Annotated in this window: 51 protein-coding genes and 1 tRNA gene (2 of these 52 cut by a window edge); 35 read left to right on the top strand and 17 right to left on the bottom strand. The window is 72.5% G+C overall.

Annotated features, from left to right (window positions below):
• The 6 genes in view from HGA03_RS01045 to rfbF are tightly spaced (at most 1 nt apart) and all read right to left on the bottom strand, a layout consistent with a single transcriptional unit that may run on beyond the window.
• Positions 1-742 carry the 5' portion of a glycosyltransferase family 4 protein gene (locus tag HGA03_RS01045; RefSeq protein ID WP_168628364.1) on the bottom strand. The gene continues 308 nt to the left of window position 1, outside the view, so only the first 742 of its 1,050 coding nucleotides appear in the window; the start codon lies at positions 740-742; its stop codon lies off the left edge, out of view.
• Positions 735-1,838 carry a glycosyltransferase WbsX family protein gene (locus tag HGA03_RS01040; RefSeq protein WP_168628363.1) on the bottom strand — a complete coding sequence of 368 codons (1,104 nt, stop codon included), beginning with the start codon at positions 1,836-1,838 and terminating at the stop codon, positions 735-737. Before HGA03_RS01040 ends, HGA03_RS01045 begins: the two co-directional genes overlap by 8 nt.
• Complete coding sequence (locus HGA03_RS01035) at positions 1,835-3,118, bottom strand: NAD(P)H-dependent oxidoreductase (RefSeq protein ID WP_168628362.1); 1,284 nt, start codon at positions 3,116-3,118, stop codon at positions 1,835-1,837. The genes HGA03_RS01040 and HGA03_RS01035 overlap by 4 nt, the downstream gene beginning before the upstream one ends.
• Positions 3,115-3,654, bottom strand: coding sequence for a dTDP-4-dehydrorhamnose 3,5-epimerase (gene rfbC / locus HGA03_RS01030; RefSeq protein ID WP_168628361.1), 540 nt, complete (start codon positions 3,652-3,654; stop codon positions 3,115-3,117). Before rfbC ends, HGA03_RS01035 begins: the two co-directional genes overlap by 4 nt.
• Positions 3,651-4,679, bottom strand: a complete 1,029-nt coding sequence (locus HGA03_RS01025) for an NAD-dependent epimerase/dehydratase family protein (protein ID WP_168628360.1) — start codon at positions 4,677-4,679, stop codon at positions 3,651-3,653. Before HGA03_RS01025 ends, rfbC begins: the two co-directional genes overlap by 4 nt.
• 1 nt (position 4,680) lies before the next feature.
• Positions 4,681-5,490, bottom strand: a complete 810-nt coding sequence (gene rfbF / locus HGA03_RS01020) for a glucose-1-phosphate cytidylyltransferase (RefSeq protein WP_168628359.1) — start codon at positions 5,488-5,490, stop codon at positions 4,681-4,683.
• Between the two features lie 384 nt (positions 5,491-5,874).
• On the opposite strand from rfbF, the gene HGA03_RS18390 reads away from it, so the two are divergent.
• Both HGA03_RS18390 and HGA03_RS01010 read left to right on the top strand, forming a co-directional pair.
• Positions 5,875-6,732: a polysaccharide deacetylase family protein gene (locus HGA03_RS18390; protein WP_203767165.1), complete on the top strand. Its 858-nt coding sequence runs from the start codon at positions 5,875-5,877 to the stop codon at positions 6,730-6,732.
• Complete coding sequence (locus tag HGA03_RS01010) at positions 6,729-7,724, top strand: glycosyltransferase family 2 protein (protein ID WP_168628358.1); 996 nt, start codon at positions 6,729-6,731, stop codon at positions 7,722-7,724. The genes HGA03_RS18390 and HGA03_RS01010 overlap by 4 nt, the downstream gene beginning before the upstream one ends.
• A gap of 30 nt (positions 7,725-7,754) precedes the next feature.
• Here HGA03_RS01010 and lhgO read toward each other — a convergent pair whose 3' ends face one another.
• Positions 7,755-8,957: an L-2-hydroxyglutarate oxidase gene (gene lhgO, locus HGA03_RS01005; protein ID WP_168628357.1), complete on the bottom strand. Its 1,203-nt coding sequence runs from the start codon at positions 8,955-8,957 to the stop codon at positions 7,755-7,757.
• Positions 8,958-9,060: 103 nt separating this feature from the next.
• Between lhgO and HGA03_RS01000 the strand changes: the two genes are divergently transcribed.
• The 6 genes from HGA03_RS01000 to HGA03_RS00975 all read left to right on the top strand — a co-directional run bounded on the left by HGA03_RS01000 (position 9,061) and on the right by HGA03_RS00975 (position 17,477).
• On the top strand, positions 9,061-9,912 hold the full coding sequence (locus tag HGA03_RS01000) for a glycosyltransferase family 2 protein (RefSeq protein WP_203767163.1): 852 nt from the start codon (positions 9,061-9,063) through the stop codon (positions 9,910-9,912).
• The gene (locus HGA03_RS00995; RefSeq protein ID WP_168628355.1) at positions 9,909-11,021 is read left to right on the top strand and encodes a glycosyltransferase family protein; all 1,113 of its coding nucleotides are present in this window, start codon (positions 9,909-9,911) and stop codon (positions 11,019-11,021) included. Before HGA03_RS01000 ends, HGA03_RS00995 begins: the two co-directional genes overlap by 4 nt.
• Entirely contained in the window at positions 11,021-11,539 is a 519-nt protein-coding gene (locus HGA03_RS00990; protein WP_168628354.1) for an acyltransferase, read from the top strand. The genes HGA03_RS00995 and HGA03_RS00990 overlap by 1 nt, the downstream gene beginning before the upstream one ends.
• A gap of 795 nt (positions 11,540-12,334) precedes the next feature.
• Complete coding sequence (locus HGA03_RS00985; protein ID WP_444542207.1) at positions 12,335-16,141, top strand: YobI family P-loop NTPase; 3,807 nt, start codon at positions 12,335-12,337, stop codon at positions 16,139-16,141.
• A 133-nt stretch (positions 16,142-16,274) separates the two neighbouring features.
• Positions 16,275-16,412: an N-acetyltransferase gene (locus HGA03_RS00980; RefSeq protein WP_168628352.1), complete on the top strand. Its 138-nt coding sequence runs from the start codon at positions 16,275-16,277 to the stop codon at positions 16,410-16,412.
• Between the two features lie 57 nt (positions 16,413-16,469).
• Entirely contained in the window at positions 16,470-17,477 is a 1,008-nt protein-coding gene (locus tag HGA03_RS00975) for a glycosyltransferase family 2 protein (protein ID WP_168628351.1), read from the top strand.
• 33 nt (positions 17,478-17,510) lie between these two features.
• Here HGA03_RS00975 and HGA03_RS00970 read toward each other — a convergent pair whose 3' ends face one another.
• On the bottom strand, positions 17,511-18,407 hold the full coding sequence (locus HGA03_RS00970; RefSeq protein ID WP_168628350.1) for an endonuclease VIII: 897 nt from the start codon (positions 18,405-18,407) through the stop codon (positions 17,511-17,513).
• A 212-nt stretch (positions 18,408-18,619) separates the two neighbouring features.
• Between HGA03_RS00970 and mfd the strand changes: the two genes are divergently transcribed.
• The 19 genes from mfd (at position 18,620) to helR (ending at position 39,766) form a co-directional block, all read left to right on the top strand.
• Positions 18,620-22,237, top strand: coding sequence for a transcription-repair coupling factor (mfd, locus tag HGA03_RS00965; RefSeq protein WP_168628349.1), 3,618 nt, complete (start codon positions 18,620-18,622; stop codon positions 22,235-22,237).
• Positions 22,238-22,296: 59 nt separating this feature from the next.
• Entirely contained in the window at positions 22,297-22,845 is a 549-nt protein-coding gene (locus tag HGA03_RS00960; RefSeq protein ID WP_168628348.1) for a hypothetical protein, read from the top strand.
• Positions 22,842-23,477 carry a nucleoside triphosphate pyrophosphohydrolase gene (locus tag HGA03_RS00955; protein ID WP_239073477.1) on the top strand — a complete coding sequence of 212 codons (636 nt, stop codon included), beginning with the start codon at positions 22,842-22,844 and terminating at the stop codon, positions 23,475-23,477. The genes HGA03_RS00960 and HGA03_RS00955 overlap by 4 nt, the downstream gene beginning before the upstream one ends.
• A gap of 162 nt (positions 23,478-23,639) precedes the next feature.
• On the top strand, positions 23,640-25,205 hold the full coding sequence (locus tag HGA03_RS00950) for a Re/Si-specific NAD(P)(+) transhydrogenase subunit alpha (RefSeq protein WP_168628347.1): 1,566 nt from the start codon (positions 23,640-23,642) through the stop codon (positions 25,203-25,205).
• Positions 25,205-26,701, top strand: coding sequence for a Re/Si-specific NAD(P)(+) transhydrogenase subunit beta (pntB, locus tag HGA03_RS00945; RefSeq protein ID WP_168628346.1), 1,497 nt, complete (start codon positions 25,205-25,207; stop codon positions 26,699-26,701). Before HGA03_RS00950 ends, pntB begins: the two co-directional genes overlap by 1 nt.
• 107 nt (positions 26,702-26,808) lie before the next feature.
• A complete protein-coding gene (gene eno / locus HGA03_RS00940) occupies positions 26,809-28,089 on the top strand; it encodes a phosphopyruvate hydratase (RefSeq protein WP_168628345.1) in 1,281 nt (426 codons plus the stop codon).
• A 151-nt stretch (positions 28,090-28,240) separates the two neighbouring features.
• Positions 28,241-29,062 carry an FtsB family cell division protein gene (locus HGA03_RS18595; protein WP_239073476.1) on the top strand — a complete coding sequence of 274 codons (822 nt, stop codon included), beginning with the start codon at positions 28,241-28,243 and terminating at the stop codon, positions 29,060-29,062.
• 119 nt (positions 29,063-29,181) lie between these two features.
• Positions 29,182-29,718, top strand: a complete 537-nt coding sequence (locus HGA03_RS00930) for a DUF501 domain-containing protein (RefSeq protein ID WP_373307649.1) — start codon at positions 29,182-29,184, stop codon at positions 29,716-29,718.
• Positions 29,719-29,764: 46 nt separating this feature from the next.
• Positions 29,765-30,715, top strand: coding sequence for a Ppx/GppA phosphatase family protein (locus HGA03_RS00925; protein ID WP_239073475.1), 951 nt, complete (start codon positions 29,765-29,767; stop codon positions 30,713-30,715).
• 788 nt (positions 30,716-31,503) lie between these two features.
• Positions 31,504-31,833, top strand: coding sequence for a PadR family transcriptional regulator (locus HGA03_RS00915; protein WP_168628342.1), 330 nt, complete (start codon positions 31,504-31,506; stop codon positions 31,831-31,833).
• Positions 31,830-32,981, top strand: a complete 1,152-nt coding sequence (locus tag HGA03_RS00910; protein ID WP_168628341.1) for a DUF1700 domain-containing protein — start codon at positions 31,830-31,832, stop codon at positions 32,979-32,981. The genes HGA03_RS00915 and HGA03_RS00910 overlap by 4 nt, the downstream gene beginning before the upstream one ends.
• Positions 32,982-33,048: 67 nt before the next feature.
• The gene (locus HGA03_RS00905) at positions 33,049-34,476 is read left to right on the top strand and encodes an NAD(P)/FAD-dependent oxidoreductase (protein ID WP_168628340.1); all 1,428 of its coding nucleotides are present in this window, start codon (positions 33,049-33,051) and stop codon (positions 34,474-34,476) included.
• A gap of 74 nt (positions 34,477-34,550) precedes the next feature.
• Positions 34,551-34,624: transfer RNA gene (locus tag HGA03_RS00900), tRNA-Leu, on the top strand.
• 180 nt (positions 34,625-34,804) lie between these two features.
• Positions 34,805-35,134 carry a hypothetical protein gene (locus HGA03_RS00895; RefSeq protein ID WP_168628339.1) on the top strand — a complete coding sequence of 110 codons (330 nt, stop codon included), beginning with the start codon at positions 34,805-34,807 and terminating at the stop codon, positions 35,132-35,134.
• Positions 35,135-35,312: 178 nt separating this feature from the next.
• Entirely contained in the window at positions 35,313-35,651 is a 339-nt protein-coding gene (locus tag HGA03_RS00890; RefSeq protein WP_168628338.1) for a PadR family transcriptional regulator, read from the top strand.
• Positions 35,648-35,977: a DUF1048 domain-containing protein gene (locus HGA03_RS00885; RefSeq protein WP_168628337.1), complete on the top strand. Its 330-nt coding sequence runs from the start codon at positions 35,648-35,650 to the stop codon at positions 35,975-35,977. Before HGA03_RS00890 ends, HGA03_RS00885 begins: the two co-directional genes overlap by 4 nt.
• Positions 35,978-36,009: 32 nt before the next feature.
• On the top strand, positions 36,010-36,768 hold the full coding sequence (locus HGA03_RS00880) for an ABC transporter ATP-binding protein (RefSeq protein WP_168628336.1): 759 nt from the start codon (positions 36,010-36,012) through the stop codon (positions 36,766-36,768).
• Entirely contained in the window at positions 36,765-37,514 is a 750-nt protein-coding gene (locus tag HGA03_RS00875; RefSeq protein ID WP_168628335.1) for an ABC transporter permease, read from the top strand. The genes HGA03_RS00880 and HGA03_RS00875 overlap by 4 nt, the downstream gene beginning before the upstream one ends.
• Before the next feature lie 113 nt (positions 37,515-37,627).
• Positions 37,628-39,766, top strand: a complete 2,139-nt coding sequence (gene helR / locus HGA03_RS00870; protein WP_168628334.1) for an RNA polymerase recycling motor ATPase HelR — start codon at positions 37,628-37,630, stop codon at positions 39,764-39,766.
• Positions 39,767-39,769: 3 nt separating this feature from the next.
• On the opposite strand, the gene HGA03_RS00865 is transcribed toward helR, so the two are convergent.
• Both HGA03_RS00865 and HGA03_RS00860 read right to left on the bottom strand, forming a co-directional pair.
• Positions 39,770-40,072, bottom strand: a complete 303-nt coding sequence (locus HGA03_RS00865) for a DUF3467 domain-containing protein (protein WP_168628333.1) — start codon at positions 40,070-40,072, stop codon at positions 39,770-39,772.
• A gap of 22 nt (positions 40,073-40,094) precedes the next feature.
• A complete protein-coding gene (locus HGA03_RS00860; protein ID WP_275407572.1) occupies positions 40,095-41,147 on the bottom strand; it encodes a LacI family DNA-binding transcriptional regulator in 1,053 nt (350 codons plus the stop codon).
• 133 nt (positions 41,148-41,280) lie between these two features.
• Between HGA03_RS00860 and HGA03_RS00855 the strand changes: the two genes are divergently transcribed.
• From HGA03_RS00855 to HGA03_RS00835, 5 genes are all read left to right on the top strand, one after another.
• Positions 41,281-42,657, top strand: a complete 1,377-nt coding sequence (locus HGA03_RS00855) for an ABC transporter substrate-binding protein (protein WP_168628332.1) — start codon at positions 41,281-41,283, stop codon at positions 42,655-42,657.
• Between the two features lie 67 nt (positions 42,658-42,724).
• Positions 42,725-43,690 carry a carbohydrate ABC transporter permease gene (locus HGA03_RS00850; protein WP_210732125.1) on the top strand — a complete coding sequence of 322 codons (966 nt, stop codon included), beginning with the start codon at positions 42,725-42,727 and terminating at the stop codon, positions 43,688-43,690.
• On the top strand, positions 43,687-44,607 hold the full coding sequence (locus HGA03_RS00845) for a carbohydrate ABC transporter permease (RefSeq protein WP_168628331.1): 921 nt from the start codon (positions 43,687-43,689) through the stop codon (positions 44,605-44,607). Before HGA03_RS00850 ends, HGA03_RS00845 begins: the two co-directional genes overlap by 4 nt.
• Positions 44,604-46,958, top strand: coding sequence for a glycoside hydrolase family 31 protein (locus HGA03_RS19215; RefSeq protein ID WP_168628329.1), 2,355 nt, complete (start codon positions 44,604-44,606; stop codon positions 46,956-46,958). The genes HGA03_RS00845 and HGA03_RS19215 overlap by 4 nt, the downstream gene beginning before the upstream one ends.
• A 23-nt stretch (positions 46,959-46,981) precedes the next feature.
• Positions 46,982-47,254: a sulfurtransferase TusA family protein gene (locus HGA03_RS00835; protein ID WP_168628328.1), complete on the top strand. Its 273-nt coding sequence runs from the start codon at positions 46,982-46,984 to the stop codon at positions 47,252-47,254.
• A gap of 2 nt (positions 47,255-47,256) precedes the next feature.
• On the opposite strand, the gene HGA03_RS00830 is transcribed toward HGA03_RS00835, so the two are convergent.
• Positions 47,257-48,165, bottom strand: coding sequence for a siderophore-interacting protein (locus HGA03_RS00830; RefSeq protein ID WP_239073474.1), 909 nt, complete (start codon positions 48,163-48,165; stop codon positions 47,257-47,259).
• Positions 48,166-48,270: 105 nt separating this feature from the next.
• Positions 48,271-48,738 carry a MarR family winged helix-turn-helix transcriptional regulator gene (locus tag HGA03_RS00825; protein WP_168628327.1) on the bottom strand — a complete coding sequence of 156 codons (468 nt, stop codon included), beginning with the start codon at positions 48,736-48,738 and terminating at the stop codon, positions 48,271-48,273.
• 99 nt (positions 48,739-48,837) lie between these two features.
• Here HGA03_RS00825 and HGA03_RS00820 point away from each other — a divergent pair, with 99 nt between their 5' ends.
• The gene (locus HGA03_RS00820) at positions 48,838-50,076 is read left to right on the top strand and encodes an MFS transporter (RefSeq protein WP_168628326.1); all 1,239 of its coding nucleotides are present in this window, start codon (positions 48,838-48,840) and stop codon (positions 50,074-50,076) included.
• 3 nt (positions 50,077-50,079) lie between these two features.
• On the opposite strand, the gene HGA03_RS00815 is transcribed toward HGA03_RS00820, so the two are convergent.
• The 5 genes from HGA03_RS00815 to HGA03_RS00795 form a co-directional block, all read right to left on the bottom strand.
• Positions 50,080-50,751: a response regulator gene (locus tag HGA03_RS00815; protein ID WP_275407571.1), complete on the bottom strand. Its 672-nt coding sequence runs from the start codon at positions 50,749-50,751 to the stop codon at positions 50,080-50,082.
• Positions 50,748-52,139 (bottom strand): sensor histidine kinase, encoded by a 1,392-nt coding sequence (locus HGA03_RS00810; protein ID WP_168628325.1) that lies wholly within the window; start codon positions 52,137-52,139, stop codon positions 50,748-50,750. Before HGA03_RS00810 ends, HGA03_RS00815 begins: the two co-directional genes overlap by 4 nt.
• 10 nt (positions 52,140-52,149) lie before the next feature.
• Positions 52,150-53,007: an ABC transporter permease gene (locus HGA03_RS00805; RefSeq protein ID WP_168628324.1), complete on the bottom strand. Its 858-nt coding sequence runs from the start codon at positions 53,005-53,007 to the stop codon at positions 52,150-52,152.
• Positions 53,004-53,957, bottom strand: coding sequence for an ABC transporter ATP-binding protein (locus HGA03_RS00800; RefSeq protein WP_168628323.1), 954 nt, complete (start codon positions 53,955-53,957; stop codon positions 53,004-53,006). Before HGA03_RS00800 ends, HGA03_RS00805 begins: the two co-directional genes overlap by 4 nt.
• A gap of 169 nt (positions 53,958-54,126) precedes the next feature.
• The gene (locus tag HGA03_RS00795) at positions 54,127-54,924 is read right to left on the bottom strand and encodes an ABC transporter permease subunit (protein WP_168628322.1); all 798 of its coding nucleotides are present in this window, start codon (positions 54,922-54,924) and stop codon (positions 54,127-54,129) included.
• A gap of 214 nt (positions 54,925-55,138) precedes the next feature.
• Here HGA03_RS00795 and HGA03_RS00790 point away from each other — a divergent pair, with 214 nt between their 5' ends.
• Together HGA03_RS00790 and HGA03_RS00785 are read left to right on the top strand one after the other, a co-directional pair.
• Positions 55,139-56,032 carry a Bax inhibitor-1/YccA family protein gene (locus HGA03_RS00790; RefSeq protein ID WP_168628321.1) on the top strand — a complete coding sequence of 298 codons (894 nt, stop codon included), beginning with the start codon at positions 55,139-55,141 and terminating at the stop codon, positions 56,030-56,032.
• Positions 56,033-56,134: 102 nt separating this feature from the next.
• Positions 56,135-57,140 carry the 5' portion of a cystathionine beta-synthase gene (locus HGA03_RS00785; RefSeq protein ID WP_168628320.1) on the top strand. Its footprint extends 392 nt past the window's final position, so only the first 1,006 of its 1,398 coding nucleotides appear in the window; the start codon lies at positions 56,135-56,137; its stop codon lies off the right edge, out of view.

Genomic DNA, 57,140 nt, shown 5'->3' with positions numbered 1-57,140 from the left:
CCCGGCGGTAGGCGTCGGCGAGCTCGTCGTCGGACAGCCGGCCGAGCACCCGGATGCCGTCGCCGTCGGCGCCCGCGGGCACGTCCCGGCTGACCATCCACAGCTCGGCCCCCGGCACTGCCGGGCGGACCCGCTCCCGGAACGCGGCGGCCAGGTCGGCCCCGCGCTTGCGGCCGTGCCAGGTGCCGACGAACAGGATCACCGGGTGGTCGGCGCGCGCTCCGCCGGGCTCGAACCGCCCGGTGTCCACCCCGTTCGGCACCACGGCGTGCGACCGGGGCACCCAGCGCCGGGTCTGCGGCGAGACCACCACCACCCGGTCCGCCACCAGGGCGGCCAGCACCTCGGACACCCCGAGCAGCCCCATCCGCACCCGCTCCTTGGCGCCGCGGATGTGCCGGGCCTCCTCGAAGCAGCTGCCGTGCACGGTGCGCAGGTGGGCGGTGGCCCGGCGCCGCCACAGCCAGTAGTCGTCGCCGTGCGCGTGCAGCACGTCGTAGGAGCTGAAGTCCTGGTGCCGCAGCGCGGTGGCGAACCGGAACGTGCGCAGGCTGCCGGACATCGCGATGTGCCGGTGACCGTAGGGTGCGCCCGGCACCGGCGGGCAGTCGGAGAACACGTCCACCGTGTGCCCGCGCCGGGCCAGCTCGGAGGCCAGCTCGTGCACCTGGAAGCCGACCCCGATCTTCGACCCGGACGGCAGGTAGTAGCTGATCATCGCGATCCGGAGCCGGTCAGCCACGGCTCACCTCCAGCTCCGGGAGGCCGACCGCCAGGCCGGAGCGCAGCGCGGACAGCCAGGCGTGCCCGTGCACCTGATCCGGCTCCAGGTAGTTGCCCTCGGCCCACTCGTTCCAGGACTTCACCCACAGCAGCCGCTCGGTGGGCGGCCGGTGCGCGAGGGTCGCGGCCGCCTGCTCCACGTGCCGGGCGAACACCTCCGGCGTCGATCCGGTCACCGCCAGCCCGCGCCGCCCGGACCGCGGGGTGTTGTCCCAGTTCGGGTACACCACCGGTTGCAGGCGCTCGCTGATCCCGGTCGGCAGTCCGGCGAAGTCCGGCGCGTGCGGGTACACCTCCGGGCGGCGCAGCAGCTTGCGGCCGGCCCGCATCCGCAGCACGTCCAGCCGGGTGCGCCGGGCCGGGATCCGCATGTACGCCCCGGCATCGAACCCGGCGGCGTCCACGTCCACGAACCGCGGCCCGGCGCCCAGCAGGTCGGAGACCTCGGCCACCAGGTACAGCCCGGGCAGCCCGGCCCCGCGCGCCATCGCCTGCCAGCGGTCCACGAAGGCCGCCGGGTCCGGCAGTTCCTCCGGGCGGAAGACGTAGAACACCGGCCGGTCGTCGACCCGCAGGTAGCGCTCGTCCCGGAACGCGGGCAGCACCGCGTCGAAGTGCGCCAGGTCGTCCTCCGGGCCGGGGTAGGTCTGCTCCAGCAGCACCCGGTCGGCGGCGCCGTGCCAGATGCCGGACCAGGTCTGGTTCGCCCAGGCCAGCGCGAAGCCCATCGCGGGTTCCCGGCTGGTCAGCACCTCGGTGAACGGCCGCTCCAGGATCCGCCGGCCGCGGCCGAACCAGTAGTGCCAGTACACGAAGGCCTCGATGCCGTACTCCCGGGCCAGCTCACCCTGGGCCCGCCGGGTCTCCGGCACCCGGAGGTCGTAGAACCCCAGGTCGGCCGGCAGGTGCGGCTGGTCGTGCCCCCGGAACAGCGGCCGGGCCTTGACCGTGTTGGTCCACTCGGTGAAGCCCGGGCCCCACCACTGGTCGTTCTCCGGCACCGGGTGGAACTGGGGCAGGTAGAACGCGAGCGCCCGGGCCGACAGCGCGGTCATGTCAACGCCGCCTGGTCCGCGCGCAGCTCGTCCACCAGCCGCCCGGCGGGCAGTTCGACGTCGTCGTAGGTCAGGGTGGCGTCCCGTGGCACGTCCCGCCGCAGCCGGCAGCCCTCGGCCACCCCCACCGGCAACAGCCGCTCGGTCCGGGTGACGTCCGCACGCTCGGCCTGGCCGTAGTAGTGGTACCCGCCCAGCGCGTCCAGCACGGTGCCGGCGGTCAGGTCGGTCTTGGCGGTGGTGACCACCTCGACCCGCGGTGCGCCCAGCGGCCGGATGGTGGCGTCCCCGAGCAGCGCGGCCCGGGCGATGGTGGTCGGCACCTCGAAGTGGCACAGGTGGTACGGCTGGTAGAACGAGTAGAGCGGCCCGGTGCCGAGCTTGTACAGCTCCAGGTAGTGCCGCTGCTTCGGGTCGTCGTGCGCCGCCAGGATGAACACCCCGGGCCCGGGCTTGGCGCCGACCACGTAGTCCACCGCGCCGCCCAGTTCACGCAGCTCGTCCAGGTCGTAGCGGCCGGTCAGCTCGTCCACGTGCCCGTCGTGGTCGCGGCCGAGCATCCCGCGCCGATGCACCGTCATCCCGGTGGCGTTGGCGACCAGCGCCTGCTCCACCGACACCTTGGTCCCGTCGGCGAAGGAGGTCACCATGTGCGGGTCCTGCCCCCAGCGCTCGGCGAACGCCCGCTGGGTGGTGGGGGTGCGGTACTCGTCCTGCAGGCCCTTGATGTTCCCGGCGACCAGCGGGGTCAGCCCCAGGCCGGTGACGAACCGGTGCAGGTTCAGCTGCACTCCGGGCTGGTCGCCGTCGCAGCCGGTGTAGACCACCCCGGCCTTGTCCGCCAGCCGCGCCAGCTCGGGCCCGACGGTGGCGTCCACCTCGGCATTCATCAGCACCAGGTGCTTGCCGTACTCGAAGCAGTCCAGCGCCACCCGGGCGCCGTACTCCACCGCCCCGGTCACGTCGACCACCACGTCCACCGCATCGGCGGCCACCGCCACCCGGTGATCGGGGGTGACCGCCGGGACGCCTTCCGCGGCGGCCCGGTCCAGCGCGGCCGGCGACTCCACGTGCCGGACCCCGGACAGCCCCGCCTCGGTGAATGCCCGCACCCCCTGCTCCGGGCGGCGGGCCACGATCGCGGTCACCACCATCCCGGGAGTGGAGTTCACGATCTGGTTCACCAGCCCGCGGCCCATGAACCCGGCACCGACCAGCGCCACCCGGACCGGACGCCCGGCGGTCTGCCGCTCGTGCAGGGCGGTGTCGACGACGATCACCGGCCCGCCCCCTGCAGCAGCGGGGCCTGGGCGTCCTTGGCCGAGATCACCGACACCGGCAGCGGCCAGGCGATGCCGAACAGCGGGTCGTCCCAGCGGAACGACTGCTCACCCTCCGGCGCGTACGGCCCGCTGACCTGGTAGGACACCTCGGTGTCGTCCACCAGCGTCTGGTACCCGTGCGCCACGTAGGGCGGGATGAACAGTGCCCGGTGGTTGGCCGCGGTCAGCTCCACCAGCACGTGCGCGCCGAAGGTCGGCGACCCGGGCCGGACATCGACCGCCACGTCCACGATCGCGCCGCGGGTGCAGCGGACCAGCTTGCCCTCCGCGTACGGCGGGACCTGGCGGTGCAGCCCGCGCAGGGTGCCCGCTCGGTGGTTGAAGGACAGATTGCCCTGGGCGACCGCGGTGTCCAGGCCGTGCGCGGCGAACTCGGTCACGTCGAAGGTCCGGGCGAAGAAGCCCCGGTCGTCCTCGCGCAGGTCCAGGTCGACCACGGTCACGCCGGCCACGGCGGTGGGGGTGTACTTCACGGGTTCACCGTCCAGAACAGGTCGGGGTCGAGCTGCCCGGTCTTCAACAGGTGCTCGATCTGGGCCAGCCGGGTGTGCCCCCGGCCGGTGAAGGTGGCCTCGTCCAGCTGGATCCGGGTGAACACCTCGTGCAGCTGGGCGGCACCGGCGGCGGCGTCCCAGTCGGTGTCGAAGCCCGGCAGCACCCGGCGGATCTTGGCGAAGGAGACCCGGTAGGACCGGTTGTCCGCGCTGGGCTCGCCGAAGCTGACCTCGCAGCCCGGGAACTCGGCGCCCACCGTCTCGGCGATCTGCCGCACGGTGTAGTTGTTCGCATCCGACCCGACGTTGAGCACTTGGGCGTGCACCGACTCCCGGGGCGCGGCCAGCACCGCGCGGATCGCCTTGGCGATGTCCAGCCCGTGCACCAGCGGGCGCCAGGGCGTGCCGTCGGAGGTCATCGCGATCCGGTGCCGGGTCCAGGCCAGTCCGGCCAGGTTGTTCAGCACGATGTCGAACCGCTGCCGGGGCGAGGCGCCGAAGGCGGTGGCATTGCGCAGGAACGTGGGGGAGAAGTCGTCGTCGGCCAGTGCCGTCACGTCCCGTTCGACCAGCGCCTTGCACCGGGCGTACGCGGTCTGCGGGTCGACCGGGCTGGACTCGTCCACCGTGCCGTCGGCCACCCCGTACACCGAGCAGGAGGACATGTACACGAATCGCCGCACCCCGGCCGCCTTCGCCGCCGACGCCAGGGCGACCGAGCCCTCGTGGTTGATCCGGTAGGTCACCTCGCCCAGCAGGTCGCCGATCGGGTCGTTGCTCAGCTCCGCCATGTGCACCACCGCGTCGTAGCCGCGCAGGTCCTCGGCGGTGACGTGCCGGATGTCCTTGACGACGGTCCGCGGCAGCACCGGCAGGCCGTGGTACAGCCAGCCCTCGGCGTAGTAGCCGGTGTCCAGGCCGGTGACGTCGTGGCCCTCGGCGATCAGGGTGGGGGCGAGCAGGCAGCCGAGGTAACCCCCGGTGCCGGTGACCAGGATGCGCACGTCAGTCCTCCCAGATCTTCCACGGCGCCCGGCCCGCGTCCCACAGGCCGTTCAGCTCCGTCCAGTCCCGGAAGGTGTCCATCCCCATCCAGAAGCCCTCGTGCTCGAAGACCGACAGCTGCCGGTCCCGGGCCAGCTGTTGCAGCGGGACGCTCTCCAGCATCACCGCCGGATCGTCCTCCAGGTACTTGTCCACGAACTCCCGCTCGAAGACGAAGAACCCGCCGTTCACCCAGCCGTCGGCCAGGGTCGGCTTCTCGTTGAACTCCAGCACCGTGTCCCCGTCCACCCGCATCTCGCCGTAGCGGCTGGACGGGTGCACGCCGGTCAGGGTGCCGAGCAGTCCGTGCCGCTCGTGATGGGCCAGCACCCCGGTGATGTCCACGTTCCCGATCCCGTCGCCGTAGGTCAGCGCGAACCGGTCCGCGTCCAGGTGGTCGGCCACCCGGCGGATCCGGGCGGCGGTGGCCGTGGTCAGCCCGGTCTCGACGAAGGTGATCTCCCAGTCCTCGGTGCCCGAGGTCTGGTGGAACACCGGCTGCTCGTCCCCGCCCAGGTGCAGCGTGAAGTCGCTGGTCAGGTGGCGGTAGTCCAGGAAGTACTGCTTGATCAGGTCGCTCTTGTACCCGAGCGCCAGCACGAACCGGCGGAACCCGTGCTCGCCGTAGGTCTTCATGATGTGCCAGAGGATCGGGCGGCCGCCGATGTCGACCAGCGGCTTGGGCAGCTTCTCGGAGGCCTCGCGCAGCCGGGTGCCCATCCCGCCGCACAGGATCACCACGGGGATGTCGGCCGGGGCGATGCTGCTCATGGCTCCTCCAGAGTCCGGGCGGGGGGGTGTCGGCGGCGCCGAGCGGGTGTCGAGCGGGTGTCGAGCGGTACGCCAGGAGGCTAGCTCGGGCATTTCCTCCCAAACAGGTTCCAACGGGTGAAAACGGACAATCGGCACGGATCGGGCGGGGCGTGCTGCGGTGGAGGTGCTGGTCAGCGGGGTGTGGCGGGCAGGGGTGCGGTGCTGGGCGATGTCCGGGGTTGGGCCGACCGGGGGAGCGGGCTGGGTCGCGTGGCGCGAGGGCGAGGGTCGCGCGACGAGGGGCCCGCCGCGCTACCGTTCGGGTGAAAACCGCCCAAATGGGACAAGTCGCATCGGGGTTCGGGCCACACTGTGGCCGCAGCGCGCACACCGGGAGGGGCGATGGTCGACAGCGAGCGAGTCACCGGCGCCGGCCCCGCGCCCGCCCGCACGGCCACCCGGGGTGGGGCGGGATCGCCTCCGGGATCAGGCGGCCGGGCGCGGGTGGTCCTGCGCCGGGACCTGGGCGACTTCGGCTCCCCGGCGGCCCGCCCGCTGCCGGTCCGGCGTGGACTCGCGCCGTTGGCCCCGCTCGCGCCGACGTTCTGCGCCGACACCGCCGCGCCCGAGTTCGCGCTGACCTATGACGACGGACCCGACCCCGCGCACACGCCCGGGCTGCTCGATCTGCTCGCCGAGCGCGGGGTCCGGGCCACGTTCTTCGTGCTGGCCGAGGTCGCGCAGGCGCATCCGGAGCTGGTGCACCGGATCGTCGCGGAGGGTCACGAGCTCGCACTGCACGGCCGGGACCACGGCCGGCTGACCCGGATGCCCGCGCGGGCGGCCGTGGCCGAGATCGCCGCCGCCCGGGACCTGGTGCAGCGGGTGGCCGGGGTTCCGGTGCGGCTGTTCCGGCCGCCGTACGGGGCGCACACCCCGGCGATGCTGTGGGGCTGGCGACGCCTGGGCCTGGACGTCGTGATCTGGTCCGGGTGGGCGGCGGACTGGCAGGACGACCCGGCGGAACTGATCGCCGAACGCGCCCGGGCGGCAGTCCATCCCGGCGGCATCCTGCTGCTGCACGACACCCGCGCCGACCCCGGCACCCTCGGCCCCGGCGAGCGGATGCCGGCCTTCGACCGCGCCGAGGCGACCGCCCTGCTGCTGGACCGGCTCCCCGGCTGGCAGCCCCGGCCGGTCGGTGACCTGCTCGCCCGGCACCGCCGGGTGCGCGCGGTGATCCGGGAGCTGTGGACATGACCGACCTGAGCGTGGTGATCGCCGCCTTCGACGCCGCCGGGACGCTCGGCGCCCAGCTCGCGGCGCTGTCGCGGCAGCGGGTGGACGCCGACTGGGAGGTGCTGGTCGCCGACAACGGATCGACCGACGGCACCCGCGCGCTCGCCGAGTCCTGGGCGGACCGGCTGCCGGGGCTGCGGGTGATCGACGCCTCCGCCCACCGGGGTGCCGGGGCGGCGCGCAATGTCGGGGTGGCCGCCGCGACCGGCCGGGACGTGCTGTTCTGCGACGCGGACGACGTGGTCGCCGACGACTGGCTGGCCGCGATGCACCGGGCGCTCGGGCACCAGGCGTTCGTGGCCGGGCGGTTCGCCGGCGATCAGCTCAACAGTCCCCGGGTGCTGCGCAGTCGCACGCTGCCGCAGCAGGACGGCCTGCAGTACTCGGCCCACCTGCCCGGGCTGCCGCACGCCGGGGCCGGGAACCTGGGGGTGCGCCGCGCGCTGTTCCGCGCCGTCGGCGGCTTCGACCCGGGCGCGCTGTTCCTGGAGGACACCGACCTGTGCTGGCGGCTCCAGCTCGCCGGGGTCGCGCTGGGCTGGGCGCCGGAGGCGGTGGTGCAGGTCCGGCTGCGCGGCACGCTGCGCTCGGCGCTGAGCCAGGGCTACCACTACGGCTCCGGCGAGCGCTGGCTGGCCCGCCGCTACCGGGACCAGGTCAGGGCCGCCGCGGCCGTGGCACCCGGACCCGCCACGGTGCCGGCGCCGGATGCGGCCACCGAACCGGCCCCGTCGTCCGTCACCCCAGTCATCCCGCCGCACGAGCCCTCGCACCGGCTGCTGCACCGCGCGCTCGCGACCCTGCGGTCCCTGGCCGGCGTGCGGTCCCTCGGTGAACTCGGCGCCTGGTGCTGGGACCTCGGCTGGGGGATCGGCTACGCCTACGCCCCGGTGAGCGACCCCGCGCCGGTGCGGATCACCCCGCTGGCCGGTCCGCGCACCGCCGCGGCCTGACCCGCGGACGCGGGCCCGCCGTCGGGGTCCTCAGCCCCGCACCCCTGCCGGCAGCACCCGGTCCAGCTCCCCGACCAGGTGCGCCCCGATCTCCAGCGCCGCGGTCGCCGCCGGTGAGGGCGCGTTGAGCACGTGCACCTGTCGCGGCGCGGTCTGCACCAGGAAGTCGTCGACCAGCCCACCGTCCCGGCGGACCGCCTGGGCGCGGACCCCGGCCGGTGCGGGCACCAGGTCGTCGGCGGTGATCCCGGGCACCAGCCGGGCCAGGCTCCGGGCGAAGGCGGCGGGCGACAGCGAGCGCAGCACCTCGGCCGCGCCGGGCCGCCAGTTGCGGGCGCCCATCCGCCAGAGCCCGGGCCAGCTCAGCGCGTCGGCCAGGTCCCGGCGCGACAGCGTGGCCCAGTCGTAGCCCTCCCGGGCCAGGGCGAGCACCGCGTTCGGCCCGGCGTGCACGTGACCGTCGATCCCGCGGGTGAGGTGCACGCCGAGGAACGGGAACCGGGGGTCGGGCACCGGGTACACCAGACCGCGCACCAGGTCGGCGGCGGCCGGGCTCAGCGCGTAGTACTCGCCGCGGAACGGCACGATCCGGGCCTGCGGGGTCAGCCCGGCGGCGCGGGCCAGCCGATCGGCGTGCAGCCCGCCGCAGACCACCAGCCCGTCGGCCTCCCGGTCGGCCCGGGAGGTGCGGACCTGCACCCGGTCGCCGGCGGTGCGGGCGGCGACCAGCTCCTCGCCGAGCAGGATCTCCCCGCCCGCCGCGGTGACCTGGCCGGCGAGCACCCGGCACACCCCGGGGTAGTCGACGATGCCGGTGCTCTCCACCCGCAGCGCGGCGAGGGCCCGGACCTGCGGCTCGCACGCCCGCGCACCCGCCGGGTCCAGCAGGCGGGCCGGGACACCGTTGGCCTCCGCCCGGGCGGCGAGCCGGTGCAGGCCGGGCAGCTCGGACTCGTCGGTGGCGACGACCAGCTTGCCGCAGACCTCGACCGGCACCCCGTGCTCGGCGGCGAACCGGGCCATCGACCGTGCCCCGGCGGTCGCCATCCGCGCCTTGAGGCTGCCCTCGGGGTAATACAGCCCGGAGTGGATCACCCCGGAGTTGCGTCCGGTCTGGTGCCGGGCCAGGTCGTCCTCCTTCTCCAGCACGGTGACCCGGTCACCCCGGGCCGCCAGCCGGGCGGCGGTGGCCAGTCCGACGATTCCGCCGCCGACGACGATGACGTGGCTCATGGCGGCAGGCTAGCCGTCCGAATTGCACCCGATGTCGGGAATTGACCCAATTCACCCTTCGGGCGGTCACTCCCCGCGGGGAACCGAACGTACGCTCGCCGGCATGACCAGCCGCAGCAGCGTGAGTGCCGTCGTGTACTCCCGGGACGAGGCCGAGCTGCTGCGCGCCTGCCTGCCCCTGCTGACCGGCTTCGACGAGGTCCTGGTCTGCGACATGGGCTCCACCGACGACACGGTGGCGGTCGCCGCCGAGCACGGCGCCCGGGTGCTGCCGGTGCCGGACGCCCCGGTGGTCGAGCAGGTCCGGCAGCGCGGCCTGGACGCCGCGACCGGTGACTGGGTGCTGTTCGTGGACGCCGACGAGCACCTGCCCGAGGGCTTCCGGGCGACCCTGCACCCGCTGATCGACGACCCGGAGCTGGCAGGAGTGCGGCTGCGCTACGACAACTCCGCCTTCGGCCGGATGCTGCGGCACAGCCTGCAGGGCAGCGCCAAGTACGCCCTGCTGCGCCGCGGCCGGGCCCGGTACGCCGAACCCGCCCTGGCGCACGTCCCGCCGGTGTTCGACGGGCCGGTGGCCGACGCCCCGGAGTCGGTGCCGCCGATCGCCCACCTCAACTTCCGCGGCATCGCCCAGACCCAGGAGAAGGTGCTGCGCTACGCCGCCAACCACCCCGACCGGCTGGCCCGGATCGACGACCCGGTGGCCCTGCTGCGCGAACTCGCCCGGACCACGGTGTTCTCCGGCGCCTGGCGGGACGGCCGGGCCGGGTTCGCGGTGGCCGCGCTGCACACCTTCGGCCAGCTGTCCGGATCGCTGATCGCCGCCGAACGGGACGGCAGCCTGCACACCGACCTCCCGCCCCGCCGGACCCGGGTGCTCGCCGCCGCCGAGTTCGCCCAGCACGCCCTGGTGTCCACCCGGGACGCCCTGCGACGCCGGCCCGCGCGATGAGCACCCGGCCGGCACCGACCCGCCTGCTGCACCTGACCCGGATGCCGCCCAGCCCGAGCGGGGTGGCCGCCTATGCCGCGGTGTTCCGGCACGCGCTGGCCGAGATCGCCCCCACCACGACCGTGGAACTGCCGCCCGATCCCGCCGCCTCGCAGTCCTTCCCGCTCGCCCGGCGACTGGTCCGCCGCCTGCGCCGCCCGCTCGCCGACCCCGGCACCGTGCTGGTGGTGGAGCAGGCCGGCCGCGGGCTGGCCGAGTTCTGGGCCGCCTGGTGGCTGACCCGGCGCGGGGCCCGGGTATGGCTGATGGTGCACGACGTGCCCGCACTGTCCGGCGGGGCGTTCTTCAGCCGGACGCTGGACCGCCGCGGTGGTCGGCGGCTGGCCGCACTGCTGTCCGGCACCCTGGGCCGCCGCGCCGAGCGGGATCTACTGCAACGGGTCGAACGGGTGTGCTGCCTGTCGCCCGCCGGTGCCGAGGCGCTGACCGCCGCCCACCGGCTCACCCGCCCGGTCGAACCGGTGCCGCATGTCGCCGTACCGCCACCGCTGGTGCCCGCCGCGGTCGCCGCCCGCCGCGCGATCCTGGTGCCCGGGTACGTCGCCGCCGCCGAGGACGTGCTGCCGCTGCTGCCGGTGCTGGCCGCGCTGCCCACCGACTGGCGGCTGCTGGTCGGCGCCTGTCCGGACGACGCGGGTGCAGTGCTGGCCCGGGCCGCCGCCGGTCTCGGCGTCGCCGACCGGGTCGAACTGCTGGGCTTCACCGACGAGGCGGGGGTCCGGGCCGCATTCGCCCGGGCGGCGGTGGTGGTGCGCTGGCGGCACTCCGGCTGGTCCGGCGCCGCGGGTCGCTATGCGGTCAGCGGTCCACTGATCGCCGCCTTCGCCAACGCCGGTGCGGTCCTGACCAACGACGACCGCGGCGCCGCCCACCTGTTGCCCCGGGCCGGCGCCACCCTGGTCCGGGACGCCGATGACCTGGGGCCCGCCCTGGCCGCACTGGTCGCCGACGACGCCGAACGCCTGCGCCGCGCCCGCGCCGGACGGGCACTGGTGGAGTCCGAGCACACCCCGGCCGCGGTGGCGGCCCTGCTGCGTGGAGGTGCCTGATGGGCAGTCGATCCGAACTGCTGTTCAACCGGGTGCTGACCGACATCCCGAGCAACCGGCTCCGGATCGCCGCCCTGCGCCGGATGGGTGCCGACCTGGGCGAGCACGTGTACCTGTTCGGCGGGTCCGAGGTGCTGGAGCCGGGCAACCTGCGGATCGCGGGGCGGTGCCACATCGGCCGGTTCTGCCAGATCGACGCCCGGGGCGGGATCGACATCGGCCTGGACGTGGTGATCGCCTCGCACACCCTGCTGATCACCGCCGACCACGACCACCGCGATCCCGGCTTCCCCGGCCGGCTGGGACCGATCGTGATCGGCGACCGGGCTTGGCTGGCCAGCCGGAGCACCGTGGTTCGCGGCGTGACGATCGGTGAGGGCGCGGTGGTTGCCGCCGGGGCGGTGGTGACGTCGGACGTGCCGCCGTGGACCGTCGTGGGCGGCGTCCCGGCCCGCCCGATCGGCGAGCGACCGCGCGAGCAGCACTACCGGATCGACTACGGGCCGGAGCGGTACTGACAGACTCCGGGGATGGCCCCCGGACCCACCGTGCGCCCCGCGAACGTCGGAAGATGGGCACTCGGTTTTGGACCAACTGCTGCGTAGCGCGATGCCGACCGCCCGCCCGGACTTGCCACCGCTCTGACCCGTGACCGTCACCTCTTGGAGCGCTGCTACTAGGGCGGGAAGGCAGTAGCCAGACGCTGCTGGACAGCCTTTCTCGCGGCAAGCCCATCGAAGAGTCTAGGCCCGTCAATACCAGGGCGGGTGACCGTCTTCCTCGCCCTGGTGCTGCGCAGATCTCAACTCTTTGGAGCTTCAGCATGTCGACCTCGTGCAGGTCGATGTGGCCGCCTCGGCCATGCGCTTTCGTGCACGCGCAGCGGGCTTCGGGTTCGGCTCAGCAGGCCCCAAGGCGACCCCAAGTCGTCCGCACCGTTCAGATCGACCGGAAGGTCGACAGCACGGGTATTCATCGCTTCTCGCGTGACATCGCCGCCGGGCGGGCCGAGAGCAGTCCTCGACGGTTGCGCCACGCTCCGGCTGTCGACTCGCTGGGACCCGCCCCCCACGGCTCGGATCTGGCCTGGCAACGTGTTGCGCCACCGACCCGCAAGTCATAAGCCCGGCCGGTGTAGGAGACCTGTTCTGAAGCACTCCGGTTGGGCCTAGCATCAGGTGGTGCCCGCTAAGCCGGAGAATCCATCGATAAAGTCACTTGAGAGCGCCAGCCGCCCGGACGGCGAAAGTCAAGAGCCAAAGCGGCGCCGACGGCGGAGACTCGGTTGGCCAAGCGGGAGCCCGGACGGCCATGTGATCGCGGCCAGTCGCTCGGACCGCGCTGGAAGCACGATGCCGCTGGTGTCGCTGGCGCCTCGGTTTCAGCCCAAGCACCATCAGGTGTACCTGGATCTGATGGAGCGGGCTCTTCGTCACCCGGACACACGCAGTGTCGCTCTCACGGGCTCCTACGGGTCGGGCAAGTCGAGCGTCCTGCAAGCGTTGGTCCGCTCGTACTGGGATAGTCGGTTCCCTTGGAGGCACCAACGCCGAACGATCGAGCTGTCACTGTCGACGCTCGATCCTCGGGCGGCACCAGAGACGCCAACGGCGAACCCCGCCGAGCGGGAGAAGAGCAACCGGATCCAGAAGGAACTCGTCAAGCAGCTGCTCTACCGGCTCCCTCCTCGGCGCACGCCGCACTCTCGGTTCCCTAGGGCGACGACGCCGAGGTGGTCGGCCCCGGGGGCACTCACAGTTTTGGCCGTTCTCGGGCTGGCGTGGGCGGCGGCCGTGCTCTTCGGGTGGCATGCGACGATCGGCGATCGCCTGGTCGAACTCGGGTGGTCATCTGCATGGTTCGGGAGCGCAGTGGCCGTTGGGCTACTGGTCCTCATGTTCGCGGTCTGGAGGGCGCTCGCGGGCCGGTACGCGTTTCGCGCCGGGCTCAAGGCCGGGGCACTGACGGTCAGCCTTGAGCCGAACGCGTCCAGCTACTTCGATCAGTACCTGGACGAGATCATCTACTTCTTCGAGGTCTCGAAGACCTCGGTCGTGCTGATCGAGGACGTGGACAGGTTCGACGATGCTGTCGTGTTCGACACTCTGCGGGCCCTGAACACCCTGGTGAACGGTTCGGGCCAGGTGGGGCGTCGGGTCGTGTTCGTGTACGCGATCCGTGACAGTGTCCTGGGACGGATCGGCGCCACAGCGGATGAAGCCCGCGAGCATGCTGGCTCGGCTGGCAGCGGGGACCTGCCACCGGCGACCCCGAGGACCCCTGCCCACCTGGCACACGAGCTGAACCGGGCGAATCGCGCGAAGCACTTCGACGTGATCATCCCTATTGTTCCGTTCGCCACCGCTGACAACTCCCACGACCTGATGCTCGACGTGATGGCGCCCCACATGTCCCACTCGGAGCACGAGTCAGGGATATCGCCGGCCCTCATCCGCCTGGCGGCCCGGCACGTGGCAGACATGCGAACGCTGTGGTCGATCCGCAATGAGTTTGAGGTTCACTACGACCGACTCGTGACATCCGCCGAACACCCGATGCCCGAGATCACCCACGACATCGTGTTCTCCCTGGTGCTGCTGCGGGTCACGAGCCCTGAGGCATATGAGCACATTCGCCTGGCGACCAGCCCTCTGGACACCCTCGCCAGGCGGTGGCTGAAACTCGTCGAGCATAATCTGAACGTTCAGACTCGTACCCTCACCGCGCTGAGCGCACAACTGGAGAACGGCCGGTCACTCCATGGGCGTGCGGAACTTGCGGGGAAAAAGCTGAAAGCACTTCGGCCCGAGCTGCTGGAGCTTGCCCAGGGATTCGAGGCCAACACGGTCGCGTTCACGGGGCCGCTCACTGGCGACGATCTGGCTGACCTCTCGGGTTGGCAGCAGATCGCAAATGGCGCTCGACTGACCGTCCAGCTGTCTGTCGCGGGCAGGTACGGACGGACGAGCAATGCGCAGTTGGGCCGGAAAATGCTCGCCCGCATGATCGGCATGTCGATCGACCCGCAGGGGTGGCAGGACGCTGACCTCGACGACCTCGGGGCAAAGATCGACAAGACCCGCGAAGAGATCGCATTCCTACGCCACCACACCTGGAAACAGCTCTACGCGCGAGACGACCTGACCATTGCTCCCGAGGGCTCCGAGTCGGCCGACACGAGCACCCCGATCAGCTTCAGGGGTCTCGTGGACGCGTACGCGCCGACCACGATGGTCAGGGAGCTGATCGCTCAGGGGTACCTGCCCCGCCACTTCGCCCGGTACGCCTCGATGTTCTACGGCAAGGACGTCGGGTTGAATGCCGCCGAGTACATCGCCCGGGCGATTGAGCCAGGTGCACCCATCGTGGAGTACGAACTCAGCGAGCGGGACGTCCGCCAGATCTTGCGTGACCAGAAGGCCGACAGCGACGACAACCACCTGTTCGACGAACCGGCGATCTACAACCTCGACATCGTCCGCCACCTGGTGGAGCACCGGCGCGGCGCCGCAGAAAGGGTCGCGAAGCGCCTCGCAGACAGGTGGGGCGCGCAAGAGCAGACTTTCGTGGAGCGATTCTTCGAGAGGGAGCCGCGAGATGTGGCCGGCCAGCTCGCCACTTTGATGGCTCCGACTTGGAAGCAGGCGCTGCGCTATACCTCGGTAGAGGCCCCTGTCACCCCACAGGGCCGCCTGAACCTGGTCGACGCGGTCCTCGGCGCGATCAGCGGGGACGAACGAGACGACCTCGACCCCGAGGTGGCGGCGTATATGTCCGATCATTACGGGGATCTGCGGGCCGTCACCCACCCGGCAAATGGGCAACGGGCGGCCGTCGTCATGGCGACGTTCGCGGCTGCGGACGCCACGATCGACGACCTCAGCAGACTCAACGAGATTGCATTTGAGGCCGCCATCCAGACGAGCATCTACCCGATCAGCGCCACCAACCTGAGCACTCTCGGTGGGGCTGATCGCGTCGCACTCGACGTCTTGTACTCCGAACCCTCGACGCGGGCCGTCTACGAGCACGCGGTGAACCATCTAGCCATCTACCTCCAGGCGCTGGTCGATCTGAACCCCGCGGGAACACCCATCGCGGATCCCGACCTGTTCGCCGAGATCCTGAATGACATCGCAGCCAAGCTGCCGGCAGCTCTGCTGGACCAGCTCGTTGGCGCTACCTCGAACTCCTGCCGGGTACCCGACCTTCAGCGGACGAAGACCGAGACCTGGCCCGCAATTGTCACGCACTGGCGCACCGACCCAACCTTCGACAACGTCCAGCGTTACATCGCCGTACACGACGTGGACGACCGCCTCGGGGCGTTCTTGGCCGCACGAGAGAGGATCACAACGCCCGACCCCGTCCCTCAGCCCGATCGGCTCAAGCTGACCTTCGCGATTCTGGCGGCGCGCGATACGATCGCCGACCCAACCGTGAGGGTCGCACTCACGGCTTCGGTCGCGCCCGGGCTGATTCCGATCGGCCAACTCGGCCCTGCGGACGCCAACCTGGTAGGGCAGCTGCTTGCCGCATCTCTTCTCGCCGACGAGCCGGCGACCTTCGACCCAGACCTCCTGGACCAGTGGGAGCATTTCGAGCCCGCCGTCGCCGCCTCAGACAAGTTCGGCGAGTTCGCGGACACCTCCATCCTGCCCACCCGGCACCTTGCCTCCGTCCTCAACAGCAAGGTGATCCCCGAAACAACCAAGGCAGCGCTGGTCGAGAAGCTGGAGTCCCTCGTCACCCCGGCGACCGCCGGTGAGGCCACAACGATCGCTGACGCCCTCGCCGCCCGCCACGATCGCCTGGACCTGGCCCGTCTGCAAGCCCTGAACGAAGCCGGAGCGTCGACTCCTTCCCTCGTGCGCGCCCTCGTCGTTCAGGGTGATGGCCTCCCGCTCGAGGACCTACGCGAGCTACTGCTGCTCATGGGAGGCGATTACGCCAGAGTCTCGGCCGGGCATCGGGGTGGCACGGTGCGGTTCACTCCTGACCGGGACCACGAGATTCTCCTCAGCCGCCTGGAGGGCGTTACGCACGGGGGTGCCAAAGAGGTGTCCACGAAGACGTACGGCACAAACCTCGAGGCGACTCTCCGACAGCCGACCGCCTAGACGTGTCGGTGCTCTTCGACCGCGCGTAGCGAGACGGTGAGAGAGGTTGGTCTGCTGCTCGCGGTCGGACGGCCGCACAGACATCCGCGAGCTTTAGACCAGACACGGGACTGCCGAGGCCGGTCACGCGGCGGTGCTCACCTCGACCCAGGCGGACGAGCAGGCGCAGCACCTCTACCGGCGACTCGGCTACCGCGACTGCGGCGCACTGCTGTTCCCCGGCGAACCCATCGAGCTGGTCCTGCGCAAGGAGTTGCGGCCCTCGACGTGATCCCCGCGCCGTGATGCACTATGTCTGACATGTCCGATTCTTCGGGGGAGTGTGCCGATGGACCACGACCCGATCGACCTGTCGGTGATCATCGCCGCCCGCAACGCCGCGACCACCCTGCCCGCCCAGCTCGACGCCCTGGCGGCTCAGCGCGGTGACGGTCGCTGGGAGCTGATCGTCGCGGACAACGGCTCCACCGACGCCACCGCCGACCTGGTCCGGCTGCGCTCCGCCGACTGGCCGGAGCTGCACCTGGTCGACGCCGCCGGCCGGCCGGGCGCCGGGCACGCCCGCAACCTCGGTGCCCTGACCGCACGCGGCCGGTGGCTGGCGTTCTGCGATGCCGACGACGTGGTCGCCGACGACTGGGTCGCCGCCATCACCGCCGCCCTCGCGCACACACCCCTGGTCGCCGGCCGGCTGGACTGGGAGCGGCTGAACAGCCCGGATCTGCGCCGATCCCGCGCGCTGCCGCAGGTCGACGGGCTGCAATCCACCGACCCGCTGCCTGGGCTCGGCCACGCCGCCGCCAGCAACCTGGGCGTGCACGCCGCGCTGTTCCACGCCCTGGGCGGGTTCGACCTCGGCGCACGGTTCCTGCAGGACACCGATCTGTGCTGGCGGGCGCAGCTGTCCGGCACCCCGCTGGTCTTCGCGCCGGACGCCGTGGTGCACATGCGGCTGCGCCGGGGCCTGCGCGGGGCGTGGCGGCAGGGCCGGAACACCGGCATGGGCGAGCGCTGGCTGGCTGCCCGCTACGGGGCTCTCTCGACCGCCCCTTCGTCGTCACCGCCGACCCCGCGACCCTCGGCCGCCGACCCCGCGCCCGACTCCGCCCTCGACGCCGGCCCCGCGCCCGCGGACGCCCCGGACCGGCGCTCCCTCGGCCCTCGCCGGGTGCTGCGCCGCGCCGGCCTGGTCGCCGCCCAGCTCGCCCGGGTCCGTCACCACGGCGACCTGGCCGGCCTGTGCTGGGACCTCGGCTTCGGCGTCGGCTTCGCCCGCGGCGGACTGCCCGACCCCGAGCCCTACTCCGCGCCGGAACACCACGCCCTGCGGGCCTGACGCGCCCGGCTCCGGCCCCCGGACCCGCCCCGGTCAGGGCGCCGGCTGGCAGACCGGACAGACGTACACCCGCCCGCCCAGATACGCCGCCTTCTCGACCGCGCCGCCGCACCGCGGGCACCCCCGGTCCAGCGCGGCCAGGCACATCACCGTCCGGTACCCGCCCGGCCGGCCGTCCAGCATCTTCTCGGTGTCCCGGCCGCCGTCGGCGACCATGGTGCGCAGCACCCCGGTGACCGTGTCCCGCAGCAGGTCGCGCTCGGCGGCGTCCAGCGTCCCGAGCTTGCGCCGGGGGTTCATCCGGGCGGTCCACAGGATGTCCTGCAGCACGCCGTTGCCCAGCCCGGGGATCCGCTGGTGGGTGGCCAGCACCGCCTTCAGCGACAGCCGGTCCGCGCCCTCGGCCGCCAGCAACCCCTGCCAGTGCGCGTCGAAGCCGTCGCCGAGCGGCGAGGGCGAGGTCCGGGCGGCCCGGTCGTAGAAGGACTCCTCCTCGCCGCCGTCGTCGACCCCCGGCACCGGCCGGGTGCGGCCGTCCTCGTCCAGTCCGCCCAGCAGCCGGATCGCGCCGTACATCTGCACCGTGAACACCAGCGCGGACCCGTCGTCCAGGTCCAGGCGCAGCTGGTGGCTCTTCGCGACCGGCTTGGCCGCCTGGGCGGGGGTGAGCAGCGTCGGCCGCGCCCCGTCGTTGACGGTCAGCTCGACCACGTCGTCGCCGTCGGCCAGGCCGATCCGGAGGAAGGACGCCATCCCGGTGCCGCCGGTCACGGCCCGCCCGGCCAGCACCGACGGGTAGGCCGCCGGGTCCCCGGTGAAGTGGACGAACGGGTTGGGTCGGGCGGCCACCTGCACGCCGGTGACCCGGCGTCCCGCGAGCTGGGCATCGACCTGGGCGGCCAGGGTGGCGGACTCGGGGATCTCGATCATGGGCACTCCTCGCTTCGGGCGGCTGTGGGACGGATCATCGGTCGGATCGTCCGGGCGCCCCGGCGGCTGTGCCCGGTCGTACTGGGAGTGTGGCACGCACCTGTGACACCCCCAGCGGCGGGATGTCGGTCCCCGCTCGTAGAATCACATCGCACCCCGGGTCCACACGGATTCGGGGTCGTCGTGCTGTCCCACCCGCCCGAAGGGGATCCATGAACGTCGCCGGCCTACTCCCGCTGCTGCTCGAGGACCCGGCACTCGCCCGCGCCGTGGAGCTGGTCCGGGCCCGGGGTGAGCTGGACGTGGTCGGCCCGCCCGGCATCCGGCCGCCGCTGCTGGCCGCGATGTCCGGTGCGGTCGCCGAGCGCCAGGGCCGCCCGCTGGTCGTGGTCACCGCGACCGGCCGGGACGCCGACGAGCTGGCCGCCGCCCTGCGCTGCTACCTGGCCTACGACGACGTGGCCGTGCTGCCCAGCTGGGAGACCCTGCCGCACGAGCGCCTGTCGCCGCGTTCGGACACGGTCGCCCGGCGGCTGGCGGTGTTCCGCCGGCTGGCGCACCCGGACCCCGAGCCCGGTCACACCGGCCCGATCCGGGTGCTGGTGATGCCGGTGCGTGCCCTGTTGCAGCCGGTGGTCGCCGGTCTGGGCGAGCTGGAGCCGGTGGCGCTGAACCCGGGCGACACCGCCGATCTGACCGACGTCGCCGACCGGTTGACCGCAGCGGCGTACAGCCGGGTGGACATGGTGGAGCGCCGCGGGGAGTTCGCCGTGCGCGGTGGCATCCTCGACGTCTTCCCGCCGACCGAGGACCACCCGATGCGGGTGGAGTTCTGGGGCGAGGAGGTCGAGGAGATCCGCTGGTTCGCGGTCGCCGACCAGCGCTCGCTGGAGGTCGCCCAGCACGGCCTGTGGGCCCCGCCCTGCCGCGAACTGCTGCTCACCGAGCAGGTGCGGGCCCGGGCCGCCGATCTGGTGCCGCAGCTGCCCGGCGCGGTGGAGATGCTGGAGAAGATGGCCCAGGGCATCGCGGTGGAGGGGATGGAGTCGCTGGCCCCGGCGCTGGTGGACGCCATGGTGCCGGTGCTGGACCTGGTGCCCGACGACGTGCTGATCGTGGTCTCCGACCCGGAGCGGGTCCGCCGCCGTGCACACGACCTGGTCGCCACCACCGAGGAGTTCCTGGCCGCCGCGTGGACCTCGGCCGCCGCCGGTGCCGCCACCCCGCTGGACCTGTCCGCCGCGTCCTTCGCCTCCTTCGCCGAGGTCCGGGCGCTGGCCGCGGTGCGGGGCCTGGGCTGGTGGACGCTGAGCCCGTTCACCCTGGACGCCGACGCGGTGGAGGGTGCCTCCGACCACCCGGACGACCTGGTCACCGACGGTGAGCACACCGTGGTGGTCGCCGCCCGCGAGGTCGAGCGCTATCGCGGTGAGGTGGAGCGCGCGGTGAACGACGTGCGCGCGTTGCAGCAGGACGGCTGGCACCTGGTGCTGGCCACCGAGGGCCACGGCCCGGCGCAGCGGATGACCGAGCAGCTCAAGGCCGCCGACGTGCCCGCCCGCCTGGTGCCCGCGCTGCCGGAGGAGCCCGAGGGTGGCGTGGTGCTGGTCACCCCGGCGCAGGTCGGCCCGGGCTTCGTCGCCGAGGGCCTCAAGCTGGCGGTGTTCTCCGAGTCGGACCTGACCGGCCGGGCCGGGACGTCCACCCGGGACATGCGCCGGATGCCGTCCCGCCGCCGCAACGTGGTCGACCCGCTGCAGCTGCGGCCCGGCGACTTCGTGGTGCACGAGCAGCACGGGGTGGGCCGGTTCGTCGAGCTGGTGTCCCGGACGATCGGCACCGGCGCGGCCGCGGCGACCCGCGAGTACCTGGTGATCGAGTACGCGAGTTCCAAGCGCGGCCAGCCCGGTGACCGGCTGTTCGTGCCCACCGACCAGCTCGACCAGGTGACCAAGTACGTCGGTGGCGAGTCGCCCAGCCTGAACAAGATGGGTGGCGCGGACTGGACCAAGACCAAGGGCCGGGCGCGCAAGGCGGTCAAGGAGATCGCCGGTGAGCTGATCCGGTTGTACTCGGCCCGGATGGCCACCCAGGGTCACGCCTTCGGCCCGGACACCCCGTGGCAGCGGGAGCTGGAGGACGCCTTCGCCTACGTCGAGACCCCGGACCAGCTGGCCACCATCGACGAGGTCAAGGCCGACATGGAGAAGTCCGTCCCGATGGACCGGCTGATCTGCGGCGACGTCGGCTACGGCAAGACCGAGATCGCGGTCCGCGCGGCGTTCAAGGCGGTGCAGGACGGCAAGCAGGTGGCCGTGCTGGTGCCGACCACCCTGCTGGTCCAGCAGCACCTGGAGACGTTCTCCGAGCGCTACGCCGGCTTCCCGGTCACCGTGAAGGCGCTGTCCCGGTTCCAGACCAAGGCCGAGTCGGAGGCCGTGGTGGACGGACTACGGGACGGCAGCATCGACGTGGTGATCGGCACCCACCGCCTGATCACCGGGGAGATCCGGTTCAAGGACCTCGGCCTGGTGATCATCGACGAGGAGCAGCGCTTCGGCGTCGAGCACAAGGAGACCCTCAAGGCGCTGCGCACCAACGTCGACGTGCTGGCGATGTCCGCCACGCCGATCCCGCGCACCCTGGAGATGGCGGTCACCGGCATCCGGGAGATGTCCACCCTGGCGACCCCGCCGGAGGAGCGGCACCCGGTGCTGACCTTCGTCGGCCCGTACGAGGAGAAGCAGATCGCCGCCGCCATCCGCCGCGAGCTGCTGCGCGAGGGCCAGGTGTTCTACGTGCACAACAAGGTCGAGTCGATCGAGCGCACCGCGAACCGGCTGAGCGAGCTGGTGCCCGAGGCCCGGATCGCGGTCGCGCACGGCAAGATGAACGAACACCAGCTGGAACAGGTGATCGCCGACTTCTGGGAAAAGCGGTTCGACGTGCTGGTCTGCACCACGATCGTGGAGACCGGCCTGGACATCTCGAATGCCAACACCCTGATCCTGGAGCGCGCGGACCGGCTCGGCCTGTCCCAGCTGCACCAGCTGCGCGGCCGGGTGGGTCGTGGCCGGGAGCGGGCCTACGCCTACTTCCTGTACCCGCCGGAGAAGCCGCTGACCGAGACCGCGCACGACCGGCTGTCCACCATCGCGGCGAACACCGACCTCGGCGCGGGCATGGCGGTCGCGATGAAGGACCTGGAGATCCGCGGCGCCGGCAACCTGCTCGGCGGCGAACAGTCCGGGCACATCGAGGGCGTCGGCTTCGACCTGTACATCCGGATGGTCGGCGAGGCGGTCGCGTCCTATCGCGGCGACCAGCCGGAGGAACAGCCGGACGTCACGATCGAGCTGCCGGTGGACGCGCACATCCCGCACGACTACATCGCGCACGAGCGGCTGCGGCTGGAGGCGTACCAGAAGCTGGCGAACGCCACCGACGAGGCCGTGCTGTCCGAGATCTCCGCCGAACTGGTCGACCGGTACGGCCCGATCCCGGAGCCGGTGGCCAACCTGTTCGCGGTGGCGCGGTTCCGGCTGCACGCCCGCCGGGCCGGCCTGACCGACATCACCGCGCAGGGCAAGTTCGTCCGGTTCGCCCCGGTGGAACTGCCCGAGTCCGCCCAGCTGCGGCTCAAGCGGCTGTACCCGGGCACGGTGCTCAAGCCCGCCCTGCGCACGATCCTGGTGCCGTTCCCGATGACCGCCCGGATCGGCGGCAAGCCGCTGCACGGCGAGGCGATCCTGACCTGGGTGCGCGAGCTGATCGACGCGGTGATCCTCGGCGACGTGGCGGCGGCGGCCTCGGTGGGCACCACCCGGTGACCACCCGCGAGGGCCTAGCATGGCGCCGAGCAGCAGACCTACCACCAGGGAGACGACGGATGTCCACCCGACACCGGTTCGGCGCGATCATCGGAGCGGGCGTGCTTGCGGCGTCCTTGGCGGCCTGCGGCGGGGGCACCCCCGGGGCCGCGGTGATCGTGGACGGTCACGCGATCAGCGAGGCCGCGCTGCAGACCACCTTCGAGCAGGTCAGCCCGATCTTCAGCGGCGTCGACCTGCCCAACCTGATCACGGTGCTGGTCCAGCAGCCGGCCTACACCGCGGTGACCGCGGGCCTGGGCGAGGCGTACAGCGATCAGCAGCTCACCGAGCTGTACCGGCAGACCGCCGAGGCGACCGAGGGGATGGACCCGGACGTCGAGCTCACCCCGGAGTCGCTGGCGGTGCTGCGGTTCTCGCTCGCCGCCTCGGCGTTGCAGCAGGCATCCGCGCAGCAGCAGGCCACGCTGGTGACCGACCTGCAGGAGGAGCTGGACGGCCTCGAGGTGAAGGTCAACCCGCGGTACGGGCAGTTCGATGCCACCGGCGCCGTGGTGCAGGGCACCTACTCCTGGATCGTCCCCACCCAGACCGACACCGCCCCGTGAGCGCCGCGACCGACCCGCTGCGCGAGCTGGTGGCGGTGATGGACCGCCTGCGCTCGCCGGGCGGCTGCCCGTGGGACGCCGAGCAGACCCACGCCTCGCTGGTGCCCTACGCCATCGAGGAGGCGCACGAGGTCGCCGAGGCGGTGGAACTCGGCGACCGGGACAACCTGCGCGAGGAACTGGGCGACCTGCTGCTCCAGGTGGTGTTCCAGTCCCGGATCGCGCAGGAGGACGCCGAGGACCCGTGGGGCATCGACGAGGTCGCCGGTGACCTGGTCGCCAAGCTGATCCGCCGGCACCCGCACGTGTTCGCGGAGGCCGACGCGCAGGACGCCGAGGCCGTGCACCGGCAGTGGGAGCAGATCAAGAAGACCGAGAAGTCCCGCGACTCGGTGTTCGACGGCATCCCGGCCGGGCTCGGCGCACTGGCCCGGGCCCAGAAGGTCACCTCCCGGGCCACCCGCACCGGGCTGCCGGTCGACCCGCCCGCGGACGACTCGCTCGGTGCCCGGTTGCTGGCACTGGTCGTCGAGGCGCAGCAGCAGGGTCTGGACGCCGAGGGCGAGCTCCGGCGCACCGCTCGAGCCTGGGAGACCGACCTGCGCAGCGCCGAGTCCGATCCCACCACCTGAGACGACCGGGCCGGTGTCCCACCCCTCGGACGCGGGAGGACACCCAGTTCGCCGCCTGGGCCGCGCCGCTGGGCCCATGGTCCCGACCTCGGTCACCCCGCGTCTCGGCAGGATGGCACGGGCCGTTCGTGCCCGCGCACCCCTCGACCAGAAGGAGAGCCGATGAGGATCGGCGTGCCGAAGGAGAGCAGACCGGGCGAGCGCCTGGTCGCCGCCACCCCGGCCACCGTCACCCAGCTGGGCAAGCTCGGGTACGACGTCGTCGTGCAGGAGTCGGCGGGGGAGGCGGCCGGTTACCCGGATGCCGCCTACGCCGAGGCCGGTGCGCAGATCGGGGACGCCGAGGCGGTCTGGTCCAGTGACGTGGTGACCCTGGTCGACGCCCCGACCGCCACCCAGGTGGCGAGCCTGCGTGCCGGTGCCACGGTGATCGCGACCATGGCCCCCGCCGGGCACCCGGAGCTGGTCGAGGCACTCGCGGAGCAGCGGGTCACCGGCCTGGCGCTGGATGCGGTGCCGCGGATCTCCCGCGCCCAGGCGCTGGACGTGCTGTCCACCATGTCGAATGTCGCGGGCTACCGGGCAGTGATCGAGGCGGCCGAGGAGTTCGGCGGCATGTTCACCGGCCAGGTCACCGCGGCCGGCAAGACGCCCCCTGCGACCGTGTTCGTGATCGGCGCCGGTGTGGCGGGCCTCGCGGCGATCGGTGCCGCGGGCAGCCTGGGCGCGCAGGTGCGGGCCTTCGACGTCCGGCCCGAGGTCGGCGAGCAGATCGAGTCGATGGGCGCCAGCTTCGTGCAGGCCGAGACCGACAGCGCAGTGCAGCAGGGCCGTTCTGCCGACGGGTACGCCTCCGAGCTGACCGCCGAGCAGGAGCGGCTCACCGCGCAGATGTACGCGGAGGAGACCGCCAAGGCCGACATCGTCATCACCACCGCCCTGGTCCGCGGCAAGGCGCCGCGCACCATCACCGCCGAGATGGTCGCCGCGATGCGTCCCGGCAGCGTGATCGTGGACCTGGCGGCCTCCGGTGGCGGCAACTGCGAGCTGACCGTCCCGGGGGAGAAGGTCGTCACCCCGAACGGCGTGACCATCCTGGGCTACACCGACCTGACCAGCCGGATGGCGCGGCACACCTCGCAGCTGTTCGGCACCAACGTGGTCAACCTGATGAAGCTGCTCACCCCCGGCAAGGACGGGCAGCTGGTGCTCGACCTGGACGACGTGGTGCAGCGCGGGATGACCGTGGCGCACGACGGCAGCGTGCTCTGGCCGCCGCCGCCGGTGCAGGTGTCCGCCGCCGCTCCGGCCGCCCCCGCCGCCCCGGTGGAGGACCCGGCGGCCGTCCGTGCCCGGGAGCGGGCCGAGGCGGAGCGCAAGGGCCGCCGGCAGATGGTCGGACTCGCCCTGGGTGCGGTGCTGCTCGGCCTGGCGATGACCTTCGGGCCGTCGGCCTTCCTCAGCCACTTCACGGTCTTCGTGCTGGCCTGCTTCGTCGGCTACTACGTGATCAGCAAGGTGACGCACTCGCTGCACACCCCGCTGATGGCCCAGACCAACGCGATCAGCGGCATCATCCTGGTCGGCGCCCTGCTGCAGATCGGCTCGTCGAACCTCTGGGTCACCGTGCTGTCGGTGATCGCGGCGGCCGTGGCCAGCGTCAACATCTTCGGTGGCTTCCTGGTGGCATACCGGATGCTCGGCATGTTCCGGAAGGAGGACGCCTGATGTCCGTCCCCACCCTGTTCCCGGCGTTGCTGGGCGCCGAGGCGGAGTCCTCGACCCTCACCTCCGCCGTGCAGGCCGCGTTCGTGATCGCGGCGGTGCTGTTCGTGCTGTCGCTGGCCGGGCTGTCCCGGCAGGAGACCGCCCGGCGCGGCAACCTGCTCGGCATGGTCGGCATGGTGCTGGCCCTGGTGGCGACCATCGTGCTGGCGCTGGACCAGTCCGAGCGCAACGCGCTGGTCACCCTCCTGCTGATCGCCCTGGTGCTGATCGTCGGCGCCGCGGTGGGCGTGTGGCGGGCGCAGCGGGTCGAGATGACCCAGATGCCCGAGCTGATCGCGATCCTGCACAGCTTCGTCGGTCTGGCCGCGGTGCTGGTCGGGATCAACTCCTACCTGACCGAGGTCACGGTCTCGGGCTGGTTCGCCTACGCCCCGCTGTCCGACACGATCTACACGCCCCGGCCGGACACCGTGCACCTGGTCGAGGTCTTCCTCGGCGTGCTGATCGGTGCGGTCACCTTCACCGGCTCGATCGTCGCCTACCTCAAGCTGTCGGCGAAGATGAAGTCCGCCCCGCTGACCCTGCCCGGCCGCAACTGGCTGAACCTGGGCGCCCTGGTGGTCAGCGCCGGGCTGATGGTCTGGTTCCTGGCCTCGCCGAGCCTGGTGCCGCTGCTGCTGATGACCGTGATCGCGCTGGCCCTGGGCTGGCACCTGGTCGCGGCGATCGGCGGCGGCGACATGCCGGTCGTGGTCTCGATGCTGAACTCGTACTCCGGCTGGGCGGCCGCGGCCACCGGCTTCATGCTGAGCAACGACCTGCTGATCATCACCGGCGCCCTGGTCGGCTCCTCCGGTGCGATCCTCAGCTACATCATGTGCCGGGCGATGAACCGCTCGTTCATCAGCGTGATCCTCGGCGGCTTCGGCTCCGACGGTGGCGCCCCGGTGGCGGGCGGCGACCAGGACTACGGCGAACATCGCGAGATCCTGGCCCCCGAGGTCGCCGAACTGCTGAAGAACGCCAAGACCGTCGTGATCACCCCCGGCTACGGGATGGCGGTGGCCAAGGCGCAGTACCCGGTCGCCGACCTGGTGTCCCGGCTGCGGGCCCAGGGCGTCGAGGTCCGGTTCGGCGTGCACCCGGTCGCCGGCCGGCTGCCCGGGCACATGAACGTGCTGCTGGCCGAGGCCAAGGTGCCCTACGACATCGTCCTGGAGATGGACGAGATCAACGACGACCTGGCCGACACCGACGTGGTGCTGGTGATCGGTGCGAACGACACCGTGAACCCCGCCGCGCTGGACGACCCGAACTCGCCGATCGCCGGGATGCCGGTGCTGCGGGTCTGGGAGGCCGGCCAGGTGATCGTGTTCAAGCGGTCGATGGCCACCGGGTACGCCGGGGTGCAGAACCCGCTGTTCTTCCGGGACAACACCGCGATGCTGTTCGGTGACGCCAAGACCCAGGTCGAGGCGATCGTCCAGGCGCTCTGACCAGCCCAGACCCGCCGGGACCCTCGTCCACCGAAGGTCCCGGCGACTCCCGCGGCCGTCGGCACTAGGCTGAGGTCGCATACCCATCCGCATTCGAAGGAGCACGCATGGCCACCATCGAGGCCGTCGGCGCCCGCGAGATCCTCGACTCGCGCGGCAACCCCACTGTGGAGGTCGAGGTCGCCCTCGACGACGGCACCATCGCGCGTGCCGGCGTCCCCTCCGGCGCGTCGACCGGTGCTTTCGAGGCCGTCGAGCGCCGTGACGGCGACAAGTCCCGTTACCTGGGCAAGGGCGTCGAGGGCGCGGTCAACGCCGTCATCGACGAGATCGCCCCGGAGATCATCGGCTTCGAGGCCTCCGAGCAGCGCCTGGTGGACCAGGCCCTGATCGACCTCGACGGCACCCCGAACAAGGGCAAGCTGGGCGCGAACGCCATCCTCGGTGTCTCGCTGGCCGTGGCGAAGGCCGCTGCCGACTCGGCCGACCTGCCGCTGTTCCGCTACATCGGCGGCCCGAACGCCCACGTGCTGCCGGTGCCGATGATGAACATCCTGAACGGTGGGTCGCACGCCGACTCCAACGTCGACATCCAGGAGTTCATGGTCGCCCCGATCGGCGCCACCACCTTCCGCGAGGCCCTGCGCACCGGCGCCGAGGTCTACCACTCGCTGAAGTCCGTGCTGAAGTCCAACGGTCTGGCCACCGGCCTGGGCGACGAGGGTGGCTTCGCGCCGAACCTCGAGTCCAACCGTGCCGCCCTGGACCTGATCATCACCGCGATCGAGAAGGCCGGCTTCAAGCCGGGCGTCGACGTGGGCCTGGCCCTGGACGTGGCCTCCACCGAGTTCTTCTCGGACGACAAGTACGCCTTCGAGGGTCAGCAGCTGCAGGCTGCCGCCATGATCGAGTACTACGAGCAGCTGGTGAACGACTACCCGCTGGTCTCGATCGAGGACCCGCTGGCCGAGGACGACTGGGAGGGCTGGCAGGCCCTGATGGCCCGGATCGGCGACAAGGTGCAGATCGTCGGCGACGACCTGTTCGTCACCAACCCGGAGCGCCTGGCCAAGGGCATCGAGCTCAAGGCCGCCAACTCCCTGCTGGTCAAGCTGAACCAGATCGGCACCCTGACCGAGACGCTGGACGCCGTCACCCTGGCCCAGCGCAACGGTTTCACCACGATGACCTCGCACCGTTCCGGTGAGACCGAGGACGTCACCATCGCCGACCTGTCGGTGGCCACCAACGCCGGCCAGATCAAGACCGGTGCCCCGGCCCGCGGCGAGCGGATCAACAAGTACAACCAGCTGCTCCGGATCGAGGAGGAGCTGGACGACGCCGGTCGTTACGCCGGCCGCACCGCCTTCCCGCGCTGGAAGGCCTGAGCGACCAGCTCACCGCACGGACCGGAGGCCGGCGACCCACGTGGTCGCCGGCCTCCGGCACGTCCGCCGTCGGCACCGACACCGGCTCTTCACCAACACGCACCGGCCCGCGTCCCCTCCCGCGCCGCCCGGACACGGCAGAATCGGGGACATGTCTGCCCCGCGCCGCCCCGCCGCACCCCGTCCGGGTGCCGGGCGCGCGGACTCCGGTGAGGTGCAGCGCAGCGGCCAGCGGGGCGTGGAGCAGCGCCGGTCCGAGGAGAAGCGCCCGGCCACCCTGCGCCCGGCCGGTGCCGCCCCCCGTCCGACTCCGCCGCGGGTGCGACCGGCACGGGCGGCCACCCCCAAGTCGTCGACCAGCCGTCCGGCCTCCGCGCGCCCCGCGGCCCGGACCGGCTCCGGTGGTGGCCGGGGCGGTGGCAGCGAGACCGTCCAGCAGCGGGTGCCTCGGCTGTTCACCATCCGGGCGCTGGTGATGCTGATCGTGCTCGCCGTGGCATTCATCCTGGTGTTCCCGACCCTGCGGTCTTACCTCAACCAGCAGGTCCAGCTCCAGCAGTCCCGCGCCGAGCTCGCCGCGGCCGAGCAGCGCAACGAGGACTTGCAGGCCGAGCTCGACCGGTGGTCGGACCCCGCCTACGTCGAGGCGCAGGCCCGGGAGCGGCTGGCCTTCGTGATGCCGGGGGAGCAGGCGCTGCGGGTGGCCGACCCGGAGTCCGTCCCGGCACAGACCGCCGACGAGGACACCGGCGACGGCCCGGCCGTGGAGTCCGACCCCACCCGGCCGTGGTACGCCCAGATCTGGGACTCGGTGCAGGTGGCCGGGGTCGCGGGCACCGGGGAGACCGGCGAGGGCGCGGACGGTGCGGGCGGTGACCCCGGTGCGGGCGGCGACGAGGCGGGATCCGGTGCCGATGCGGGTTCCGGTGCCGAGTCGGGGGACAATGTGCCCGACCCCGCGGCGACCGAGTGACCACCCGGCGCCCGGCTGTTCCTCGTCTTGCCCTGTTCCACCCCGTTCTGCCCCGCCCGACCCGGTGACTGACCCCGTGAAGACCCCGTGAGCACCCCCGTGAGGACCCCGTGACCGACCTGCCCGCCGTCCTGCCCGACCCGACCGTGGTGCCCCGGGCCGATCGCAGCCGCCCGGAGGTCGATGCCGAGGACCTGGACGTGCTGCGCGAACAGCTCGGCCGCCCGGCGCGCGGCGTGGTCGCCGTCGCCGCCCGCTGCGTGTGCGGCCGGCCGCTGGTGGTCCGCACCTCCCCGCGGCTCCCCGACGGCAGCCCGTTCCCGACCACCTACTACCTGACCAGCCCGGAGGCGGTCGCCGGGGCCAGCACCCTGGAGGCGACCGGCCAGATGGTCGGACTCAGCGAGTGGGTGCGCACCGAGCCGGTCGCCGCCGCCTACCAGCGGGCGCACGAGGCGTACCTCGCCGACCGCGCCGAGCTGGGCGAGGTGCCGGAGATCGACGGCATCTCCGCCGGTGGGATGCCGACCCGGGTCAAGTGCCTGCACGCGCTGCTCGGTCACGCGCTGGCCGCCGGGCCCGGCGTGAACCCGGTCGGCGACGAGGTGCTGCTCCGGCTGCGCGACAGCTGGCGCCCCGACCGTTGCACCTGCTGACCCCTCGAACGATCCCCGGCACCGCCGGGCGGGAAGGATGTCCCACGTGACCCGTGTGGCTGCCATCGACTGCGGCACGAACTCGATCCGGCTCCTGGTCGCCGACATCGACCCGGAGGCCGGCACCCTGGTCGACCTCGACCGGCGGATGGAGGTCGTGCGACTCGGCCAGGGGGTCGACCGCACCGGCCGGATCGCCCCCGAGGCGATGGCCCGCACCCTGGACGCCGCCCGCCGGTACGCCGCGATCTGCACTGACCTGGGCGTCGAGGCGATCCGGTTCGTCGCCACCAGCGCCTCCCGCGACGCCGAGAACCGGGACGAGTTCGTGGCCGGCGTCCGGGACGCCCTGGGCGTCGAGCCGGAGGTGATCGGCGGCGTCGAGGAGGCCGCACTGTCCTTCCGCGGCGCCACCGGCATGATCGGCCGGCCCGGGCCGTACCTGGTGATCGACCTGGGCGGCGGCTCCACCGAGGTCGTGCTCGGCGAGCAGAGCCCGGCGGCCGCGCACTCGATGGACGTCGGTTGTGTCCGGATCACCGAGCGGCACCTGCTGAGCGACCCGCCGACCCCGGAGCAGGTGGCCGCCGCGGTCGCCGATGTGCACGCCGCCCTGGATGTCGCGATCGCCGAGGTGCCGGTCGGCCGCACCCGCACCCTGGTCGGGGTCGCCGGGTCGGTCACCACCGTCACCGCGCACGCGCTCGGCCTGGACCGCTACCGCCCGGACCGGATCGACGGCGCCACCCTCACCGTCGACCAGGTGGTCGCCGCCTGCGACGACCTGATCGCCCGCGACCGCGACTCCCGCGCCGCCCTCGGCTTCATGCACCCCGGCCGGATCGACGTGATCGCCGCCGGTGCCCTGATCTGGCGCGAGGTGGTGCTCCGGGTCCAGCGCGAGGTCGCCGCCGCCGGCGGGTCGCTCACCGAGGTCGTCACCTCCGAGCACGACATCCTCGACGGCATCGCCTGGAGCATCGCCACCCCCGCCTGACCCACCCCGGCCTGACCCACCCCCGCCTGACCCACCCCCGCCTGACCCACTCCCGCCTGATCCACCCCCGCCTGACCCCATCCCCGCCCGGCCCGAGCCCGGACCCAGCGTCAGCACCCGACCTCGCGCGCCCAGGTCCGCCGAGAGTGCACGAATGCACGCCTCAGCAGCTCTGAGGCGTGCATTCGTGCACTCTCGGTGCGGCGGCGGCATCCGGGTAGACGACCTTGGTGCCGATCCACCGCACTCGGTACCCACGCGCCGCACCGGCGGCCACCCGGGCCGTCCGGCGGCTGCGCGCGAGGCCAGGGGTCGTCCGGCCCTGACGCCGGATCCAGCGTCAGCCGGTCCGTCTATTGCCCCGTACCCGCGCCGACTTCGTGACATCGGCGCCCAGGTCGGCATCCCGGCGCACGACCTCGCCGCCGATCCACCACACTCGGCGCCCCACGTCCCACGCCCTAGGCCACGCGCCACGCCACGCGCCACGCGCCACGCCCCGCGCCACGCCCCGCCCTGCACGGCCGGCGACCTGGGCCGTCCGGCGGCTGCGCGGTCAGGCGGGTGTCGCCCGCCTGATGTCGGTCAGGCGGCGCCGAGGTCGGTGGCGGCGGGCACGAACTCGGTGCGGGACCACCGCAGTCACCGGCCGCGGCCAGGCCTTTCGCACCACGCAGTAGTTCGGGCTTGAAGGTAGTGCGCATTCCACAGTAGTATCGATCGTGCGGGAGTCGAGGAGGGTCGCCTCCCGCACCAGACCACAGGGGGCAGCCCCGAACGGAGGACCGATGGACACCACCCAGCTGCTGAAGGGCGTGCTGGACGTGGCCGTGCTGGCGACCGTCGCAGCCGAGGACGGATACGGCTATGACGTCGTCCGCCGGTTGCGCGCCGCCGGACTGACCGAGGTCGGTGACGCGAGTGTGTACGGCACGCTGCGGCGCCTGTACTCCTCGGGGCTGCTCACCTCGTACGTCGTGCCGAGCGACGAGGGCCCGCACCGCAAGTACTACGGCATCAACCCGCAGGGCAGGCAGTCCCTGGCGGAGCAGCGCAAGGACTGGCAGGAGTTCGCGGGGACGATGACCCGCCTGCTCGATGGAGAGGAAGCGGCATGAACGCGGTGACGGGCGAGCGGGCGGTGGAGGCCTACGTCGAGGAGGTGCGCGCGCTGCTCGGCGGACTGGACCCCGACGAGGCCGCCGAGCTGACCGACGGCCTGGCGGGGGACCTGGCGGATGCGGTGCACGACATCGACGAGGCCGGCCCGCTGGACCGGGAGTCGCTGGTGGCGCGATTCGGCACGCCGGAGGCCTACGCCCGGGAGCTGTGCACCGCGGCGGGTCTGCCGTTCGCGGGCTCGCCGGCGCCGAGTGGGCGGCGGCTGCGCGGCCGGGTGGGACCCGTGGTGCGGGCGGTCCGGAGCCGGTGGGCGGCCCGGCCGTCCTGGGTGCGCGACCTGGCGCCGGTGTGGTGGGTGGCCCGGGGCTGGATCCTGTTCCAGGTGGTGCTGCAGCTCGGTTCGGCCGGCCGCTACCTGGGCCCGCAGAACCGGGAGGCGCTGCCCTGGTCGGGGCTGTTGCGCCTGGCGTTGCTGGCCACGGTGGTCGCCTCGGTGGCCTTCGGCATCGCGCGGCGCCGGGCCGGTGATCGCCGTCCGGTGCGCTGGGCGTCCACCGCGGTGAGCGTGTTCGCGGTGCTGGCCGCCGTGCCGGTGGTGCAGGCGGTCTCCGGCGCCTCGGGGGAGATGTACTGGGCGGCGACGAACATGCAGGTGCGCTACGTCGACACCGCCGGCAACGCGGTCGCCAAGCCGACGGATGGCGTCGTCGTGGACGGGGTGCAGGTGTCGAACCTGTTCGCCTACGACGCCGACGGCAAGCCGCTGACCGGGGTACAGATCTACGACGACCGCGGGCGTCCGGTGCAGACCGTCAGCATGTCCGTCAACGGGTTGCAGCCCTATGCGCTCCAGCTCCCGGGAGTGAGCGAGCCGTGGACGTTCTACCCGGTGCAGGATGCCGACGGCCGCAACCGGTGGAACGTCTACCCGCTCAGCGGTGCCCCGGAGAGTGCCATCGACTACACCGGCGACCCGGTGGGCGGCATGCTCCCGCTGGTGGACGGTGAGCAGCTGCGGCAGCCGCCGCGGCCGTTCGCCCAGGCCCCGGCCGTCGAGCTGATCAACCGGGACCAAGCGCCCACGCCGGAGGCCGAGGAGACGGCGACCAGCACGGTGAGCGCCGACGGGCCAGCGGATTCGTAGGACTTTGTGCCCAGAATCACGCAGTGCTGAGTCGACCGGGGCCGTGGCACGGATCTACCGTTAAGGCATGCCTCAGTCCTCTGTGTCCACCGGCGCCAAGCCGCGCAAGGTGCCTCGCATCCTGATCCTCGGCGGCGGGACCGTCGGGCTCTACTCGGCTCAGCGCCTGCGCCGGCGCCTGGGTCACCGCGAGGCCGCCATCGTGGTGGTGGACCCGCGGCCGTACATGACCTACGCGCCCTTCCTGCCGGAGGCCGCCGCCGGGTCGATCGACGCCCGGCACGTCGTGGCCCCGCACGTGCGGGCGCTCAAGGGTGTCGACGTCCTGCAGGGCAAGGTGTCGGAGATCAAGCACGCCGACCGCACCGTGCAGATCACCCCGGAGGAGGGTGAGCCGTACTGGGTCACCTACGACCACCTGATCGTCGGGCTGGGCTCGGTGGCCCGGACGCTGCCGATCCCGGGTCTGGCGGAGGAGGCGATCGGCTTCAAGAACGTGGAGGAGGCGATCGCGGTCCGCAACCACGTGCTGGGCCGGATCGACCTGGCCTCGTCCACCTGGGACGCCGACCTGCGCAAGCGGATGCTGACCTTCACCTTTGTCGGCGGCGGCTTCGCCGGGGTGGAGGCGATCGCCGAGGTCGAGGACATGGCCCGGGACGCGATCAAGCAGTACGCCTCGCTGGAGGAGTCCGACCTGCGGTTCGTGCTGGTCGAGGGCTCGCGCCGGATCCTGCCGGAGGTGTCCGAGGAGCTCGGCGGCTACACCCTGGAGCAGCTGCGCAAGCGCGGCATCGAGGTGTTCCTGTCCACCTTCCTCAACTCCTGCGTCGACGGGCACGTGGTGCTCTCCGACGGCACCGAGTTCGACTCCGAGACCATCGTGTGGACCGCCGGGGTCAAGGCCAACCCGGTGCTGGCGAACTCCGACCTGCCGCTGGACCGGATGGGCCGGGTCACCGCCCTCGCGACGCTGCAGATCGCGGACGAGACCGGCAACATCGTGCCGGACGCCTACGCCGCCGGTGACTGCGCCGCGGTGCCGGACCTGTACAACCCGGGCGCGTTCTGCCCGCCGAACGCCCAGCACGCGCTGCGCCAGGCCAAGCACCTGGCGGACAACCTGGCGCTGGTGCTCCGCTCGGCGCAGCCCACCGAGTACAAGCACAAGAACGTCGGCGCGGTGGCCTCCCTCGGCATGTACAAGGGCGTCGCCCAGATGTTCGGCAAGATCAAGGTCCGCGGCTTCTTCGCCTGGGTGCTGCACCGCACGTACCACGTGATGGCGATGCCGACCTGGAACCGCAAGATCAACATCATGGCCGGCTGGACCGCCAACCTGCTCTGGCGCCGTGAGGTCGTGCCGCTGGGCTCGATCCACGACCCGCGCGCGGAGTTCCGGGCCGCCTCGGTCCCGCCGAAGCCGAAGGCCGAGCCGGCCGCCGACCACAGCCCGGTGCCCAGCACCGAGGCGAAGGCCCCCGCGACGGCCTGACCGCAGTCGCCGACGCCCCGCACACCACACCCGGTGTGCGGGGCGTCGCCGTGTCTGCGGCAGGATGGCCCCGCGCCCCCGTAGCCCAATCGGCAGAGGCAGTCGGCTTAAACCCGATCCAGTGTGGGTTCGAACCCCACCGGGGGCACCGGGTCGTGCCTGGCCCGGCGGTCGGCGGGTCATGCAGCGAGACGGGCCCCGGTCACCGGGTGGGCAGCCGTTGCCGGGGCCCCGGCCGCGTGGTCCGCTCGAGGCAGCCCTCGCGCACGGGGCGGGGGTGGTCGGCGGGTGCGCCCGTCACCCGCGGCCCGGCGCGAAGGAGAAGCACATGCGCAGGTCAGCACATCTGACGCTGGGGGCCGTGCTGGCTCTCGGTCTGGCGACCCTGGGTGGGGTCACCCTGGCAGGTCCGGCCTCGGCGGCGACGCCCGGTTCGGCCTGCACGATCTATCTCATCGAGGGCAACGTCTTCGAGGAGGACCCGTACCTGGTTGCCTACCCGGGGACGGTCAATGACACGACCGTCAGCTATTGCGTCCCGAATATGCCGATCCAGGCTCTCCTGGGTACCAACATCAATCTGCTCGGCGTGCAGTGCGCTCAGGATGTCCTCGGCGGGGTCGTGCCCGGAGTGGGGCGCGCGGACTGTCCGAACTGACGCACCTCTCGACGAGTGCCCGTCCCCGGCTCCCCGGGGGCGGGCACTCGCCATGAGAGCCCCCGGAAACTCCTCACTACTCACTGTTGCCAAGTACCGGTACTTGGCGTAACTTGGTACCGGTAGTCAGCGACACCAAGTACCAGGGCTACCGAGAACCAAGGGAGGTGGCGTCACCGTGGGCAAGCAGATGACGGAGATGCTCAAGGGCACGTTGGAGGGGATCGTCCTGGCGATCCTCGCCGTCCGGCCCGCATACGGGTACGAGATCACCGGCTGGCTGCGCGGCCAGGGCTTCGACGACATCGCCGAGGGCACGGTCTACGCGCTGCTGGTCCGGATCGAGAACAAGGGCCTGGTCGACGTGGCCAAGGTCCCCTCGGAGAAGGGCCCGCCGCGCAAGGTCTACACGATCAACGACAGCGGCCGGGATCAGCTGGACGAGTTCTGGCAGACCTGGCGGTTCCTGGCGGAACGCCTGGACGGATTGCACCGCATCGAAGGGGAGCAGCGATGAGCAACTGGATCGATCAGAAGAAGCAGTACCGCGCGTACAAGGCCCGGGTGGCGGCGCTGCCGACCCCGTACCGCACCGCCGTCGAGGCGCTGGAGCGCTATGTCAGCACCCTCGGCCCGGGCAAGGCGGAGGAGTTGCAGCAGTTGTTCGACGACCTGGCCGAGCTGTTCGAGCAGAGCGCCGCGGACGGCGTCACCGTCCGTGCCGTCGTCGGCGAGGACCCGGTGGAGTTCGCCGAGGAACTGCTGCGGAACTACCCGGCCGGCTCCTGGATCGTCAAGGAGCGCACCCGCCTGGCCCGCGCCATCGACTCCACCGAGTCCTGACCCACCCATCCACGAACGAGGGGGGCACCACCATGAGCACCGACGACGCCATCCGGCTGCACGGGCTGGAGAAGTCCTACGGCGACGTGCACGTCCTGCGGGGGGTCGATCTCACCGTCCGGCGGGGAAGCATCCACGCGCTGCTCGGCTCCAACGGCGCGGGCAAGACCACCGCGATCCGGATCCTGTCCACCCTGCTGGCGCCCGACGCCGGCACCGCCGAGGTGAACGGCCACGACGTGGTCGCCGACCCGGGCGGGGTCCGGGCGTCGATCAGCCTGACCGGGCAGTTCGCGGCGGTGGACGAGATCCTCACCGGCCGGGAGAACCTGGTCCTGGTCGCCCGGCTGCGGCACCTGCCGGACCCGGGCGCCATCGCCGACCGGCTGCTGGACCGGTTCTCGCTCACCGAGGCCGGCGGCCGCCGGGTCGGCACCTACTCCGGCGGGATGCGCCGCCGGCTGGACATCGCGATGAGCCTGATCGGCGACCCGCCGGTGATCTTCCTGGACGAGCCGACCACCGGGCTGGACCCGCAGGCCCGGATCGAGGTCTGGGACGCGGTGCGCGAGCTCGCGGCCCAGGGCACCACCGTCCTGCTGACCACCCAGTACCTGGAGGAGGCCGAGCAGCTGGCGGACCGGATCGCCATCCTGCACGACGGCCGGATCCTCACCGACGGCACCCTGGCGGAGCTGCGGGCCCTGCTGCCCCCGGCGACCGTCGAGTACGTCGAGAAGCAGCCCACCCTGGAGGACGTGTTCCTCACGCTGATCGGAGAGCGCTCATGATCACCGACACCCGCGTCCTGACCGCACGGTCGCTGCGGCACATCACCCGCAGCCCGGACACGATCATCACCACCGCGGTGATGCCGATCGCCTTCCTGTTGCTGTTCGTGTACGTCTTCGGCGGGGCGATCGATGCCGGCGACGTGCCCTATGTCGACTACCTGCTGCCCGGCATCCTGCTGATCACGGTGGCCTCCGGCATCGCCTACACCGCGTTCCGTCTGTTCACCGACATGAAGGGCGGGATCGTCGAGCGGTTCCAGTCGATGCCGATCGCCCGGTCGGCGGTGCTGTGGGCGCACGTGCTGACCTCGATGGTGGCGAACCTGATCTCGCTGGTGGTCGTGGTGCTGGTCGCCCTGCTGATGGGCTTCCGGTCCAGTGCGGGACTGGCGGCCTGGCTGGCGGTCGCCGGGATCCTGGCGCTGTTCACCCTGGCACTGACCTGGATCGCGGTGATCCCCGGGCTGACCGCCAAGACGGTGGACGGGGCGAGCGCGTTCTCCTACCCGCTGATCTTCCTGCCGTTCCTCAGCTCGGCCTTCGTGCCCACCGACTCGATGCCGGGTCCGGTGCGGGCGTTCGCGGAGCACCAGCCGGTGACGTCGATCGTGAACTCGATCCGGGATCTGCTGGCCGGGAACGCTCCGGGCGGCGAGCTGTGGGTGGCGCTGGCCTGGTGCGTCGGGGTGCTGGTGGTGGCGTACGTGGCGGCGAACCTGGTCTACCGCCGCCGGGTGGGCTGACCCGCCACTTCCAAGCTATAGCGCACCCGGGGGCTTGCGGCAAGGCCCCCTCCCGGGCACAGACTCTCCGGTCGGACCCCGCCACGGTGGTAGGGACCGACCGGAGGTCTGCTGTGTCCACCGCCCCCGTCTTCGCGCTGCCCGCCACCCGTTCCGCCAAGTCCGACCCCGCCCTGATCGATGACGACCGCCGGCAGTTCGCCGCCATCGCCGCCACCCTGGACGGGTCGGTCGCCGACCTGACCGCCCGCCTGGACCAGGCCCGCCGCGCCCCCGGTGGCGGCGGCACCGAGGCGCTGGAGCGGGATCAGGAGATCCACCGGCTCAGTGCGCGGCTGCGGTTGTTGCGCCGGTTCGGCCTCGATCTGTGCCTGGGCCGGATGGTGCCGGCCGAGGGCGGCGAGCCGGTGTACGTGGGCCGGATCGGTCTCACCGACGCCGACGGTCGCCGGCTGCTGGTCGACTGGCGCTCCCCGGTGGCCGAGCCGTTCTTCGGCGCCACCCACGCCGACCCGATGGGGCTGGCCAGCCGCCGCCGCTACCGCTGGACCGGCGGGGCGATCACCGACTACTGGGACGAGGTCTTCGCCGCCGATCAGCTCGACCGGCACGCGGCGCTGGACGACCAGTCGGCGTTCATCGCGAGCCTGTCCGGGTCGCGGTCGGCCCGGATGCGCGACGTGCTCGGCACGATCCAGGCCGATCAGGACGCGATCATCCGGGCCGGGTCGCAGGGCACGCTGGTGGTCGACGGCGGACCGGGCACCGGCAAGACGGTGGTCGCCCTGCACCGCACCGCCTACCTGCTGTACACCGACCCGCGACTCGGCCACCGGCGTGGCGGGGTGCTGTTCGTCGGACCCAGCCGCCCGTACCTGGCCTATGTCGGTGACGTGCTGCCCGGGCTGGGCGAGGAGGGGGTGAGCGCCTGCACCCTGCGCGACCTGGTGCCCGAGGGTGCCGCCGCGGTCGCCGAGGCCGATCCGGAGGTGGCCCGGCTCAAGGGTGACGCCCGGATGGTGGCGGCGATCGGGCCGGCGATCCGGTTCTACCAGCGCCCGCCCACCGAGCCGACCGGGGTGGAGACGCCCTGGGCCGACCTGGTGCTCGACCCGGGCGACTGGTCGGAGGCGATCGCCGCCGTCGAGCCGGGCACCCCGCACCACGAGGCACGCGAGCAGATCTGGGACGCCCTGATCGCGATCCTGCTGGACCAGCTCGGTGACGAGGCGACCGAGGACGAGCTGCGCCGGGTGCTCCGCCGGGACCGTGGTCTGCACCGGGTGCTGGACCGCAGCTGGCCGGTGCTGGACCCGGCCGATCTGGTCGCCGACCTGTGGGAGGTGCCCGCCTACCTGCGGCTGTGCGCCCCCTGGCTGGACGCCGACCAGCGCGCGCTGCTGCGCCGGGCCGATCCCCGGGCCTGGACGGTGGCCGACCTGCCGCTGCTGGATGCCGCCCGCCGGCTGCTGGGCGACCCCGAACTGTGGGAGCGGGGCGAGCTCCGGGCTGCGACCCGGGCGGCCGAGCGGGAGCGGATGTCCGCGGTGATCGACGACCTGATCGCGGCGGACGACTCCACGCTGCAGGTGATGTCCATGCTGCGCGGCGACGATCTGCGCGACGCCCTGGTGGACGAGGCCGCACTGCCGGTGGCCGCCCCGGACCGGCTGGCCGGGCCGTTCGCGCACGTGGTGGTGGACGAGGCGCAGGAGCTGACCGACGCCGAGTGGCAGATGGTGCTCGCCCGGTGCCCGTCGCGCAGCCTGACCGTGGTCGGCGACCGGGCGCAGGCGCGGCACGGCTTCCCGGAGAGCTGGGCCGAGCGGCTGACCCGGGTCGGCCTGGACCGGGTGACGGTGGCGGGGTTGACCGTGAACTATCGCACCCCGGCCGAGGTGATGGCCGAGGCGGAGCTGGCGATCCGGGCCGCGCTGCCGGCCGCGAACGTGCCGGTGTCGGTCCGCGAGTCCGGGCTGCCGGTGCGTCGCGGGGCGCCCGCCGAGCTGACCGCGGTGCTGGACGACTGGCTGGCCACCCATCCGGAGGGCATCGCCGCGGTGATCGGCGCGCCCGGGTTCCGGCCCGGCGACCCGCGGGTGCGCGCGCTGAGCCCGGTGGAGGCCAAGGGCCTGGAGTTCGACCTGGTGGTGGTCGCCGGTGCGGCGGGCTGGGGCGAGGGGGTGGCCGCGGCGGTGGACCGCTATGTCGCGATGACCCGCTCGACCGGGGAGCTGGTGCTGCTGGACTGAGGCTCAGCCGCGCGGCTGCGGGCGGCGGCCGGTTTCGGCCTCCCAGGCGGACAGCTGCTGCTCCAGCGCCTTCATCACCTCGAAGACCTGGCTCGGCGGCAGCTTCACCCGGGCGATCACCTGGGCGTCCACCTGGGTGACCGGCTGGCCCTCGGGTCCCTCGCCGGGGCGCCCGGGGCCGACGACCGCGGCGAAGTCCAGCACGAACACGTCCTGGGTGTGCCAGGCGCTGACGAAGTCGGCGTGCACACCGGTCACCTGGTCCGGCGGCATGGTGATCGAGACGTTCGTGGGGCGCGCGTTCATCGGCCCAGTGTGCCCCGTCGGGTCAAGCGGGGGCGGGGCCGGTGGACTCCCGGGCGGTCAGTGCGACGTCGATCAGCTCGGAGCGCGGCTCGGTGGCCTCGCCGGTGATCAACTCCAGCAGCAGCTCGGCGGCGACCTGGCCCTTGCGGGTGGTGTCCTGGGCGATGGTGCTCAGCCGCGGGGTGACGTAGCGGGCCAGGTCGGCGTCGTCGTAGCCGAGCACCGACACGTCCTCCGGCACCCGCAGCCCGTGGTCGGTCAGGCCGCGGATCACGCCGGCGGCCAGGATATCGGCGGTGGCGAAGATCGCGGTCAGGTCGCCGGCCCGCACCGCCGGTGCCAACCGGGTGCCGAGGACGACCCCGTCGTCGTAGGTGGTCTGGGCGGCGACTACCTGCACCCGGTCGCCGGCGGCGGTGCGGAAGCCCTCGACGCGCTCGCTGACCACCCGGCTGGTGGTCTCGGTGGGGCCGCAGATCAGCAGCCGGGTGTGCCCGAGGCCGGTCAGGTGCTCGCCGGCCAGCAGCCCGCCGGCCCGGTCGTCGGAGCGGACGTGGGCCACCGGGCCGCCGGCGGTGGCGTCCACCACCACGGCGGGCAGTCCGGCCGGCAGGGCGAGGGCGCCCACCTCGTCGTCGGTGAAGCCCATCAGCACCACGCCGTCCAGGCTCCAGCGCCGGACCGAGTCCTGGACCTGCCGGGCGGTGCCGACGCCGCGCAGCATCAGGTGGTGGTCGCGGTGGCGCAGGGCGGCCTCCACCGCGCCGGTGACCGCCACGTCGTGCGGGCTGGCCAGCAGGGAGGCGTCGTCCGACCCGGTGGGCAGCAGCAGGCCGACCAGCCGGGTCCGCCGGGCCGCCAGCGACTGGGCGGCGGCATTGGGCACGTAGCCCAGGTCGGCGATCGCCCGTTCGACCCGGGCCGCGGTGGCGGGGGAGACCCGGCCGCGATTGCCGTTGACCACGTTGGACACGGTCATCACGCTCACGCCGACCTCACGTGCGATGTCCTTGAGGGTGACGTGGTTCAGGGGGTGCTCCGCGGGAGGGTGAAGGGACGGACCGACGATTGACACTCTACGAGGTTTAGCGCTAAATGTAATCCCTGTCACCCGGTTCGGCCGACCGGGTGGCACCTCAGCCGCCGATTCCTCGGCGTCCGGATCCCACGGGCGGAGCCGCTCCGCCCGGACCGACCTAGGAGTGACGATGACGTCCACCCGCACGGCGGCCCTGGCCGCGATTCCGCTCGCACTGGCGTTGACCCTCACCGCGTGTTCCTCCGGCGGTGACGGCGAGGAGGCCGCCGCCTCCGACGGGCCCGTCGAGCTCACCGTCTCCATCGACGAGGGCCTGGAGGCCGACGCGCTGGCCGCGATCGACGACCGGATCACCCAGTTCGAGGACGAGAACCCCGACATCACGGTGACCACCCAGGAGTACACCTGGACCGGCACCACCTTCGCCGCCCAGCTCGCCGGGGGCACGCTGCCCGACGTCTTCGTGGTGCCCTTCACCGACGGCCGCGGCCTGATCGAGCGCGGTCAGATCGCCGACGTCTCGGACCTGGTCGCCGAGCTGCCCTGGGCGGACGGCCTGAACCAGAACGTCGCCGAGGCCGGCCAGGACGCCGACGGCAACCAGTGGGCGGTCCCGATCGCCGCCTACGGCCAGGGCCTGCACTACAACCGCACCCTGTTCACCCAGGCCGGTCTCGACCCGGACGACCCGCCGACCACCTGGGCCGAGGTCCGCGCGGACGCCAAGGCGATCGCGGACGCCACCGGCCAGGCCGGCTATGCCCAGATGACCCAGGCGAACACCGGCGGCTGGATCCTCACCACCCAGGTGTACGCCCTCGGCGGCCGGGTCGAGTCGATCGCCGACGACGGCACCGCCACCGCCACCGTCGACACCGACCAGATGAAGGACGCGCTGGCCTACCTGCACGACCTGCGCTGGGAGGACAACTCGATGGGGGCGAACTTCCTGTACGACTGGTCCTCGATCAACCAGGACTTCGCCGCGGGGAAGATCGGCATGTACGTCTCCGGCGGCGGCAACTACGGCAACCTGTTCACCCAGAACGCGATGAACCCGGACGACTACGGCGTCACCGTGATCCCGCTGGAGGGTGAGGACGCCGGGGTGCTGGGCGGTGGCACGCTCGCCGCGGTCTCCGCCACCGCCTCCGCCGCCGAGCAGGCCGCCGCGGTGAAGTGGATCGACTTCTACTACATGCAGAAGCTGACCGACCAGGACGCCGCCGTGCTGGACGCCCAGACCACCGCCGACTCCGGCCAGCCGGTCGGTGCCCCGCAGCTGCCGATCTTCGACCAGGCGACCTACGACGAGCAGCAGTCCTGGATCGCCGACTACGTGAACGTGCCGCTGGACCAGATGACGCCGTACACCGACGCGATCTTCGACCAGCCGCTGCTGGCCGAGCCCGGTGTGGCCACCCAGGAGGTCTACGCCGCCCTCGACCCGGTGGTGCAGACCGTCCTGACCCAGGAGGACGCGGACATCGACCAACTGGTCGCCGACGCGCAGGCCTCCGTCGAGTCGATCCTCGCCCGGCAGTGATCGCATGCCCCGGGGCCGGTGACCGCCGGCCCCGGGGCCCGGTCGGAAGGACCAGCCCGTGACCACTCTGATCCGTGCGGACGACCCGCGCGCCGACACCGGCACCGCCACCGAGCCGGCCCCGCGACGACGGCGCCGCCGCAGCCCGGTGACCTGGGTCCGCCGCGGCGGCCTGAGCACCCTGGTGTTCCTGCTGCCGCTGCTGATCATCTTCGGCTTCTTCAGCTGGTACCCGATCGGCCGGTCGATCGTGATGAGCCTGCAGCAGACCAATCTGGTCAGCGCGCCGTCCTTCGTCGGGCTGGAGAACTTCCGGCACGTGCTGGACGACCCGCTGCTGTGGACCGCGGTGAAGAACACCGCCTGGTTCGCGGCGCTGGCCCTGCTGTTCGGCTACCCGGTCCCGCTGATCGCCGCCGTCGCGATGAGCGAGGTGAAGCGGATGAAGGGCCTGTTCTCCGCGCTGGCCTACCTGCCGGTGGTGATCCCGCCGGTGGTGGCGGTGCTGCTGTGGAAGGTGTTCTACGACGCCTCGCCCACCGGGGTGTTCAACACCATCCTCGGCTGGGTCGGGCTCGGCCCGTTCCCCTGGTTGCAGGACGCGAGCTGGGCGATGCCGTCCCTGGTGCTGGAGGCCACCTGGGCCGCCGCCGGGGGCACGGTGATCATCTACCTGGCCGCGCTGACCGGGGTGCCCACCGAGCTCTACGACGCGGTGGAGGTGGACGGCGCGGGGCTGTGGCGCAAGATCTGGCACATCACCCTGCCGCAGCTGCGCGGCATCCTGCTGATCACCCTGATCCTGCAGGTGATCGGCACTGCCCAGGTGTTCCTGGAACCCTTCCTGTTCACCGACGGCGGCCCGGCCAACTCCACGCTGACCGTGCTGCTGCTGATCTACCGCTACGCCTTCGGCAACAGCCTGGGTGGCGACTACGGGGCCGCCACCGCGCTGAGCCTGATGCTGGCCGCGTTCCTGGCCGTGCTGTCCGCGGTCTACCTGCGCCTGACCCGATCCTGGAGCACGTCATGAGCCTGGTCCTGCGCCGCCCGGCGCCGCCCGCCGCCGAACCGGAGGACCGCGGCATCCTGTCCCAGGCCGACTGGCGCCGGCCCACCGTCCGCCGCGGGATGACCGTGGTGCAGGGGGTGCTGCTGGTCGCGCTGCTGGTGGTCGGCCTGGCCCCGCTGCTCTGGCTGGCCAAGGCCGCGATCACCCCGACCCAGGACACCCTGCGCGAGCCGCTGGCGCTGTTCCCGAACGGGGTGGACTGGGCGAACCTGGCCACCGCCTGGACCCGGGTGGAGATCAGCCGCTACTTCGGCAACACGGTGGTGATCGCCGCCGGGTCCTGGTTCGTGCAGCTGCTGGTCGCGACCACCGGCGGCTACGCACTGTCGGTGCTGCGACCCCGCTACGGCAAGCTGATCACCGGCCTGGTGATGGCCACCCTGTTCGTCCCGGCGGTGGTGCTGCTGGTCCCGCTGTACCTGACCATCCTCGACCCGCCGCTGCTCGGCCACTCCCTGCTGAACTCGTTCTGGGCGGTGTGGTTGCCCGCGGGCGCCTCCGCCTTCAACCTGGTGCTGGTCAAGCGCTTCTTCGACAACCTACCCCGGGAGGTCTTCGAGGCCGCCCGGGTCGACGGCGCCGGCCCGTTCCGGCTGTTCTGGTCGATCGTCCTGCCGATGAGCAAGCCCATCCTGGGTGTGGTCTCGGTGTTCGCGGTGATCGCCGCCTGGAAGGACTTCCTGTGGCCCATGCTGGTGCTCCCCGACCCGCAGGTGCAGCCGCTGAGCGTGCGGCTGCCCGCGCTGGCGGACTACATCGAACTGGACGTGTTCCTGGCCGCGCTGGCGATCTCGACCCTGATCCCGGTGCTGATCTTCCTGGTGTTCCAGCGGATGTTCCTGCGCGGGGCCGGGATGGGCGGGGCGGTGAAGGGATGACCGTGCTGACCGTGGCCGCGGCCGCCGCCCCCCGCGCCACCATCCAGGGCGACCGCTACCGGATCACCGTGCTCACCGACGGGCTGCTCCGGCTGGAGTACGCCGAGGACGGCGTGTTCGAGGACCGGTCGAGCACCTTTGCCCGGTGCCGCGAACTGCCGGTGCCCGAGTTCCGGGTGATCGACCGGGGGCCGGTGGTGGAGGTGGTGACCCGCCGGCTCCGGCTGACCTACGACCGGGGCCCGTTCAGTACCGCCGGCCTGCAGGTCGAGGTGCTCGGCGGCCTGAGCGCGTACCACTCGGTGTGGCGCTACGGCGAACCGGCCGGCGGCCTGGGCGGCACCGCCCGGACCCTGGACTTCGCGGACGGGCCGGTGCCGCTGGAGGGCGGGGTGATCTCCCGCCAGGGCTACGCCGTGCTGGACGACTCGGCCTCGATGGTCTTCGACGACGAGGGCTGGGTCGCCCCCCGGGACGGCAGCCGCTCCGACCTGTACGTCTTCGGCTACGGGCACGACTATGCCGGGGCGCTGCGGGCGTTCCACGCGGTCTCCGGCCCGGTGCCGCTGCTGCCGCGCTGGGCGCTGGGTAACTGGTGGAGCCGGTTCCACCGCTACACCGCCGACGGCTACCGGGCGCTGATGGAGCGGTTCGCCGCCGAGGGCATCCCGTTCTCGGTGTCGGTGATCGACATGGACTGGCACGTCACCGACGTGGACCCGGCGCTGGGGTCGGGTTGGACCGGCTACTCCTGGAACCGCGAGCTGTTCCCGGACCCGCCCGCCCTGCTGGCCTGGCTGCACCAGCACGGCCTGCGGGTCACGCTGAACGTGCACCCGGCGGACGGGGTGCGCGCGCACGAGGATGCCTATGCCGCGATGTGCGCCGCGCTCGGCCGGGAGCCGGACGGCGACCCGGTGGCCTTCGACGTCACCGACCGGGAGTTCCTGACCGCCTACTTCGACGTGCTGCACCACGGGCTGGAGGCGGACGGGGTCGACTTCTGGTGGGTGGACTGGCAGTCCGGGCCGCACAGCCGGGTGGCGGGGATCGACCCGCTGTGGATGCTGAACCACTTCCACTACCTGGACAACGCCCGCGGCGACCGTCCCGCGCTGACCTTCAGCCGCTATGCCGGGCCGGGCAGTCACCGCTACCCGGTCGGCTTCAGCGGCGACGCGGTGATCAGCTGGGCGTCACTGGACTTCCAGCCGGAGTTCACCGCCACCGCCGCCAACATCGGCTACGGCTGGTGGAGCCACGACATCGGCGGCCACATGCACGGCACCAAGGACGACGAGCTGGCCACCCGGTGGGTGCAGTTCGGGGTGTTCTCGCCGATCCTGCGGTTGCACTCCTCGGACAACCCGTTCACCACCAAGGAGCCGTGGGCCTTCGACGAGGCCGCCCGCCGGGTGCAGACCCGGTACCTGCGGCTGCGGCACCGGCTGGTGCCCTACCTGCACACCATGAACCACCGGGCGGCGGAGCTGGGCGAGTCGCTGGTCCGGCCGCTGTACCACCGGTGGCCGGAGGCGGACGAGGCCTACGGCGCCCGGCACCAGTACCTGTTCGGCACAGAGCTGCTGGTCGCCGCGATCACCCGGCCCGCGGATCCGCTTACCCGCACCGCGGCGGTCCGGGCCTGGCTGCCGGAGGGGCCGTGGGTCGACCTGTGCACCGACCGGGTCTACGACGGCGGCCGGCTGCTCGACCTGCACCGCGGGCTGGACGACCTGCCGGTGCTGGCCGCGCCCGGGGCGATCGTGCCGCTGGACGCCGCCGAGGTCCCGGCCAACGACCCGCTGCCCCCGGCCGGCCTGGACGTGCACGTGGTCCCGGGCGCGGACGGCGCCTTCACCCTGGTGGAGGACGACGGGCGGCTGGACGGGGCGGTGGCCCGCACGGTGCTGACCTGGTCGGACGCCACCGGCACCCTGACCGCCCGGCCCACCGGCGACCTCGGCCCGCTGCCGGAGCGCCGGGACTGGACGCTCACCCTGCACACCGCCGGGCGGGTGGACGCCGAGCCCCGGGCCACGGTGGACGGCGTCCCGGTGCCGGTGGAGCGGGGCGAGGACGGGCGCAGCCGCACGGTGCGGGACGTCCCGGCCGGTGCGGTGCTGGAGCTGTCCGCCGGGGCGCGGGTGGTGCTGACCGGCCCTGACCCGGCGGCCACGCTGTTCGCGGTGCTGGACGTGGCGCGGATCGGCTACGACCTGAAGACCCACGCCTACCGGGTCGCGACCGCCGACCGGCCGCTGCACGTCCGGCTCGGGCACCTGGCCGCCCTCGATCTGCCCGAGCAGGTGCACTCCGCGATCCGGGAGGTGCTGCTGGCCCGGCCCTGAACGGGCGGAGCTAGGCTCGCGCGGTGACCACCCACCGGCTGGACGGCGGCGACCTGGGCTGCGCCCGGCTGCTGGTGCTGCTGCGCGCCCGGGTGGCGGAGCTGCCCGCCGGGGACGTGGTGCACCTGAGCACCGCCGACCCGGTGGCCCCGATCGACCTGCCGGTGTGGTGTCACATGACCGGGCACGAGTACCTCGGACCGGTCGGCGGGCAGCCGGTGCCGACCTACGCGGTCCGGGTGGTCGCCGGGGCGCAGGACACCCTGGCCTCGTCGCCCTGGCGGCTGGCGGACTGAACTCAGGCCAGTCCGGCCCGGGCCTCGGCCTCCTCGATCGCGCGCAGCCACTCCCGCTTGCCGGCCCGCCAGGCCTCGTCGTCGCCGCCGAGCCGCCAGTAGCCGGAGATCGATAGGTCGGCGATCGGTACCTGGCGCTCCACCCGCAGGTACCGCCGCAGCTCGCGCACCGCACCGGCCTCACCGTGCACGAAGCCCTGCACCCGGCCCGCCGGCCAGGGCAGCTCGCGCACAGTGTGGATCAGCGCGGCACCGGCGGCACCGGGCTCGGCGGTGACCCAGTGCACCCGGACCCCGGCCGGGGCGGTCAGCTCCTGCACCTCCTGCGGGCCGGGCACCTCGATCACCGCGTCGCCGCGCGCGTCGGCGGGCAGCCGTTCCAGGGCCACCGCGATCGCGGGCAGGGCGCTGGCGTCGCCGGCCAGCAGGTGGTGGCCGGCCGCCGGGTCGGGGGAGTAGCCGCCGCCCGGGCCGACCACGATCACCCGGTCACCGGGTGCGGCGGTGTCCGCCCACGGCCCGGCCAGGCCGGCGGTGCCGTGCACGACCAGGTCGACCAGCATCCGGTCGCCGTCCCAGTCCCGGACCGTGTAGGTCCGCATCCGCGGGGCCAGCTCCGGGCCCAGAGCCGCCCGGGCGGCGTCCAGGTCGATCCGGCCGTCCGGCATCGCCCACTCGGCGAGCACGTCGGCCCCGGTGCGGTCCTGCGCGCCGGGCAGGAACAGCAGCTTGACGTAGGAGTCGGCGTGCGGGTCCGGCCGGTAGTGGGCGCGCAGCACCTCACCGCCCAGGCTCAGCCGGACCATCTCCGGGGTGAGGCGGTCGGCGGTCAGCACCACGGCGGGCATCCCCGGTCGCGGTCCGCGGGGGCCGCCCCGGTGTCCGGCGGTCTGCTGGGTGGGCGCGGTCATGCACGCCTCCTTCGGTGGGCCGACTGCGGCGATCCGGCCGGATCGTCCCGCCCACCTTAGGTCACCCTTACCCGATCCTCCGCTGTGACCTCGGTCTCCCGCGGCTCAGGTGTGCGCCCGGCCCCAGTCGTCCAGGTCGGTGTTCAGCCGGTGCAGGCAGGCGGCCAGGGTCTCGCGCTCCTCGGGGGTCCAGGCGGCGAGCACCTCGCGGTAGATCCCGGCCCGGATCTCCCGGCTCTGGGCGAGGGCGGCCCGGCCCGCGGCGGTGGAGGAGACCACGGTGACCCGGCGATCGGCCTGGTCGGCGGTGCGCAGCACGTACCCGGCGCGCTCCATGGCCAGCACCTGGCGGGTGACGGTGGACGGGTCCAGCCGCAGCGCATCGGCGATGGTGTTCACGCTGGACGGGCCCTCGGTGGTCAGGACGCCCAGCACCAGGTAGGCGGAGCGGTCCAGCTCGTGCAGCCGGCGGGTGGAGGAGCGGCGGCTGCGTTCGGCCAGCCGCAGCAGCATGGCGACCTCGGCCTCGACGGTGCTGACGGCGTCCTCGGTCGGCGACATCTTCTCCCTCATCAACGGCTCCGGGCTGGTGTCCGGGTCATCCTGTCACGCGCACCCCGGGATACGGCTGTATGATGCAGGTAATCCCATCGTCGTGTTCCGAGGAGAGCTGTGCCCAGCCGTCATCCCGAGCCGAACAAGACCGCGATCTACGCAACCGCGCTGACCGCCTTCTTCGCCATCGCCGGCATCGCCATCGTCGACCCGATCCTGCCGGTGATCGGCGAGGAGATCGGCGCCTCCACCTGGCAGATCGAGCTGCTGTTCACCGCCTACATCGCCGTGATGGCGGTCGGCATGATCCCGGCGGTGATCGCCACCGGGCGGTTCGGCTACCGGGCGATCCTCGCCACCGGGGTGACCGTGGTCGCGGTCGCCGCCATCCTGGCCGCGCTGTCCGGCAACGTCCTGGAACTGTCCGTGCTGCGCGGCCTGTGGGGGCTGGGCAACGCGATGTTCTTCGCCACCGCGATGGTGCTGCTGGTCGCCCTGGCCAACGACCGCGAGTGGGTGGTCGAGCTGTTCGAGACCTGCGTCGGCCTCGGCTTCGCGGTCGGCCCGCTGCTCGGCGGCCTGCTCGGCCAGATCTCCTGGCGGATCCCGTTCGCGGCCTGCGGGCTGTTCATGATCGTGGCGCTCGCGGTCTCGCTCACCCGGCTCAAGGACCCGGAGGAGGCACCCCGCGCGCTCACCCTGCGCGACGTGCTGACCCCGTTCCGCCGCCCCGCCTTCCGCACGCTGTGCGTGGTGACCGGCGCCTACAACTTCGTGTTCTTCGTCGTGCTCGGCTACACCCCGGTGTTCCTCGGCCTGGACGTGATCCCGCTCGGCCTGGTGTTCACCGCCTGGGGGATCGGCCTGGCGGTCGGCATCCTGGTGATCGGCCACCGGCTGGCGCACCGGATCGGCGCGGTCGCCACCGTCGGCACTGCGATCGGGGGCCTGCTGGTCGCCCTGGTGCTGCTGGCGACCTCGGCCGGCACCGCCGAGTCCATCGTGGTGCTGGTCCTGGCCGGGATCTGCATGGGCATCGCGAATGCCAACCTCACCGACCTCGCCCTCGGCATCGGCGGCCAGGACCGCCGGACCACCACCGCCGCGTTCAACCTGGTCCGCTGGGGCTTCGCTGCCCCCGCGCCGGTGCTGGCCGGGCTGCTGCACCCGGTCAGCGACGTGCTGCCGTTCTGGGTGGGCGCCGGGGTGCTGGTGATCGGGGTGGTCGCCTTCGCCTGGAAGGGCCACGGGATGGCGCACGCGGTCGGCGAGTCGCTGCCCTGGGCCCGCCGGCAGGCCGACGCCGCCGCCCGCAGCGTGGAGCTCACCCCCGAGGAGGCGATCGGCGAGGTCTGAGCCTCAGCGCTCGACCATGCCGGAGCGGTAGGCCAGCACCACGGCCTGCACCCGGTCCCGGACCTCCAGCTTGGTCAGGATCCGGCCGACGTGGGTCTTCACGGTCGCCTCGGACAGGAACAGCCGCTCGGCGACCTCGGCATTGGACAGCCCCTCGGCCACCGCGAGCAGCACCTCACGCTCGCGGGCGGTCAGGGTGTCCAGCCGGGGGTCGGCGGTGGCCGGCGCGCTCTGCCCGGCCCCCGGCATCTCCGCGGAGAACAGCTCCAGCATCCGCCGGGTCACCCGGGGTGAGACCACCGCATCGCCGCTGGCCACCGAGCGGATCGCCGCGGTGAGGTCGTTCGGCCGGGCGTCCTTGAGCAGGAACCCGCTCGCCCCCTCCTTCAGCGCGGCGAAGGCGTACTCGTCGAGGTCGAAGGTGGTCAGGATCAGCACCCGGGCCGGCGAGCCGGAGGCGACGATCTGCCGGGTGGCGTCGATGCCGTTCATCCCGGGCATCCGCACGTCCATCAGCACCACGTCCGGCTGCAGCGCGGCGACCTGGGTCACCGCCTGCCCGCCGTCGCTGGCCTCGCCGACCACCTCCAGGTCCGGCTCGTCCTGCAGCACCAGCCTGAAGCCCATCCGCAGCAGCGGCTGGTCGTCCACCAGCAGCACCCGGATCGCGCTCACCGGACCTCCTCGGGCTCGTCGATCTGCAGCAGCACCTGCACCCGCCAGCCGGCATGGTGCGGCCCGGCGGCGACGGAGCCACCGTAGACCGCCGCCCGCTCCCGCATCCCGACCAACCCGCGGCCTGGCCTCGGCGGCGGCGAGATCGACGGGTCCTCGCCGGACAGCCGGGCACGCAGCCGTTCGCCGCGCGGGCTCATCAACGGCTCGCCCGGCAGGCCGTCGGGGCCGGAGTCGGTGACCTCGATCAGCACCTCGTCGTGGGTGCGGGCCACGATCACCTCGGCCCGGGTGTGGGTGCCGGCGTGCCGCAGTGCGTTGGTCAGCGACTCCTGCACCACCCGGTAGACGGTCAGCGCCAGGGACGGGTCGTCCGGCAGCGGCGGTCCGGAGGTGGTCAGGTGCACGGTCATCCCGGCCATCCGGAACGACTGCACCAGCTCGTCCAGGTCCTCGGGCTGGGGTGAGAGCGGCACGTCGCTGCTGCCGCGCAACACCCCGAGCATCCGGCGCATGTCGGTCAGCGCGGTCCGCCCGGTCTCGGACAGCAGTTCCAGCGCCCGGTCGGCGTCCTCGGGGGAGCGGCGCATCGCGGTCCGGGCGCCGTCGGACAGCGCCACCATCACGGTCAGCCCGTGCGCGACCACGTCGTGCATCTCCCGGGCGATCCGGGCCTGCTCGGTGGCGACGGCGAGCTTGGCCTGCTGCTCACTGGCGTGCAGCAGCTCGTGGTGCCGGGCCACCACCGCGCGGACGTGGGACCGGCGGTTGGCGACGTTGGTCCCGATCACCAGCGCGATCAGGCTGGTGAACACCAGGTTGGAGATGTCGGACGCCGGGTCGGAGTACACCCGGCCGGCCACCTGCAGGTTCTGCCCGGTGCCGGACTCCGGTGCCCCGGTCACCGCGCCGTCGGCGGCCAGCAGGATCGCCCCGGCCGCCAGCAGCGAGCCGCCGACGATCCACCAGGTGGTCCGGGCGGTGCGCGCGGCGGCCACCGCGTACACCCCCAGCGCGATCCCGAGCGCGAAGCTGCCCAACCGGCCGGTCACCGCGACATTCGCCGCCGCGAACACCACCAGCACCCCGAGCACCAGCACCGGCACCTGGCGCCGGAACCACAGCACCGCCACCGCGGCCAGCCCCAGCACCGTCATCACGACCAGCCGCGGCACCGACAGGTTCAGGGTGTCGAAGATCGACGTGGTGCTGACCTCGACCAGCATGACCAGGCAGACCAGGACGTCCGAGGCGCGCGGATGGGCGGCGAAGTACCGCCGCAACCGGTTCATCCGCCGGGCGTCGAACTCGGTGAACTCCTCCGGGGACGCCACGACGCCCGCCCCGGAGCCGGCGGGCTCGGGGACGGGCGCCGTGGTGGTGGTCATCGCCGGCGGATCAGGCGTCGCGCTTGCGGATCAGCACCAGCGCGATGCCGAGCAGCACCACACCCCAAGCGATCAGCACGCCGTAGCCCTGCCAGGGGGTGAGCACCGTGACGTCGCTGGCGGCGCGCAGCACGTCGATCGACTCGGTCTCGGTCGACAGCACCTGGTACCCGGCGTTGGACGGCAGGAACGGGCTGGTCTCGGCCAGGAACCGGATGTTCGGGAAGGCGCTGAACAGCGTCTCCACCACCAGGAACACCCCGAACACCGTGGCCAGCGCGGCGGCGGACACCCGCAGCAGCGCACCGATCGCGAAGGCGAACAGTGCCACGCCCATCAGGTACAGCGGCATCGCGATCAGCACCCGGCGGTGGATCTCGTTCGACAGGTCGATGCCGTAGTCCGAGCCCAGCGACGGGGCGGTCAGCGCCCAGGACAGCAGGGTGGCCAGTGCGCCGGTGATGAAGGCGACCACCAGCACGACCAGGGCCTTGGCCAGCACCGCGTCGATCCGCCGGGGTGCGGCGGAGAAGGTGGAGCGGATCGAGCCGGTGGAGTACTCACCGGTGATCGCCAGCACCGCCAGCACCGAGATCACCAGCTGGCCGATCATGATGCCGCTCTGCACGAAGGCGGGTCCGACGGTGGAGGCGTCGATGCCCATCTCCTCCGGCGTGACGTTCTGCAGCGTGAAGTAGGTGCCCATCCAGGTGAACCCGGCCTGGGCCAGCACGGTGATCGCCACGACCCACCAGGTCGAGCGCAGGGTCCACAGCTTCATCCACTCCGAGCGGACCAGCTTGGGGAAGGTCACCCGCGGGTGGCCGAGGCTGGAACGGACGGGGGCGGTCGCGGTCGCGGCGCTCATCGCCGTGCCTCCTTACGGCTCTGGGGCTGGGCCGGCGCCGGGGCACCGGTGCTGGAGTGGTACTCGACCGAGTCGGCGGTCAGCGACATGTAGGCGGACTCCAGCGACGCCTGCACCGGGGTCAGCTCGTGCAGCACCAGGGCGTTCGCGGCGGCGAGCTCGCCCACGGTCTGCGCGGTGGTGCCGGTGATCTCCAGCAGTCCGGCCTCTAGCGAGGTCACGGTGATCTCCGGACCGGCTAGCAGCTCGACCAGGCGGGTGGCCTGGGGGCTGCGCACCCGGACCGACTGCCCGGAGGCACCGGCCACGATGTCGCCCACCGGGGCGTCGGCGATGATCTCGCCGCGGCCGATCACCAGGATGTGGTCCGCGGTCAGCGCCATCTCGCTCATCAGGTGCGAGGACAGGAAGACCGTCCGGCCCTCCTGCGCCAGGTGCTTGACCAGGTTGCGCACCCAGAGCACACCCTCCGGGTCCAGGCCGTTGACCGGCTCGTCCAGGATCAGGGTGCGCGGGTCGCCGAGCATGGCGGCCGCGATGCCGAGCCGCTGGCCCATGCCGAGCGAGAAGCCGCCGACCCGCTTGCCGGCGACCTGCCCGAGGCCGGTCATCTCGATCACCTCGGCCACCCGCTTCTTGCCGATGCCGTGGGTGGCGCCGAGCGCCCGCAGGTGGTTGGTGGCCGACCGGCCCTGGTGCACGGCCTTCGCCTCCAGCAGTGCGCCGACCTCGGTCAGCGGGGAGCGCAGCTGGGCGTAGGGCTTGCCGTTCACGGTCACCGTGCCGGCGGTCGGGCGGTCGAGGCCCATGATCATCCGCATGGTGGTGGACTTCCCGGCGCCGTTCGGACCGAGGAACCCGGTCACCTTGCCCGGCTGCACGCTGAAGGTGATGCCGTTGACGGCGGTCTTGGCGCCGTATCTCTTCGTCAGGCCGTGGGCCTCGATCATGATGTCCTCGCACAGGTGGGTGATGACGACACCACGACGGTAGGCCCGGGGGCGGTGGCGCCGGAACGATCGGACGGTGGATCTTGGGGTCACCGGCGGGTACGCCCGACGGTTGAGGCTCTACCTCTCAAGGATGACGTGTGCTGGTCAGCCGCGCGCGGGCACCGGCTCAGGCGTCCCGGCGGCGGACCAGGACCAGCCCGGCGACCAGCACCACGGCCGCCCAGCCCAGCAGCACGCCCCAGCCCTGCCACGGCCCGAGCACCACCACGTCCTGGGCGGACATGATCGCCGGCCCCGAGTCGGAGGTGAGCAGCCGGGTCCCCGCCGCCGCGGGCAGGAACGGCGTCAGCACCTCGACCAGCCGGATCCGCTGCAGCATCATCGCCAGGGTGTCGACCACCAGGAAGGTGGCCAGCACGATCCCGAGCGCCGGGGCGGTCCGGCGGACCACCAGCCCGATCCCGTAGCCGAACAGCGCGATGCCGGCCAGGTACAGCGGCATCGCCAGCAGTAGCCGCAGGTGGGTCGGGTCACCGGGGCGGATGGCATAGACCGTCCCGAGCCGGGGGATGAGCAGGGCCCAGGTGAGCAGGCTGGCCGCCGCGCCGGTGAGCAGCGCGGTGACCGCCAGCACCAGGCCCTTGGCCACCACCGTGCCGGTGCGCCGGGGCGCCGCGGCGAAGGTGGACCGGATCGTCCCGGTGCTGTACTCCCCGGTGATCGCCAGCACCGCGAGCACCGGGATCGCCAGCTGGGCCGCCGGGTACATCGCGTTGATCAGCTCCGGGCCGACCCGGTCCGCCGGGTAGCCGAGCTCGGACAGGTCGGTGATCGCGGCAAGCAGGGCGGTGAGCACGGACTGGCCGAGCACCACCCCGGCGCAGATCCAGCGGGTCGATCGCAGCGACCACAGCTTCCTCCACTCCGATCGGACCAGCCGGGCGGGGGTGACGGGGGAGCGCATCGCAGTCTCCTGGGAGGGTGGCGGAGGCGGCTGGGACGGCTCCGACCGTAGGGCGGCGGCCGGCGGCGCCGGAACGCCCGGCCGGATGACCCGGGGTCGTTCCCAGGAATGAGATTCGCGCCGGGGAACGATGTGCGCCCGGTGTGCGTTCTAGTCTGGTGATCGTGCAGATCCCGCATCGCCGGTCCGACACCCGAACCGACCCGGAGGACTCATGAGCAACCCGGTGTTCAGCAACAGCGCCGTCTTCGGCGACCCCCGCGCCCGCAAGCAGCCGGCGCGCGCCGGTCAGCCGGGTACGCCCGCGCAGCCCGGCTACCTGGAGGGCTACTACACCGGCCAGCCGCAGCAGTCCGGACCGGCCTCCACCGTGGATGCCGCCCAGCTCGACCAGATGTACGGGGCGCCGTCGGCGACCACCCGGGACACCGGGCGGCTGACCTACGACGACGTGATCGTCAAGACCGGTGGGCTGCTCGCGCTGCTGGTCGTGGTCGCCGCCGGGTCCTGGTACCTCACCGAGCAGATGCCCGCGCTGATGTTCATCGGCGCCATCGTCGGCCTGGTGCTCGGCCTGGTGAACTCGTTCAAGAAGAACCCGAGCCCGCCGCTGATCATCGCCTACACGGTGGCGCAGGGTGTGTTCCTCGGCGGGATCAGCTACTTCTTCCAGAACGTCTACATCGCCCGGGAGAGCGCGCAGCCGATCGTGCTGCAGGCGATCATCGGGACGATGGCGACCTTCGCGGCCGCGCTGTTCCTGTTCAAGTCCGGCAAGGTGCGCGTCACGCCCAAGTTCACCCGCTGGCTGCTGATCGCCATGGTCGGCTACCTGGCGTTCAGCGTGCTGAACCTGGTGCTGTCGTTCTTCATGCCGGGCGACTTCGGCCCGCTGCGGGGCGGCTGGGTCGGCGTGATCGCCGGTCTGGTGGCGGTCGGCCTGGCCGCGGCGACCCTGATCATGGACTTCGACTCGATCAAGCGCGGCGTCGAGGGTGGTGCCCCGGCCAAGTTCGCCTGGTCGGCCGCCTTCGGCCTGATCGTCACGCTGGTCTGGCTGTACCTGGAGATCCTGCGGATCCTGGCGATCCTGCAGGGTCGCGACTGACCCGTTCCCCCACGACCCCGGCGCCCGGCCTACGCTGAGCGCCGGGGTCGCGGTGTGTCCGCCCCCACCCGTCCGTCTTCCTCCCGACAGGAGCCACCCGCGGTGAAGTACGCCGAGCACATCTCCGACCTGGTCGGCAACACCCCCCTGGTCAAGCTGAACACCGTGACCGACGGCCTGTCGGCGACGATCCTGGCCAAGGTCGAGTACTTCAACCCCGGTGGATCGGCCAAGGACCGGATCGCCGAGCGGATGATCGAGGCCGCCGAGCAGTCCGGCGAGCTGCAGCCCGGGGGCACCATCGTCGAGCCCACCAGCGGCAACACCGGCGTCGGCCTGGCCCTGGTCGCCCAGCGCAAGGGCTACCGCTGCGTCTTCGTGTGCCCGGACAAGGTCGGCAAGGACAAGATCGACGTGCTGCGGGCCTACGGCGCGGAGGTGGTCATCACCCCGACCGCGGTCGCCCCGGACCACCCGGACTCCTACTACTCGGTCTCCGACCGCCTGGTCACCGAGATCGAGGGCGCCTGGAAGCCGAACCAGTACGCCAACCAGAACGGCCCGGCCAGCCACTACGACAGCACCGGCCCGGAGATCTGGGCGGACACCGACGGCACCGTGACGCACTTCGTCGCCGGGGTCGGCACCGGCGGCACGATCACCGGCACCGGCCGCTACCTGCACGACGTGTCCGCCGACCGCGCCGCCGGCCCGGTCCAGGTGGTCGGCATCGACCCGCTGGGCTCGATCTACTCCGGCGGCGACGGGCGTCCGTATCTGGTCGAGGGGGTCGGCGAGGACTTCTGGCCGAGCACCTACGACCCGGCGGTCCCGGACGAGATCATCGCGGTCTCGGATGCCGACTCCTTCGCCATGACCCGGCGGCTGGCCCGGGAGGAAGGGCTGCTGGTCGGCGGCTCCTGCGGGATGGCGGTCGAGGGGGCGCTGCGACTGGCTCGCCGGCTGGAGCAGGAGGACCCGGCCGCCGCGGCCCGGGCGGTGATCGTGGTGCTGCTGCCCGACGGCGGGCGCGGCTACCTGGGCAAGATCTTCAACGACTCCTGGATGCGGTCCTACGGCTTCCTGGCCGGCGGCGAGGGCGCCACGG

The sequence above is a fragment of the Cellulomonas denverensis genome, assembly GCF_012396125.1.
GTDB lineage: Bacteria > Actinomycetota > Actinomycetes > Actinomycetales > Cellulomonadaceae > Cellulomonas > Cellulomonas denverensis.
This window is presented reverse-complemented; position numbering and strand designations above follow the sequence as displayed.

What these genes read in the sequence shown, in the direction of transcription:
- HGA03_RS00810 (WP_168628325.1), bottom strand. Translation starts at nt 52,139, where the DNA reads ATGACCACCACCACGGCGCCCGTCCCCGAGCCCGCCGGCTCCGGGGCG.
- HGA03_RS00990 (WP_168628354.1), top strand. Translation starts at nt 11,021, where the DNA reads ATGGGCAGTCGATCCGAACTGCTGTTCAACCGGGTGCTGACCGACATC.
- pntB (WP_168628346.1), top strand. Translation starts at nt 25,205, where the DNA reads ATGTCCGTCCCCACCCTGTTCCCGGCGTTGCTGGGCGCCGAGGCGGAG.
- HGA03_RS00795 (WP_168628322.1), bottom strand. Translation starts at nt 54,924, where the DNA reads ATGCGCTCCCCCGTCACCCCCGCCCGGCTGGTCCGATCGGAGTGGAGG.
- HGA03_RS00960 (WP_168628348.1), top strand. Translation starts at nt 22,297, where the DNA reads ATGTCCACCCGACACCGGTTCGGCGCGATCATCGGAGCGGGCGTGCTT.
- HGA03_RS00950 (WP_168628347.1), top strand. Translation starts at nt 23,640, where the DNA reads ATGAGGATCGGCGTGCCGAAGGAGAGCAGACCGGGCGAGCGCCTGGTC.
- HGA03_RS00875 (WP_168628335.1), top strand. Translation starts at nt 36,765, where the DNA reads ATGATCACCGACACCCGCGTCCTGACCGCACGGTCGCTGCGGCACATC.
- HGA03_RS00915 (WP_168628342.1), top strand. Translation starts at nt 31,504, where the DNA reads ATGGACACCACCCAGCTGCTGAAGGGCGTGCTGGACGTGGCCGTGCTG.
- HGA03_RS00975 (WP_168628351.1), top strand. Translation starts at nt 16,470, where the DNA reads ATGGACCACGACCCGATCGACCTGTCGGTGATCATCGCCGCCCGCAAC.
- HGA03_RS00790 (WP_168628321.1), top strand. Translation starts at nt 55,139, where the DNA reads ATGAGCAACCCGGTGTTCAGCAACAGCGCCGTCTTCGGCGACCCCCGC.
- rfbF (WP_168628359.1), bottom strand. Translation starts at nt 5,490, where the DNA reads ATGAGCAGCATCGCCCCGGCCGACATCCCCGTGGTGATCCTGTGCGGC.
- HGA03_RS00865 (WP_168628333.1), bottom strand. Translation starts at nt 40,072, where the DNA reads ATGAACGCGCGCCCCACGAACGTCTCGATCACCATGCCGCCGGACCAG.
- HGA03_RS01010 (WP_168628358.1), top strand. Translation starts at nt 6,729, where the DNA reads ATGACCGACCTGAGCGTGGTGATCGCCGCCTTCGACGCCGCCGGGACG.
- HGA03_RS18390 (WP_203767165.1), top strand. Translation starts at nt 5,875, where the DNA reads ATGGTCGACAGCGAGCGAGTCACCGGCGCCGGCCCCGCGCCCGCCCGC.
- HGA03_RS00800 (WP_168628323.1), bottom strand. Translation starts at nt 53,957, where the DNA reads ATGATCGAGGCCCACGGCCTGACGAAGAGATACGGCGCCAAGACCGCC.
- HGA03_RS00805 (WP_168628324.1), bottom strand. Translation starts at nt 53,007, where the DNA reads ATGAGCGCCGCGACCGCGACCGCCCCCGTCCGTTCCAGCCTCGGCCAC.
- HGA03_RS00880 (WP_168628336.1), top strand. Translation starts at nt 36,010, where the DNA reads ATGAGCACCGACGACGCCATCCGGCTGCACGGGCTGGAGAAGTCCTAC.
- HGA03_RS00885 (WP_168628337.1), top strand. Translation starts at nt 35,648, where the DNA reads ATGAGCAACTGGATCGATCAGAAGAAGCAGTACCGCGCGTACAAGGCC.
- HGA03_RS00910 (WP_168628341.1), top strand. Translation starts at nt 31,830, where the DNA reads ATGAACGCGGTGACGGGCGAGCGGGCGGTGGAGGCCTACGTCGAGGAG.
- HGA03_RS00895 (WP_168628339.1), top strand. Translation starts at nt 34,805, where the DNA reads ATGCGCAGGTCAGCACATCTGACGCTGGGGGCCGTGCTGGCTCTCGGT.
- HGA03_RS00970 (WP_168628350.1), bottom strand. Translation starts at nt 18,407, where the DNA reads ATGATCGAGATCCCCGAGTCCGCCACCCTGGCCGCCCAGGTCGATGCC.
- HGA03_RS00845 (WP_168628331.1), top strand. Translation starts at nt 43,687, where the DNA reads ATGAGCCTGGTCCTGCGCCGCCCGGCGCCGCCCGCCGCCGAACCGGAG.
- lhgO (WP_168628357.1), bottom strand. Translation starts at nt 8,957, where the DNA reads ATGAGCCACGTCATCGTCGTCGGCGGCGGAATCGTCGGACTGGCCACC.
- HGA03_RS00905 (WP_168628340.1), top strand. Translation starts at nt 33,049, where the DNA reads ATGCCTCAGTCCTCTGTGTCCACCGGCGCCAAGCCGCGCAAGGTGCCT.
- HGA03_RS19215 (WP_168628329.1), top strand. Translation starts at nt 44,604, where the DNA reads ATGACCGTGCTGACCGTGGCCGCGGCCGCCGCCCCCCGCGCCACCATC.
- HGA03_RS00855 (WP_168628332.1), top strand. Translation starts at nt 41,281, where the DNA reads ATGACGTCCACCCGCACGGCGGCCCTGGCCGCGATTCCGCTCGCACTG.
- eno (WP_168628345.1), top strand. Translation starts at nt 26,809, where the DNA reads ATGGCCACCATCGAGGCCGTCGGCGCCCGCGAGATCCTCGACTCGCGC.
- HGA03_RS00825 (WP_168628327.1), bottom strand. Translation starts at nt 48,738, where the DNA reads ATGAGGGAGAAGATGTCGCCGACCGAGGACGCCGTCAGCACCGTCGAG.
- mfd (WP_168628349.1), top strand. Translation starts at nt 18,620, where the DNA reads ATGAACGTCGCCGGCCTACTCCCGCTGCTGCTCGAGGACCCGGCACTC.
- HGA03_RS01040 (WP_168628363.1), bottom strand. Translation starts at nt 1,838, where the DNA reads ATGACCGCGCTGTCGGCCCGGGCGCTCGCGTTCTACCTGCCCCAGTTC.
- HGA03_RS01000 (WP_203767163.1), top strand. Translation starts at nt 9,061, where the DNA reads ATGACCAGCCGCAGCAGCGTGAGTGCCGTCGTGTACTCCCGGGACGAG.
- HGA03_RS00830 (WP_239073474.1), bottom strand. Translation starts at nt 48,165, where the DNA reads ATGACCGCGCCCACCCAGCAGACCGCCGGACACCGGGGCGGCCCCCGC.
- HGA03_RS18595 (WP_239073476.1), top strand. Translation starts at nt 28,241, where the DNA reads ATGTCTGCCCCGCGCCGCCCCGCCGCACCCCGTCCGGGTGCCGGGCGC.
- HGA03_RS00995 (WP_168628355.1), top strand. Translation starts at nt 9,909, where the DNA reads ATGAGCACCCGGCCGGCACCGACCCGCCTGCTGCACCTGACCCGGATG.